This is a genomic window from Paraburkholderia sp. RL17-368-BIF-A, from assembly GCF_046054045.1.
Taxonomy (GTDB): Bacteria; Pseudomonadota; Gammaproteobacteria; order Burkholderiales; family Burkholderiaceae; genus Paraburkholderia; species Paraburkholderia graminis.
Window position 1 is genome coordinate 224,606 of sequence record NZ_JARESN010000007.1, and the last position, 56,289, is coordinate 280,894.

The window sequence follows — 56,289 nt, forward strand, 5'->3', positions numbered from 1 at the left end:
CACATTCTTGCGCACACGTTTCTCTTCGCCATGCACTTCGAGATCGCCGCTTTCCGCAGCGAAGCCGACGGCGAACGGCGGATGCGGCAGCTTGGCCACCGAGGCCAGAATGTCCGGATTTTCGACGAACGAAAACGTGGGCAGCGCGCGGTCGGCGGCTTTCTTGATCTTGTGTTCGCTCGCGTGAGCGACGCGCCAGTCGGCGACCGCGGCCACGCCGATGAAGATGTCCGCGTCCGCTACCGAACGCATCACCGCATCGTGCATCTGCTGGGCGGTCTGCACGTCCTCGCGGAACACGCCCCACGGTGTGTCGAGCGCGACGGGACCCGCGACGAGATGCACGTCGGCGCCGGCCTGCTGCGCGGCGCGCGCGAGCGCAAAACCCATCTTGCCGCTCGAGCGATTCGTGATGCCGCGAACCGGATCGAGCGGTTCGAACGTCGGGCCGGCTGTCAGCAGCACGCGTCGACCGGACAGAATCTTCGGCGAGAAAAACGATGCGATCGCTTCGTAAGTTGCCGCGGCTTCGAGCATGCGGCCGTCGCCGATTTCGCCGCACGCCTGCGGTCCCGAATCGGGGCCGAGCACTTCGACGCCGTCCGTGCGCAGTTGCGCGACATTGCGCTGCGTCGCCGGGTTCTGCCACATCTGCCGGTTCATCGCGGGCACGACGAGCAACGGACAATCGCGCGCGACGCACAACGTGGCGAGCAGATCGTCGGCCATGCCGTGCGCGAGTTTCGCGAGGAAGTCAGTGGACGCGGGCGCGATCACGATCGCGTCGGCTTCGCGCGACAGATCGATATGCGCCATGTTGTTCGCGATGCGCGCGTCCCACTGGCTCGTGTAGACGGGGCGGCCTGAGAGCGCCTGCATCGTGACGGGCGTGATGAACTGCGCGGCCGCTTCGGTCATCACGACCTGGACGGTCGCGCCGGCCTTGGTCAGAAGACGCGTGAGTTCGGCGATCTTGTAGCAGGCAATGCCGCCCGTCATGCCGAGGACGAGGTGTTTTCCTGCGAGTTCTGCGGTTGCCAACGAAAGCCTCCGACAAAGCGTGGTGACCGAGCGCGGCGCGCTTGCACCGTTGCCGGCCTTCAAAGCGGATTTCTAACGCGCGGCCGTCGAAGCGCGAAAAACCACTTCCGGCGGCCCCGCGCCTCGCAACGATCCGCCCGTTAGCGCGACCCGCGTACGCGCCGCAATTCGTCGATGACGAGCAGCACCGCACCGACCGTGATCGCGCTGTCGGCGAGGTTGAACGCCGGCCAGTGCCACGCGCGCACGTGGAAGTCCAGGAAGTCGATCACGTGGCCGTACGCGAGCCGGTCGATCACGTTGCCGAGCGCGCCGCCGAGAATCAGCGCGAGCGCCGTGCAGAACATTTTTTGCCCGCCGTGGCGCTTGAGCAGGTAGCAGATCACCAGCGCGGCGATCACGCCGAGCGCGGTGAAAGCCCAACGCTGCCAGCCGCCCGCCATCGCGAGAAAGCTGAAGGCGGCGCCGCGGTTGTACACGAGGATCAGGTTGAAGAACGACGTGACCTCATGCGCGACGCCGTAGGCAAACACCTTCTGCACCGCGATTTTCGTCAGCTGATCGAACAGGATCACGATCAGCGCGACGCCGAGCCAGGGCGCCAGCGAACTATTGCCGGCGGACGCTTTCGATGTGGATTTCGCCATGGTTCTCGCCATTATGCCGCGCTCCTCGCCTCGCCGGTGCCGAACAGATTGCTGATGCAGCGGCCGCACAGCGTGGGATGTTCGGCGTTCGCGCCGACGTCCGCGCGGTAGTGCCAGCAGCGCTCGCACTTCAGATACTTCGACGTGATCACTTCGACGCCTTCTTCCGCTTCGCTCGCGACCTTCACGACCGTTGCCGCCGATGTGATCAGCACGAACTTGAGGTCGTCGCCGAGGCTCGTCAGCGCGTCGTAACGCGCGCCGCTCGCGCGGATTTCCACTTCCGCCTGCAACGACGAGCCGATCAGGTTAGCGACGCGCGCTTCTTCCAGCGCCTTGGTCACGTCGCCGCGCGCGGCGCGCAGCAGCGTCCATTTGTCGAGCAGCGCGCCCGCGTCCGGCACGGCCGGGAACGCGTGATACGTCTCGGTGAAGATGGTTTCGCTGTTCGGCTGGAACACCTTCCACGCTTCTTCGGCGGTGAAGGAGAGGAACGGCGCCATCAGACGCAGCAAACCTTGCGCGATGTGATACAGCGCGGTTTGAGCCGAGCGGCGCGCGACGGAGTCAGCAGCCGTCGTGTACAGGCGATCCTTCAGCACGTCCAGATAGAAACCGCCGAGATCTTCCGAGCAGAACGTCTGCAGCTTGGCGACCACCGGGTGGAACTCGTACTTGTCGTAGTGCGAGAGGATATCGTTTTGCAGATTCGCCGACAGCGCCACCGCGTAACGGTCGATCTCCAGCCAGTCTTCCACCGGGCGCGCGTTCTTCTCGTAGTCGAAGTCCGACAGATTCGCGAGCAGAAAGCGCAGCGTGTTGCGGATACGGCGATAGCCTTCCGTCACGCGCTTGAGGATTTCCTCGGAGATCGCGAGCTCGCCGGAGTAATCGGTCGACGCGATCCACAAGCGGATGATTTCCGCGCCGAGGCGGTTCGCCACCTCATGCGGATCGATGCCGTTGCCAAGCGACTTGCTCATCTTGCGGCCTTCGCCGTCGACGGTAAAGCCGTGCGTCAGCAGCGCGTTATACGGCGGGCGGCCGTCGAGCATGGAAGCCGTCAACAGCGACGAATGGAACCAGCCGCGATGCTGGTCCGAGCCTTCCAGATACAGGTCGGCCGGGAATTGCAGTTCGTCCTTGTGCGAGCCGCGCAGCACGTGCCAATGCGTCGTGCCGGAATCGAACCACACGTCGAGCGTGTCGCGGTTCTTTTCGTACAGATTCGCGTCGTCGCCGAGCAGTTCGCGCGGATCGAGCGTTTGCCAAGCCTCGATGCCGGCCTGCTCGACGCGCTTCGCGACTTCCTCGAGCAACTCGAGCGTGCGCGGATGCAGCTCGCCCGTTTCCTTGTGGACGAAGAACGCCATCGGCACGCCCCATTGGCGCTGACGCGACAGCGTCCAGTCGGGACGATTCGCGATCATGCTGAAGAGCCGCTGCTTGCCCCACGACGGATAAAACGCCGTGTTTTCGATGCCTTCGAGCGCGGTTTCGCGCAGCGTCTTGTCGCTGTCGTTCGGCTTCACGTCCATGCCGGCGAACCATTGCGACGTCGCGCGATAGATGATCGGCGTCTTGTGGCGCCAGCAGTGCATGTAGCTGTGCGTGTACTTTTCGGTGCGCAAAAGAGAACCGGCGCTTTGCAGCGCTTCGACGATCTGCGGATTCGCCGCCCAGATCGACAGGCCGCCGAAGAGCGCGAGCGATTCGATGTAACGGCCGTCGCCCATCACCGGATTGATGATGTCGGAGTCGGCCATGCCGTGCGCCTTGCACGACACGAAGTCTTCCACGCCATACGCCGGCGACGAGTGCACGACGCCCGTGCCGGTTTCCGTCGTCACGTAGTCGCCGAGATAAACCGGCGACGTGCGCTTGTAGCTCGGATGTGCGGACGCGAGCGGATGGTTAAAGCGCAAGTTGACAAGCTTGGCGCCCGGCGTAGTCGCGATCACCGAGCCTTCCAGGCCGTACGCCTTCAGGCACGCTTCGACGCGTTCCTCGGCGAGAATCAACAGGCCGCGCGGCGTATCGACGAGCGCGTAGACGATTTCCGGATGCAGGTTCAACGCCTGGTTCGCGGGAATGGTCCACGGCGTCGTGGTCCAGATCACGATGCCGCCTTCGTTGCGCGGCAGCGCGTTCAGGCCGAACGCCTGCGCGGTCTTCTCCGGCTCGGCGAAGCCGAACAGCACGTCGATGGTCGGATCGGTCTTGTCCTTGTACTCGACTTCCGCCTCAGCGAGCGCCGAGCCGCAGTCGAAGCACCAGTTGACCGGCTTCAGGCCGCGGAACACGTAGCCTTTTTCCAGGATCTTCGCGAGCGCACGGATTTCGCCGGCTTCATTCGTGAAGTTCATGGTCTTGTAGGGGTTGTCCCACTCACCGAGCACGCCCAGACGCCGGAAGCCGAGCTTCTGCTTCTCGATCTGCTCGGTCGCATACGCGCGCGCTTTCTGCATGACTTCCGCGGCGGGCAGCGACTTGCCGAACTGCTTTTCGATCTGGATTTCGATCGGCATGCCGTGGCAGTCCCAGCCCGGCACGTAGACCGCGTCGAAGCCCGCCATGTTGCGCGCCTTGACGATCATGTCCTTGAGGATCTTGTTCACCGCGTGGCCGAGGTGGATGTCGCCGTTCGCGTACGGCGGGCCGTCGTGCAGGATGAACTTCTTGCGACCCTTGCTGGCGGCGCGGATCTTCTCGTAGACCTTGCGCTCCTGCCATTCCTTGACCCATTGCGGCTCGCGCTTGGGCAAGTCGCCGCGCATCGGGAACGGCGTGTCGAGCAGGTTCACGGGGTAGCGTGATTGCGGTTTCGAATCGGCTTTCTTGTTGCTCATGATGTGGTCGCGGTGAATTCTTTATAAGCGCAGCGGGGCGCGGGTTGCGCACGGTGCGCGAGAGGGTTGGCGCGGCGGCAGGCATGTCGCGCAATGCGCGGATGTCCTTCGATACGCGCAGCGGCGGTCCATGCGGCAGGTGAACGCGCGCAGGGACCGCGGCGGCTATCTAATTCGGTCGGTGGCCGACGTGGCGAAACCGGTTGAGCGGCTGCCCGGCGTGCCCGCGCCGACGGCCGCGAACCACGCGCGCGCGTTGGCGACGTCGCGTGCAATCGCGGCGGTGAGCGTTTCGAGGTCGACGTACTTTTCCTCGTCGCGCAGCTTCTTCAGGAATTCGACGCGCACGAGCTTGCCGTAAGCGTCGCCGTGCCAGTCGAGCAGGTGCACTTCGAGCAGTACGCGGCCGGAATCGTCGACGGTGGGACGCAGGCCCAGACTCGCGACGCCAGGCAGCGGTTCGTCGGTCACGCCATGCACGCGCACGACGAAAATGCCCGCGAGCGCCGGACGCTTGTGCGCGATCGGCAGATTGAGCGTGGGAAAGCCGAGATCGCGGCCGAGCTTCATGCCGTGCACGACGTGGCCGCTGATCAGATAGTCGCGGCCGAGCGCGGCGCGCGCCGCGTCGAGATCGCCCGCCACCAATGCCGCGCGCACGCCCGAGCTGGAGATGCGCGCACCGGACGGATCGGCGACCGTGGCCATTTGCTCGACTTCGAAACCGTAGTGCTGCCCTGCCGCCTTCAGCGACGTGAAGTCGCCCGCGCGCTTGGCGCCATAGCGGAAGTCGTCGCCGATCATCACCCAGCGCGCGTGCAACCCATTCACGATGATCCGTTCGACGAACGCATCCGGCGACTGGCTCGCGAACGTGTGATTGAAGTGCTCGACGACCACGCGGTCCACGCCATTGGTGCGCAGCGCTTCGAGCTTGTCGCGCAGCATCGCGATGCGCGGCGGCGCGCCGGCCGGGTTGAAGAATTCGCGCGGGTGCGGCTCGAAGGTCATCACGCAGACGGGCAGGCCGCGCGCGTCGGCCGCTGCGCGCACGTGCGCGAGCAAAGCCTGATGGCCGCGGTGGACACCGTCGAAGTTGCCGATGGTCAGTGCGCACGGCGCACGGCTTTCAGCGTTGGGAAGACCGCGGAAGACTCTCACGATAGCGCGTCGGGGTAGGGCGGGCGGGGTGCCGCAAAACAAACGATTATAAACGCTCGGCGCAATGGACGGCGGCGCCTCGCGGTTTGGGTGTCCCCGAATGATAAAATCCGCGCATGAAAAAACTCGTCATCCTGATTTCAGGGCGGGGAAGCAACATGGAAGCCATTGTCCGCGCGTGTGCGGACGAAGGGTGGGCCGCGCAGGTGGCCGCTGTGATTGCCAACCGTCCTGACGCCGCGGGCCTTGCGTTCGCGGCGTCGCAAGGCATTGCGACGGCGGTGGTCGATCACCGCCAGTTTCCCGACCGCGAGCGCTTCGATGCGGCGCTGGCCGAACAAATCGATAGTTTCTCGCCGGATCTCGTCGCGCTCGCCGGCTTTATGCGCGTGCTGACGGACGGTTTCGTCGACCGTTATGCGGGGCGCATGCTGAACGTGCACCCGTCGCTGCTGCCGAGCTTTCCTGGACTCAAGACACATCAGCAGGCGCTCGACGCCGGCGTGCGACTGCACGGCGCGTCGGTGCATTTCGTGACGTCGCAGCTCGATCACGGGCCGATCGTCGTGCAGTCGGCGGTGCCCGTCGTGGCCGGCGACACGCCCGCGACGCTCGCCGAACGCGTGCTCGCGACCGAACACATCATTTATCCACGCGCGGTGCGCTGGTTCGTCGAAGGGCGCCTTGCTCTTGACGGCCTGCGTGTCACGCTTACGCCGCCGGAGCCGCAATGGCTCTTTGCCGGTCACACCGCCGGAGAGGGCGCATGAGATTGCATGGTTTTTTGATTGGACAAACTGAGACTTTGCTGGCTGAAGTCCTAAGACTGAACGGTCCCGCCGACGCCACCACGAGCCGCTTTTTCCGCGCGCATCCGAAGCTCGGACACGGTGAGCGCGGCGTGATCGCCGAGGCGGTTTTCGCGGTGCTGCGCCGGCGCATGGAATTCGCGCATCTGGCCGAAAGCGGCGCCGGCAGCCCGGCGCGCCGCATGGCTCTGCTCGGTCTGATGCAGACGGCGGGCCGCTCGGCGCTCAAGCCGTTCGTGTCGGACTCGGAGTCCAGGTGGCTCGAACACGTCGCGATGATCGACCCGGAAAGCCTGCCGCTGCGGATTCGCCTGAATCTGCCGGACTGGATCTATCAGGCGCTGACCAAGCGGTTCGAAGCCGCGGAACTCGCGCAACTGGCCGCCGCGCTGAACTACCCGGCGCCTCTGGATCTGCGCGCGAACCCGATCAAGGCGAGCCGCGACGACGTGCTGAACGCGCTGTCGAAGGCCGGCATTGAAGCCGGCGCCACGCCGTTCGCGCCGTTCGGCGTGCGGGTGGTCGGCAAGCCGCCGCTCACCAAGCTCGACGCGTTCCAGCAAGGCTGGCTCGAAGTCCAGGACGAGGGCAGCCAGTTGCTGTGCTCGCTCGTCGCGCCCAAGCGCGGCGAAATGATCGTCGACTTCTGCGCGGGCGCGGGCGGCAAGACGCTCGCGCTCGGCGCGGCGATGCGCTCGACTGGGCGTCTCTACGCATTCGACATCTCCGAGCGGCGTCTCGCCAAGCTCAAGCCGCGGCTTGCGCGCAGCGGCTTGTCGAACGTGAATCCGGTGCTGATCGACAGTGAACACGACGCCAAGATCAAGCGGCTTGCCGGCAAGATCGACCGCGTGCTGGTCGACGCGCCGTGCAGCGGCTTGGGCACACTGCGCCGCAATCCCGATCTGAAGTGGCGTCAGTCGCCGGAATCGGTCGCGGAACTTGCGCCCAAGCAGGCGTCGATTCTCGCGAGCGCGGCGCGGCTCGTGAAGAAGGGCGGGCGTCTCGTGTACGCGACGTGCTCGATCCTCGAAGCGGAAAACGAAGCGGTCGTGCAGCAGTTCCTCGCGGATCACCCGGACTTCGCGCTCGTCCCGGCGCGTGAAGTGCTGGCCGAGCAGCGCATCGACCTCGAAATGGGCGATTACCTGTCGCTCTGGCCGCATCGTCACGCGACCGACGGCTTCTTCGCCGCCGTGCTCGAACGCCAGAGCTGAGGCCCGACGGGCTGTCCGCCGGCTCGCCGATCGATTCTTCGATCCCGGCGAGCCGGCGATTCCCGCAACATCATGCAAAACAGACTCTTTTCGCACCTTTTCGGCGATCTCACGCGCGACTTCGGCCAGCCGGTCATGCTGTGGCAAATCGGCTTGCTTCTCACGACGCTCGCGCTCGCGTGGCTGCTCGCGCGCGTGCTGCGCCGGGCGCTCGATTTGCGCCGGCAGACGCGCTACCAGACGCTGCGCTTCGGCGCCGAAAGCCTGAACCGTGCGTTTTTCCCGCTGATCGGCGCGGTGCTGGTGTGGCTCGCGCGCGCGATCGCGGGTCAGTTCATCCACACTGCGCTGCTCGATCTCGCGTTGGTGCCGCTCTTCGGCATCGGCTTGATTTACATCGTGTTCTTCTTCGCGCGACGCGTCTTTAGCCACGACGGCGAGACGCATCCGTGGCTTTTCGTCGTCGAAAAAATCGTCTCGCTGGTCGTCTGGGTCGCCATGGTGCTGACCGTGATGGGCATTCAGGACGACGTGATCGAGTGGATGGCGAGCGTTCACTTTCGCATCGCCAATGCGCATATGACGCTGCTTTCGCTCGTCACCGGCCTGCTGTGGGTGGGCGTGACGATGATCGTCGCGATGTGGCTCGGCTCGGCGTTCGAAGACCGGCTGATGCGCGCCACGACGCTCGACGCCAATCTGAAAGTGGTGGTGGCGCGCGTCGGCCGTGCGGCTTTCGTGCTGGCGGCCGTGCTGATCAGCCTGTCGCTCGTGGGCATCGACATCACCGTGCTCGGCGTGTTCGGCGGCGCGCTCGGCGTGGGGCTCGGTTTCGGGCTGCAGAAGATCGCGAGCAACTATGTGTCGGGCTTCATCATCCTGATCGACCGGTCGTTGCGGATCGGCGACACGATCAACGTGAGCGGCCTGCAAGGCATGGTCACGCAGATCCGCACGCGTTACACGGTCGTGCGTGGCCTCGACGGCATCGAGACGCTGATTCCAAACGAGAAGCTGATCACCGACGTCGTGCAGAACCAGTCGTCGTATCTGACGCGCGGCTATGCGAAGGCGGCGGTGCAGATCGCCTACACGGCCGACGTCGAACAGGCGATGGCGCTGCTCGCGCAAGCCGCCGCCGGCGTGCCGCGCGTCCTCGCGGACCCGGCGCCCACGCCTTACCTGACGAGTTTCGGCGCTGACGGCATCAACCTCGAACTGGGTTTCTGGATCGCCGACGCCGCAACCGGGACCTCGGCCGTGCGCTCGGCGGTCAATCGCAACATCTGGCAGCTTTTCTCCGCGCACGGCATTTCGATTCCTTTCGCGCAACGCGAAGTGCGGATCGTCGGCAACGTCGGACACATTGCAAATGTCTCCGGTGTCGCACCGCAGCCGGTAACTATGACCGCGCCTGCCGCCAATCAGGCAGACAACGCGCTCTGACGGGCACTTCTGGGTCTGCGGTGAGTCAAAATGGGCTCATTGCAGACTATCGCTCGTTGATGCCGCACAAAAAATCCCTATTTGTTACAAACACTTGGAACGCTTCCAGTAGAATGTCGTCCAATCCCGCTGTATGCTTTCACTTTCTTGACACGCGCAGTCCGCGGGTGTCTCGTGTCTCTCGTTCCACAGGTAAATTGCCTTGTTGAATTCCTTGCTCGATTTCCTTGCCCACGGCCTGCTGCGCTTCTCCTGGTGGCAACTTGTGCTGTACACCCTCGCGGTCACGCACGTCACGATCATCGGCGTGACGGTTTATCTGCACCGCTGCCAGGCGCACCGCGCGCTCGAATTGCACCCTGTCGTCAGTCATTTTTTCCGGTTCTGGCTGTGGATGACCACGGGCATGCTGACCGGTCAATGGGCGGCTATCCACCGTAAACACCACGCGAAGTGCGAGACCGAAGAAGATCCGCACAGCCCGCAAACGCGCGGCATCTGGAAGGTGCTGCTCGAAGGCGCGGAACTGTATCGCACCGAAGCGAAAAACGAAGAAACGATGCGCAAGTTCAGTCACGGCACGCCGAACGACTGGATGGAGCGCAACGTCTACACCAAGTACCCGATTCTCGGCGTGAGCCTGATGATGGTGCTGAACGTCGCGCTGTTCGGCGTCGTCGGCCTGACCATCTGGGCTGTGCAAATGGTGTGGATCCCGTTCTGGGCGGCCGGCGTCGTCAACGGTCTCGCGCACTTCTGGGGCTACCGCAACTTCAATTCGTCGGACGCCAGCACGAACATTTTCCCGTGGGGCATCATCATCGGCGGTGAGGAACTGCATAACAACCACCACACGTATGCGACGTCGGCCAAGCTGTCGAACAAGTGGTACGAGTTCGACATCGGCTGGATGTATATCCGCATCATGTCAGCCTTCCGTCTTGCGAAGGTGAAGAAGATCGCGCCCACGCCGCGTCTGACCACCGGCAAGCTGGTGCTCGACCAGGACACGTTGCAGGCCGTGCTGGCAAACCGTTACGAAGTGATGGCGCGTTACGGCAAGGCGCTTAAGCGTGCGTATCGTCAGGAGCTCGCGCATCTGAAGGAAGTCGGCGCACGCGAGAAGTATCAGCTCATGCGCGGCGCGCGCAACTGGTTCCATAAGGAAGAAGCGGGGCTCGACGAGCCGCAGAAACGTCTGCTGCCGCAAATCTTCGCGAACAGCCAGAAACTGAAGACCTACATCGACATGCGCAACGAACTCGCGGCAATGTGGGAGCGCTCGAACGCGTCGCGCGACCAGTTGCTGGTTCAGTTGCAGGACTGGTGTCATCGTGCTGAGGCGAGCGGCATCAAAGCGCTGCAGGATTTTGCAATGCGACTGCGCCGTTATGCTTGATCGCGAAATCCATTAAAATTTCGTTACGTCACAAAACCCCGCGTTGGCGGGGTTTTGCTTTTTGGACCGCGGAAAATGCAGCATGACGCAGTGCGCAGGCCGCGGCGGCAGAGCGAAGGCAGAGGAGATCATGGATCAGCAGGCGATCAGGACCGTCGAATACGACCGGCCGCAGGCGCAGGGCACGTCCTGCGGGATCGGACAGGCGTGGGCGAAGGTGCCCGACATGCCGTCGGCAGAACAGAAAGTGGCGCTGAAGGAGCGCATCCGCACATTGCTCAAGCGCGAGAAGGCAGTGCTCGTGGCCCACTACTATGTCGATGCCGAATTGCAGGAGCTCGCCGACGAAACCGGCGGCTGCGTCGCCGATTCGCTGGAAATGGCGCGCTTCGGGCGTGACCACGACGCACGAACTTTGGTCGTTGCCGGCGTGCGTTTCATGGGCGAGACCGCGAAGATTCTGAGCCCCGACAAGCGCATTCTGATGCCGGACCTCGACGCTACCTGCTCGCTCGATCTCGGCTGCCCGGTGGACGAATTCTCGGCTTTCTGTGACGCCCATCCGGATCGCACGGTCGTGGTCTATGCGAACACCAGTGCCGCGGTGAAGGCTCGCGCCGACTGGATGGTGACTTCATCGATCGGACTGGAGATTGTTGCCGACTTGCACGCGCGCGGCGAAAAAATCATCTGGGCGCCGGACCGGCACCTGGGCGGTTATATCCAGAACAAGACCGGCGCGGACATGCTCATGTGGCAGGGCTCGTGTCTCGTGCACGACGAATTCAAGGGCATCGAACTCGATTTGCTGCGCGCCGAATATCCCGGCGCGAAAGTGCTCGTGCATCCCGAGTCGCCGGCCAACGTCGTGGCGCTCGCCGATGTCGTCGGCTCTACCACGCAGTTGATCGACGCCGCGCAGAAGCTCGATGCGACGCATTTCATCGTCGCGACGGACCTCGGCATCCTGCACAAGATGCAACTCGCTGCGCCCGGCAAGACGCTGATTGCCGCGCCCACGGCCGGCAACAGCGCGACCTGCAAGAGCTGCGCGCACTGTCCGTGGATGGCGATGAACGGCCTCGCGAATCTGGCCGACGTGCTCGAGCGCGGCCACAACGAGATTTTCGTCGACCGTGCTATCGGCGAACGGGCTCGTCTGCCGATCGATCGCATGCTGGACTTTGCCGCGCGTCACAAGAAGCGCGTGCAGGCGAGCGGCGATCTGGCGCGCGACGCGCAGTTGTATTCGAACGTAGGAGCCGCCTGATGAACGCGGTAGCGCAAGATTCAGCAGAGGCCGGTTCCGCCGCCTATAGCCAGGCGGAAGCCGTGTCGCCGCTCTTCGCCGAGATCCGCGCGCAGTACGGCGCCGCGTTCGACGCCGCGCTGGCACGCAACGTCGCGGACGCGCTCGCGGAAGACATCGGCACCGGCGACCAGACCGGCCGCCTCGTTCCCGCCGACGAAGTGCGCGACGCGCGCGTCATCGTCCGCGAGGATGCGGTGTTGTGCGGCGTGCGCTGGTTCAACGCCGTCTTGCGCCAGGTCGATCCGCGGATCGAGGCGCAGTGGCGTTATCGCGAAGGCGACCGCATGACGGCGGACACGCCGGTGTGCGAACTGCGCGGGCCGGTGCGCGCGCTGCTTACCGCCGAACGCAACGCGCTCAACTTTCTGCAGTTGCTGTCCGGCGTGGCGAGCGCGACGCGCCGGTACGTCGACGCAATCGCGCATACGCGCACGCGCATTCTCGACACGCGCAAGACTTTGCCAGGCTTACGGCTCGCGCAAAAGTACGCGGTGCGTGTGGGCGGCGGCGCGAATCAACGGCTCGCGTTGTACGACGGCATTCTGATCAAGGAAAACCACATTGCCGCCGCCGGCGGAGTGGGCGCGGCCATGAACGCCGCGCTTGCGCTCAACGCGGGCGTCCCGATTCAGATCGAGGTCGAAACGCTCGAGCAGTTGGAAACGGCATTGGCGCATCGCGCGCAGTCCATTCTGCTCGACAACTTTTCCTTCGATGCAATGCGCGACGCGGTGCGCATCACTGCTGGACGCGCGGTGCTGGAAGTGTCGGGCGGCGTCAACTTCGAGACCGTGCGGACGATTGCGGAGACAGGCGTCGACCGCGTGTCGATCGGCGCCCTGACGAAAGACGTGCGAGCGACCGATTACTCGCTGCGAATCGTCTGACGCGGTTTCCAGAAATTAGGCTTCGTGAGACATGAAACGCCATCGCCGGCATGAAAGCCGGCGATGGCGTTTCCGTTTGCATCACACGTTGCGGTTGCGCACGTATTCCGGCGAGAGCACGGTCGGCAGCGCTTTGGGCAAGGTCGCCGGCCAGTCGCGGCTGAAATGCAGGCCGCGGCTTTCGCGCCGCGAGCGCGCGCCGTCGACGATTAGCGAAGCCACGTCCACCAGATTGCGCAACTCCAGCAGGTCGCGGCTCACCTTGAAATTCGCGTAATACTCGTGAATCTCGTCGCGCAAGAGGGCGAGCCGGTGGCGCGCTCGCGCAAGCCGTTTGTCCGTGCGCACAATGCCCACGTAGTTCCACATGAGCCGGCGAAGCTCGTCCCAATTGTGGGCGACCACCACTTCTTCGTCCGGATCGGACACGCGGCTTTCGTCCCAGTCCGGCAACGGCGCATGAACCGCGCCGCTAAAGCCTTCTTCTTCGATGGCGCGCGCAGCCGAGCGGCCGATCACCAGACACTCGAGCAGCGAATTGCTGGCCAGGCGGTTCGCGCCGTGCAGCCCCGTGCAAGAGGTCTCGCCGACTGCATAGAGGCCCGCGAGATCGGTGCGGCCCGCCAGATCGGTGACGACGCCGCCGCACGTGTAGTGCGCCGCCGGCACGACCGGAATGGGTTGCTTCGTGATGTCGATGCCGAATTCCAGGCAGCGCGCGAGAATCGTCGGAAAATGCTCGCGCAGGAAATCGGCCGGCTGATGGCTGATGTCCAGATACACACAATCGATGCCACGCTTCTTAATCTCGAAGTCGATCGCGCGCGCGACGATGTCGCGCGGCGCGAGTTCGGCGCGCTCGTCGTGGTTCGGCATGAAACGCGTGCCGTCCGGCAGCTTCAGCACGCCGCCTTCGCCGCGCACGGCTTCCGAAATCAGAAACGACTTGGCGTACGGATGGAACAGGCAGGTCGGATGGAACTGAATGAACTCCATGTTCGAGACGCGGCAGCCCGCGCGCCATGCCATCGCGATGCCGTCGCCCGTCGCCGTGTCCGGATTCGTGGTGTACAGGTAGACCTTGCCCGCGCCGCCGGTGGCGAGCACTGTGTGCGGCGCTTCGATGGTGACGGTGCGGCCGGTTTGCACATCGAGCGCATAGAGGCCATGACAACGGCGTCCCGGCAATCCCAGCCGGTCGGAGGTGATCAGGTCGATCGCGCAGTGATCTTCGAGCAGCGTGATGTTCGGATGCCGCCGCACACGCTCGCTGAGCGTGGTGACAACCGCGTGGCCCGTGGCGTCGGCCGCATGAATAATCCGCCGGTGGCTATGGCCGCCCTCGCGCGTGAGGTGGAAGCCGAGCTCCGCCGCGTCGTCTTTCGTGAACGGCACGCCCTGGTCGATCAGCCATTCAATCGCGGCACGCCCGTGTTCGACGATGAACCGAGTCGCCGCTTCGTCGCACAGGCCGCCGCCGGCAATCAGCGTGTCGCGCACGTGATTGTCGATGCTGTCCGCGGAATCGAGCACGGCGGCGATGCCGCCTTGCGCCCAATCGCTCGCGCCTTCAGTCATCGACCGCTTGGCGATCACCGCGACCCGCCGCGTTTCTGCGAGATTGAGCGCGACGCTCAGCCCCGCGAGACCGCTACCGACAATCGCCACATCGAATTCCATTGCTTGCATCTCCGTCTTTTCGTTTTGCTGTGCACGCGCGTCAATCACGCGCTGCTAAAACGAGAAAGGATACGCGCCGCGACGGTCGAGGGAAAGCTAGCCGGACGTCATAAGACTTCACGACCGCGCACATCAAGGGCAAACGACGGTTTTGACGACCCAGAAACAAAAAAGCCCCGCACGAATGCGAGGCTTTTTGCACATGTCTTTGCCTTCGCCAAAAGGCAGGAGCCAAGACTTACTTGATCTTGGTTTCCTTGTAGTCAACGTGCTTACGGACGACCGGATCAAACTTCTTGATCAGCATCTTTTCCGGCATGTTGCGTTTGTTCTTCGTAGTCGTGTAGAAGTGACCCGTGCCTGCGGTCGATTCCAGCTTGATCTTGTCGCGTGCGCCTTTCGCCATGATTTACTCCTTAGGCTTCACCGCGTGCGCGCAGATCTGCGAGCACAACGTCGATACCGTTCTTGTCGATCAGGCGCAGGCCGGCGTTCGAAATACGCAGACGCACCCAACGGTTTTCGCTTTCCACCCAAATACGGCGGCTTTGCAGGTTCGGCAGGAACCGGCGCTTGGTTTTGTTGTTCGCGTGGGAAACGTTGTTGCCGCTCATCGGCGCTTTCCCAGTTACTTGGCATACGCGTGCCATGAGAGCACTCCTAATACGCTAATTCTGAGTTCGAACGCCGTGAAAGTTTCCCGAAAAGAGTCGCGCTGAAATCAGGCACGTATCCTTTCCGGAACGCCTTGGTGGCTTCGGAACAGGGGGTTGGAAATAGGCAAACCGGAATTCTAGCAGGAAAAAAGCCGCAAAATCAAACCTTATTTGCGGTGAAGAGACATGGCGCGGCGCCCTTTCGCGTCCCGTCCACGCTTTTTTCATGTCGCCTAAAGAGCGCCGAAAGACCCGTCAAGCTACCGATCTCGCCGCGTCACGGCCACCCGGCGCGGGCGAACGAGTATACGCTGTCCGCGCCAATCACGAGATGATCGACCAGCTGTACGTCGATCAGCGCCAGCGCTTCGCGCAGTGTGCGCGTGAGACTACAGTCGCTCGCGCTTGGCTGCACTGCGCCCGACGGATGATTGTGCGCGACGATCAGGCTCGCCGCATTGAGCGCCAGCGCCCGCCGCACGATCTCGCGCGGATACACCGCCATGCGCGTAAGCGTGCCGCGCGCGCTTTCCTCGCTGCGAATCAGCCGATGCCGCGCGTCCAGGAACAGCGACACGAACACTTCCTGCGGACGGCCGCCGATCAGAAGCCGCAGGTAATCTTCCACGGCCTCGGGCGAATTCATCAGCGAGCGCCGGCGCATCTTGTCGACCAGCGAACGGCGCGCCATTTCCATGATCGCGAGCAATTGCGCTTTTTTCGCGGGCCCGATGCCGCGCAGGCCGTCGAAATCCGCGTAAGTCGCATCGAGCATGGCCCGCAGCGAGCCGAAGCGGTCGAGCAGCTCGCGCGCCACGCTGAACACGTCGTGGCCGGGCAGGCCGGAGCCGAGCACGAGCACGATCATCTCCGTGTCCGACAGCACGGCGGGGCCCTGATCGATGAGCCGTTCGCGCGGCATATCGTGTTTGGGCCATTTGCGCCGGCGGCGCGGATTGGGCGCATCGGCAGGGCGGGCGACGGGCGGCGAACGAGCGAAATCCAACATTGGATCGCCGATTGTGGACGCATAATCAGACATATAGAGACAATTCCTCCGCTTAGGGTTGAAGCTTCGTGCGTGCGATGGACGCAAGCCGAGGCCAGCCATGTGGCTTACAATAGACGCTTTGCGCACGGCACGCCGACGGTGTGCCGCACGCGTCAGCTGCGCCCGCGGCGCACGCGTGAGAGCGCGCTTCGACTGAGCGAGCACTGCATGAGCATCATCGACATTTCCGAAGTGAAGCCCGGTTCACACGTGACGCTTCACTACCGGCTTTCCCTTGCCGATGGCGCCGAAGTCATCAATACCTTCAACGACAAGCCCGCCACGCTGCTGCTCGGCGCCGGTCAGCTCGCGCCGCCGCTGGAAGACATTTTGCTGGGTTTGAAGGTCGGGCACCATTCGACCTTTCGGCTAGATCCCGGCGTCGCCTTCGGTCCGCGCAATCCCGAGTTGATCCAGCGCGTGTCGCTGGCCACGCTGCGCGAAAACAGCATGATCGGTGAGGATTTTTCTCCGGGCGACCTGGTCGAATTCAACGCGCCGGGTGGCGGCCGCTACGCCGGCGTTCTGAAAGAAGTCAGCGAAACGTCGGCCCTGTTCGATTTCAACCACCCGCTTGCCGGCCAGGCGCTGGCGTTCGAAGTGAAAATCATCGGGATTTTGTAAACATGACCATCGCGGATACGACCCTTGCCGAAACCGAGATCCTGCTGGCGCAGCCGCGCGGGTTCTGTGCCGGCGTCGATCGGGCTATCGAGATCGTCGAACGCGCGATCAAGCTGCACGGCTCGCCGATTTACGTGCGTCACGAAATCGTCCATAACGCCTACGTCGTCGAAGATCTGCGCAAGAAGGGCGCGATTTTCATTGAGCGGCTCGAAGAAGTGCCGCCCGGCAACACGGTCATCTTCAGCGCGCACGGCGTGTCGAAAGCGGTGCGCAGCGAAGCCGAATCGCGCGGGCTGCGCGTGTACGACGCGACCTGTCCGCTCGTGACCAAGGTGCACATCGAGGTCGCGAAGATGCGCCAGGACGGCTTCGACATCGTGATGATCGGCCACAAGGGCCATCCGGAAGTGGAAGGCACGATGGGCCAGGCGGGCGAGGGCATGCATCTCGTTGAAGACATCGAGGACGTGCAGGCGCTGCAACTAGCCGACCCCGAGCGCATCGCGTTCGTTACGCAAACCACGCTGTCGGTCGACGACGCCGCCGAAATCATCGGCGCGCTGAAGGCGAAATACCCGTCCATCCGCGAGCCGAAGAAGCAGGACATCTGCTACGCGACGCAGAACCGCCAGGACGCCGTCAAGTTCATGGCGCCGCAGTGCGACGTGGTGATCGTGGTCGGCAGCCCGAACAGTTCGAACTCGAACCGGCTGCGCGAACTGGCTGAGAAGCTCGGCGTGCCGGCCTATATGGTCGATTCGCCGGATCAGATCGATCCGACATGGGTCGAGGGCAAGCGCCGCATCGGCGTGACTGCCGGCGCTTCGGCGCCGGAAGTGCTGGCGCAGGCGGTCATCGCCCGTTTGCGGGAGTTGGGTGTGCGCAATGTTCGCGCGCTCGACGGCATCGAGGAAAACATCGCGTTTCCGCTGCCGCGTGGCTTGGGTCTGCCGGCCTGACGGTTCGCAGCCACCATAGACCATAAGAAAGCGCGCCTTCGGGCGCGTTTTTTTCATCCTGACGCCGCGAAGGCCATTCAAGAAACGGTGCCACATCACTGCGAAATGCGGTTTCCCACACCGACGCAGGCAATCTTTTTTGAAATTCGATCTGGCGTTAAATCGGTTTTTCGATGATGCGTCCCCGATTATTTGCGACCTATCCGCCCTGTTGCAATTTTGGCGCACTAAAATGGTGCTCGTCAAAGGCGGCTCAACAAAACCCACCATTTGACGTAAACCACGCTGTAGCAGGCCGCAGCGCCGTTCGGCCGCAACACTTGATGCCATGCGTTCCCAAGCCGGTGCAACTGATGCACGAAAAACAGTCGCAACCGGGTTGCGCCTTTTGCGCGAAAGCGGTCTCAAAATACGGTTGCAATGCAGGAAAACCCTGCCGGTTCAACAATATTGCCCGTCGCAAAATTGGAGTTACAATGCGCGCGTTCTCAAGGCCTTAGCGCCTTCAGACGATGGAATTTGCAAGGGCGGGAGACCTACTTAATGCGAGTCAAGTTTGCTTACGCCGTGTCCATCGCGGCCGCGGTTGCGATGTTGACCGCGTGCGGCAAAAAACAGGATGGCGAGGCGGGAGCAGGTGCGTCGGCGGCAGCGGCATCCGCGGCGCCGGCAAGCGAAGCAATCGTCGTGAAAATCGGCCATGCGGCTCCGTTGACGGGCGGCATTGCACATCTTGGTAAAGACAACGAAAACGGCGCGCGTCTCGCGGTCGAGGAAATCAACGCGCAGGGCCTGACGATCGACGGCCACAAGATCGACTTGCAACTCGACGCGCAGGACGACGCCGCCGATCCCAAAACGGGAACGGCCGTCGCGCAAAAGCTGGTGGACGATCACGTGGTGGCCGTCGTCGGGCATCTGAATTCGGGCGTGTCGATTCCGGCTTCCAAGGTCTATAGCGACGCGAGCATCGTGCAGATCTCGCCGTCGTCGACGAACCCGGCTTACACGCAGCAGGGTTTCAAGACGACCTACCGCGTCGTCGCCACCGACGCGCAGCAGGGTCCCGCGCTTGCCAATTACGCGACGAAGGCGCTGGGCGCGAAACGCATCGCCGTTGTGGACGATGCGACCGCCTACGGCAAGGGACTCGCGGACGAATTCGCGAAGACCGCCGAGGCGAACGGAGCGAAAGTCGTCACGCGCGAAGCGACGAACGACCGGGCCACGGACTTCCGGGCCATCCTCACGAAGATCAAGAGTGTTCATCCGGACGCCATCATGTTCGGCGGCATGGACGCAACGGGCGGGCCGTTTGCCAAACAGGCGGCGGCGCTCGGTATCAGGGCAAAAATCCTTGGCGGCGACGGCGTGTGTACCGACAAGGTAGGTGAGCTGGCGGGAACCGCCGTGCAAAACCTGGTCTGTTCGGAAGCGGGACTCGCGCTTTCGAAAATGGACAGGGGAGCGGACTTCGAGAAGAAGTACGTCGACCGCTTCCACACGCCGGTGCAGATTTACGCACCGTTCACGTACGACGCTGTGTACGTGATTGTCGATGCAATGAAGCGCGCTAATTCGATCGAGGCGCCCAAGGTGCTGGCTGCGATGCCGTCCACCGATTACCACGGGGTAATCGGCCGCATCGCGTTCGACGACAAGGGTGATTTGAAAGAGGGCGCCATTACGCTTTACGACTTCAAGGACGGCAAGAAAGCGGTTCTCGACGTCGTGAAGATGTAATGACGGGACGTTCAGCCTGACGGCACCGAACCACCCGACGGTGCCGTTTTTGCATCCGCTGAAGGCTAGCCTGCGACTGTGACCCAGTCGTGAAGGTGAATCGGCGGCGGATAAACCCTTACCGGTCTTTTACATCAGTACCCGCAGTGCCGTTGAGATTGCGTGACGCATCACCGCCCACCGGCTGATGAAGAGCGCGAATCCAGCCGCACGGGCTAAGGAGCATTAAATGGATATCTTCATCCAGCAGGTCCTCAACGGGCTGGTGCTTGGCAGCGTTTACGCCATCATCGCACTGGGCTATACGATGGTTTACGGCATTCTCGGCATCATCAACTTCGCCCACGGCGATGTGTTGATGGTCGGCGCGATGGTTGCGCTGTCAGCCATAGGCGTGCTGCAGAACCACTTCCCCGGCTTGGGCAATGTGCCGACGTTATGCATCGCGCTGGCGATCGCCGCCGTGGTCTGCGCGGTCGTCGGCTACACAATCGAGCGCGTGGCATACCGGCCGCTGCGCAAGGCGCCGCGTCTCGCGCCGCTGATCACCGCGATCGGCGTGTCGATCCTGCTGCAGACGCTCGCCATGATGATCTGGTCGCGCAATCCGCTGCCGTTCCCGCAGCTTCTGCCGACCGATCCGCTGAACGTGATCAAGGCCACCGATACGACGCCCGGCGCCGTGATCTCGATGACTGAAATCGTGATCATCGTCGTCGCGTTCCTCGTGATGGCGGGCCTGCTGCTCCTCGTGCACAAGACCAAGCTCGGCCGCGCAATGCGCGCAATTGCCGAGAACCCCGGCGTCGCCTCGCTGATGGGCGTGAACCCGAACTTCGTGATCTCGGCCACTTTCATGATCGGCTCGGCGCTCGCCGCGCTCGCCGGTGTGATGATCGCCTCCGAATATGGCAACGCGCACTTCTACATGGGCTTCATCCCAGGCCTGAAGGCGTTCACCGCGGCGGTGCTCGGCGGCATCGGCAATCTCGGCGGCGCGATGGTCGGCGGCGTGATTCTGGGGCTCATCGAACAGTTGGGCGCGGGTTATATCGGCAACCTGACAGGTGGTGTGTTCGGCAGTAACTATCAGGACGTGTTTGCGTTCATCGTGCTGATCATCGTGCTGGTGTTCCGTCCGTCGGGTCTGCTCGGCGAACGCGTTGCGGATCGCGCTTGATCCAGGCCAAGGAGTAAATCAAATGACCTCAATTCAACCGATCGAGCCGTCCACGACGCTCATTCCCGAGAAGAACCTGGCGAAGACGCTGACCGTCGGCATCATCACGGCGGTGCTCGTGATCGCCGCGCCGATGATCATCGGCACCGCGGGCGGCAACTACTGGGTGCGCGTGCTCGACTTCGCGATGCTGTACGTGATGCTCGCGCTCGGCCTCAATGTCGTGGTCGGCTTCGCCGGCCTGCTCGACCTGGGCTACATCGCGTTCTACGCGGTCGGCGCGTACACGGCGGCGCTGCTGTCCTCGCCGCACCTGTCGTCGCAATTCGAATGGATCGCGCATCTCGCGCCGAACGGGCTGCACGTGCCGTTCCTCATCATCGTGCCGTGCGCGATGGGCGTGGCCGCGCTGTTCGGCGTCTTGCTCGGCGCACCGACGCTGCGTCTGCGCGGCGACTACCTCGCCATCGTGACGTTGGGCTTCGGGGAAATCGTGCGGATTTTCCTGAACAACCTCGACCGTCCGGTGAACATCACCAACGGACCGAAGGGCATCACGGCGATTGCGCCGGTGCACCTGGGCGACTTCAGCCTGTCGCAGTCGCACTCGCTGTTCGGCTTCCAGTTCCCGTCGGTGTACTCGTACTACTACCTGTTCGTGCTTGCCGCGCTGCTCGTGATCTGGGTGTGTACGCGTTTGCAGCACTCGCGCATCGGCCGTGCATGGGCCGCGATCCGCGAAGACGAAATCGCGGCGAAGGCGATGGGCATCAACACGCGCAACGTGAAGCTGCTCGCGTTCGCGATGGGCGCGTCGTTCGGCGGTCTGTCAGGCGCGATGTTCGGCGCGTTCCAGGGCTTCGTGTCGCCGGAATCGTTCACGCTGCCCGAGTCGATCGTGGTGCTCGCGTGCGTGGTGCTCGGCGGCATGGGTCACATTCCCGGCGTGATTCTCGGCGCGGTGCTGCTCGCGGTGCTGCCCGAATTCCTGCGCTCGACGATGGGTCCGCTGCAGCACATGATCTTCGGCCATGAAATCGTCGATACGGAAGTGATCCGTCAGCTCGTCTACGCGTTGGCGATGGTGCTGATCATGCTGTACCGCTCGGAAGGCCTGTGGCCGTCGCCGAAGCACGAAGACAAGATTGCGAAGCTGTCGAAGCGTGCCGGCAAGAAGCCGGTGCGCGCGTAACGGACGCGGATAGGAGAAATCACATGAGCGATAAAAAAATCCGTCTGTCCGTGCAGGGCGTGAACAAGCGCTTCGGCGGTTTGCAGGCGCTATCGGACGTCGGCCTTCAGATCGAGGAAGGCACTATTTACGGTCTGATCGGCCCGAACGGCGCCGGCAAGACCACGTTCTTCAACGTGATCACGGGCCTCTACACGCCTGACTCGGGTGACTTCAAGCTCGACGGCCAGAACTACACGCCGACGGCCGTCTATCAGGTCGCGAAGGCCGGCATTGCGCGTACGTTCCAGAACATTCGTCTGTTCGGCGGCATGACCGCGCTGGAAAACGTGATGGTCGGCCGCCACGTGCGCACGAAGCACGGCCTGATCGGTGCGGTGTTCCAGACGCCGGCCGAGCGCAAGGAAGAGCGCGAGATCAAGGAGCGCGCGATCGAACTGCTGGAGTACGTCGGCATCGCGCAGTACGCGGACTACACGTCGCGCAATCTGTCGTACGGTCACCAGCGCCGGCTTGAAATCGCGCGCGCGCTCGCGACCGATCCGAAGCTGCTCGCACTCGACGAACCCGCTGCCGGCATGAACGCAACGGAAAAAGTTGAACTGACCAGGCTGCTCGACAAGATTCGCGCGGACGGCAAGACGATTCTGCTGATCGAGCACGACGTGAAACTCGTGATGGGTCTGTGCAACCAGATGACGGTGCTCGACTACGGCAAGGTGATTGCGCAAGGTCTGCCGCAAGACGTGCAGAAGGATCCGAAGGTGATCGAAGCTTATCTGGGTGCAGGAGTCCACTGATGTCCACGACGCAAACCATGTTGAAAATCAAGGGCCTTCAGGTCAACTACGGCGGCATCCAGGCAGTCAAGGGCATCGATCTCGAAGTCGCGCAGGGCGAGCTGGTCACGCTGATCGGCGCAAACGGCGCGGGCAAGACCACGACGATGAAGGCGATCACGGGTCTGAAGCCGTATGCTGCGGGCGACATCGAGTATATGGGCCAGTCGATCAAGGGCGTGCCGCCGCACGAGCTTTTGAAGCGCGGCCTCGCGATGGTGCCGGAAGGCCGCGGCATCTTCGCGCGCATGTCGATTGTCGAGAACATGCAGATGGGCGCTTATCTGCGCACCGACACCGACGGCATCAAGGCCGACGTCGATCGCATGTTCGGCTTTTTCCCGCGTCTGAAGGAGCGCGCCACGCAATACGCGGGCACGCTGTCGGGCGGCGAACAGCAGATGCTGGCGATGGCGCGCGCGATCATCTCGCGTCCCAAGCTGCTGCTGCTCGACGAGCCGTCGATGGGTCTGTCGCCGATCATGGTCGAGAAGATCTTCGAAGTGGTGCGCGCGATTTCGGGTGAAGGCATGACCGTGCTGCTGGTCGAGCAGAACGCCCGTCTCGCGTTGCAGGCGGCGAACCGCGGCTATGTGATGGACTCGGGTCTCGTCACGATGTCGGGGGATGCGAAGCAGATGCTGGACGATCCGAAGGTGCGGGCGGCTTATCTGGGTGAATGAGCTGGGTGAATGAGCTGGGTGAATGAGTTGGGCGAATAAGCCTCGCAAACTAAAGCCTCAATAACAAAGGCCGCATGCGTAACCAACGCATGCGGCCTTTGTCTTTGCGCGGCGCAGCACACCGCACCACGAAGCACTCAACCCCGCGAAGAATCCGCCAGCTCGCCAAGACGTTTGCCGAAACTCACGACTTCATCCGCGCGATAACCGAGCGCCTCGTAAAACGCGCGCACGTCGTTCTTCGCGGACAGCACTTGCAGGTTCAGCTTCGGGCAGCCGAGCGCGGTCAACGCCGCTTCGACGTGCGCGACCAGACGCGAGCCGATGCCATGCCGCCGCAACGACTCGTCGACGGCGAGCGAGTAGAGCCAGCCGCGATGGCCGTCGTAGCCGCCCATTACCGTGCCGACCACGCGTTCACCCAGCACGGCCACGAAGAACAATTCGGGCTGCGTCGCGAGCTTGTTTGCGATCGACAGACGCGGGTTGCGTTGCGGCTTCGTCGCGTCCCGGTACTCGGGAAACGCCTGTTGCCACAACGCGATCACGGCGTCGGTGTCGCGTGCGTCGAACCGGCGGATCGAAAGCGCGGCAGTCGTGCTCATCATGCGTGGCCCGCTTCGATTACAGCGTGTCGAGGATCGAACGCAGCATCGCCATCATCTGGTCGATCTCTTCGTTCGTGACGTTCAGCGCCGGCATGAAGCGCAGCAGGTTCGGACGCGCCGCGTTCAGCAGCAGGCCATCGGGCTGCATGTCGCGCGCCTTTTCGACGATCTGGTTGCCGATGTCCTTGCCGAGCAGCAGCGCGCGCAGCAGACCTTCGCCGCGCTCGCCCTTGAAGCCGCGCTCTTCCGACAACTCCAGCAGCTTCGCGCGCAGATAGTCGCCGCGCGCGCGCACGCCTTCGAGGAAACCCGGCGCGGTCAGTTGCGAGATCACCGAATAACCGACGGCCGTCATCAACGGATTGCCGTTGTAGGTGCCGCCCTGATCGCCCGCTTCGAAGATCGCAACTTCGGCTTTCGAAAGCAGCGCAGCCAGCGGCACGCCGCCGCCGATACCCTTGCCGAGCGTCATGATGTCCGGCTCGATGCCCGACAGCTCATACGCGAACAGCGTGCCGGCGCGACCGCAGCCGCTTTGCACTTCGTCGACGATCAGCAGCAGGTTGTGCTTGCGGGTCAGCTCGCGCAGTTGCTGCATGAATTCGCGCGTGGCGGGAATCACGCCGCCTTCGCCCTGAATGGGTTCGAGCATCACCGCGACCGTCTTCGCGTTGATCAGTTTTTCCACTGACGCGATGTCGTTCAGATCCGCTTTCGGGAAGCCCGGCACTTGCGGCGCGTAGATCGTGTCCCAGCCCGGCTTGCCGCTCGCCGACATGGTGGCGAGCGTGCGGCCGTGGAAGCTGTGATCGAACGTGATGATTTCGAACGCGCCGTCCTTGTTCTTTTTGCCCCACTTGCGCGCGAGCTTGATCGCGCCTTCGTTCGCTTCCGCGCCGCTGTTCGCGAAGAACACCTTGTCGAAGCAGCTATGTTGCGTGAGCAGGCCGGCGAGCTTCGCCATCGGCTCGTTGTAGAAAGCCGGCGACGGATTGATGAGCAGTTGCGCCTGCTTGTTCAACGCTTCGATCATGCCTTCGTTGCAGTGCCCGAGCGAGTTCACGGCCCAGCCCTGAATGAAGTCGAGATAGCGCTTGCCGTTGTTGTCGTAGATCCACGAGCCCTTGCCGTGCGTGAAAACGATGTCGGGCCGGTTCGTGATGTACATCAGCGACTCGATCGGATACTCATTGAAGTTCATGACGGCAGGCTCCAGGCAGCGGGTAACAAGTGGGTGAGGGAAAAACAAAAAAGCCACGGCATGCCGTGGCTTTCATGATTCGAACAGCTTGCGCTCTGTTGTAGCGCGAATCCGTGACGAAGCCGGCGGCGTCCCTAGGGAAGCGGCGAGCGGCGACGTCGAAGTTCGGACTGGATGCGGTTCATGCGCGAAAGAATACGACAAGGCAAGCGCCGGTGTAAACCATGAATTTGCACACAGCGCGTTGCGTCGGCGTTTTGCTTAGACCGCGTTGGCGAGATCCGCCGCGCTCGTGAACGAATCCGCGTAGAACTCGTCTTCGGGCAGGCGATGATGTTGCGTGAAATCGCGCTGCGCCGATTCGACCATGACCGGCGCGCCGCACGCATACACCTGATACGCGGACAGATCCGGCAGATCCTCGATCACCGCGCGATGCACGAAGCCGACACGGCCGGTCCACGCATCGCTCGCGTCCGGCTCGGACAGCACCGGCACGAACTTGAAGTTCGGAATCTCGCGCGCCCATTGCTCGGCAAGCTCGAGCAGATACAGGTCTTTCTTGCGACGCGCGCCCCAGTACAGCGTCATCGGGCGATCCAGGTTCTTGAACACCGCATGTTCGACGATGGCCTTCAGCGGCGCGAAGCCCGTGCCCGACGCGAGCAGCACGATCGGCTTGTCCGATTCTTCGCGCAGGAAGAACGTGCCGAGCGGCGCTTCGAAGCGCAGAATGTCGCGCTCTTTCATCGTGTTGAATACGTGGTCGGTAAAGGCGCCGCCGGGCATGTGGCGGATATGCAGCTCGATCGGGCCTTCGGCGTGCGGCGCGTTCGCCATCGAATAGCTGCGGCGCTTGCCGTCCTTCAGAATGAACTCGAGGTACTGGCCAGCCAGATACTGAAGGCGTTCGTTCGCGGGAAGTTGCAGCTTGAGCACGACGACGTCGTCGGCCTTGCGCTCGATCGCGTTCACGCGGCACGGCAGCTTTTTGACCTGCACGTCGCCCACGCCGGCCACTTCGCGGATGTCGATTTCCAGATCCGAGCACGCCGTCGCGCAGCAGAAGAGCGCCATGCCGCGAGTCTTTTCATCGTTCGACAACGCCGACGACGAGTGCGCGCGCTGCTCGACCTGGCCGTTCACCACGGCGCCCTTGCACGAACCGCATGCGCCGTTCTTGCAGCCGTACGGCAGACCGATGCCCTGACGCAAGGCCGCGGTCAACACCGGTTCGTCCTGTTCTACCTGAAACTGCCGGCCGCTTTGCCGGAGCGTGACGTTGAATGCCATATGTGTTCGGAAATGGAAAGTCGGTAATCGTTAATAAGTCACGGCGAGGCTACGGCGAAGCTACAGCGAGGAGCAGCAAGGGCTGCGCCCACTGCCGCCCGATGCGCGCGGCGCGTGGCGGCTACAATGCCTGCACCATGAAAGCGACACGAAACTTCCGCCGTCCGCGCGTGTTGATCGTAGGTTGCGGCGATGTCGGCATGCGCTGCGTGCCTCTGCTGCTGCCGCACGCTCACGTCTTCGCGCTCACCAGCCACGCCGGGCGCTGCGCCGAATTGCGCGCCGCGGGCGTCTCGCCGCTGGTCGGCGATCTCGACGAGCGCCGCAGCCTGAAACGGCTCGCGGGTCTCGCGCCGACCGTGCTGCATCTCGCACCCCCGCAGAAATCCGGCGACGACGACCGCCGCACCCGCGCGTTGCTCGCCACCTTGAGCATGCGCCGCGACTTTGCTTTGGCACGCGCAACACGCTATGCAACGTCCGCGCCGATCGGGCGCATGCGCCGCGCTCGCGCCTCGTGGGCAACAGCAGGCACAGCGGCAGAACCAGCCAATATTGTACCCGACGGCCTTCGCCGGACCGCGGCTTCGCGCGCGCCCGTGCGCTTCGTCTATGCGAGCACGACGGGCGTCTATGGCGATTGCGGCGGCGCGTGGCTCGACGAAACGCGCAGCGTCGATCCGGCCAATGCGCGCGCGAAGCGCCGCGTGTCCGCCGAGCGCCAGTTGCGGCGCGCAACCGCACGCGGCTCGATTGCCGCGAGCATCGCGCGCATTCCCGGCATCTATGCGGGCAATCGCCTGCCGCTTGCGCGGCTCGAAAAACGCACGCCCGCGCTCGTCGCTACTGACGACGTCTACACGAACCACATTCACGCCGACGACCTCGCCGCGATCCTCGTGCGTCTCGCGACACACGGCCGGCCGTCGCGCGTGATCCATGCGTCCGACGACTCGTCGCTGAAAATGGGCGAGTACTTCGATCTCGTTGCGGATGCATTCGGTTTGGCTCGCCCGCCGCGCATCACGCGGGAGCAAGCCGAAGCGCAGATCGAGCCGACCTTGCTGTCGTTCATGCGCGAGTCGAGGCGGCTCGTGAATCGCCGTCTGAAAGAGGAACTGGGCGTGCGTTTGCGCTATCCGAGCGTCGAGGATTTTTTGCGCGAAGCGGGGCGTGGCGAGCAGCGCTCGAAGTGATGAACGACGCCAAACTGTGAAGCGCGATAGCCACGTCGCGTGGCCGCGGACAACAGAGAACCCGGCGCGACCGCTGCGCGCCGTGCGCCGCTCGCTTCGCCGTTCAGGTCAGCGCGGGCAGCGCCTCCAGCAGCAAAAAGCACAGCATTGCGCCGACCAACGCGCCGATCAGATTGGGATCGTACTTGTGCCGCCGCCGCATCACGATCAGCAATCCGCCGATCAGCAGCACCCCGAGACACACAAACGCCACCATCACATATGAGTTCATGATTCCGTTATGGACGATCATGGCGCCTCCTTGAACTCTTTGTAGTCTTTGTTTAGACGAGTATAGGGCGAGCCATGAGCAACCGCATGCTGCGGCGCAGCGTTCAACGCATGCAGGGCGCGAGCGAATGTGCGTCCGCGCGCATCGAATGTCCTGTGTCGTCAGACAGTTGCGTGCGCTATAGCGGCGCTGTTGTCGCGCTGTTGTCGTTTACCCAGTCCGTGAAGATCCCAACAGCTTGAGTTCGGTTTCGTCGAGCCATTGCCACGCGCCGGGCGCAAGCGTCGCGGGCAACGCAAGGCCGCCAACGCGCTCGCGATGCAGCGCTTCGCAACGGTTGCCCGCCGCGGCGATCATCCGCTTGACCTGGTGATACTTGCCTTCCATCACGGTAAGCGCGAGCGAGCGCTCGCCGCGCGCGTGAGCGTCGATCGCGGCCACCGCTTTCGACTCGCCGTGCAACAGCACGCCATCGCGCAACGCACTCAACTGCTGGTCGTCGATAGCATGGCGCGTGGTCGCGACGTACACCTTCGGCACCTTGCGTTTCGGCGACGTGAACATGTGCACGAACTTGCCGTCGTCGGAGAGGAGCAGCAAGCCGGTCGTGTCCTGATCGAGCCGGCCCACGCATTGCACGCCGCGCTCGGCGAATTGCGGCGGCAGCAGACTGAACACGCTCAAATGATGCTGCGGATCGCGCGAGCATTCATAGCCCGCCGGCTTGTTGAGCAGCAGATACGCATGCTCGCGATACGGCCACGGCACACCGTCGACGCTGAAGCTGAACGACGCGTCGTCGGTTGCGCAGTCCGCATCCGGGTCCGTGCATACGATGCCGCCAATCGCGACGCGAGCGTCCGCAATCAGCGCGCGGCATTGACGGCGGGAGCCGAAGCCCTGGGAGAAAAGAATGCTTTCGAGATTCATGGCGAGCGAAGAATAACACCGCAAGAAGCGGGGCGTGCCGCGCGGCGATCGCGGCCACGATGGTCACTTCCTAATCCGTTGCAGGAGCCATCGATGCACGCCACGCCGTCCTCATCCCGTGCCGCTTTGCCGGCCGCTTTTCAGCGGCTTGCATGGTCGAATCTGGTGGCGCAATCGGCCGAGCAGATCAGTCTTGCCGCCGCGCCGCTCGTCGCAGTGTTCGCGCTCGGCGCCGACGCGCGCGGCACCGGCCTGTTGCAGACAGCGCAGACGTTGCCGTTCCTGTTGCTGTCGATTCCGCTCGGCGTCTGGGCCGACCGCCGCTCGCGCCGCACGTTGATGGCGCTCGCCGAAAGCCTGCGTGTCGTCGCGATGCTATGCGTTCTCATGCTTCTGCTGACTCATGCGCTCAATCTTCCCTTGCTCGGCGTGCTCGGTTTCATCGCCGCGACGGGCACGGTCGCATACAACGTTGCCGCGCCGTCACTGGTGCCGTCGATCGTCTCGCGCGAAGCGTATGCGAGCGCCAATGGACGCCTCGAACTGGCGCGCAGCGTTGCCTATTCGGCGGGACCGGCGCTCGGCGGGTTGCTCGTCGGCTGGATCGGCGCGGGCTGGGCATACGGCTGCGCGGCCGGCTTGTCGGCGTTGGCGGTGGCTTTGCTCGCGGGATTGCGCGAACCGCCTCGCGCGCCAGTGCCCGCGCGTCACTTCATGCACGAACTGCGCGACGGCATGCGTTTTGTTTGGCACGATGCCTTACTGCTTCCGATGCTCGCGACCGCGGTCTTTTTCAACCTCGGCTTCTTCGTGCTGCAAGCGGTGTACGTGGCGTATGCGGTGCATCGGCTCGGGCTCAGTGCGTCGGCGGTTGGCATCACGCTTGGCGCGTATGGCGTCGGCATGGTGTGCGGCGCGCTGGCCGCGCCCGCCACCGCGCGACGCCTCGCGTTCGGGCGCGTGCTGATGATCGGGCCGTCGTGCGGACTGCTGGCTTCGCTCGTGATGGTGGCGACGCTCGTCGCGCCGTCGTTCTGGCTCGCGCTGCTGAGCTTCTTCCTGCTCGGCGTTGGGCCGATCCTCTGGGTGGTCGGCTCGACCACGCTGCGTCAGGCCATCACGCCGCAACGGATGATGGGCCGCGTCTCGGCGCTCAACAGCACGGCCACCTACGGCGCGCGGCCTGCGGGCGCACTGCTCGGCGCGTTGATCAGCGCGCATTGGAGCGTGGACGCGTGCCTCGTCGTAGCGGCAGCGGCGTTTCTCGTGCAGGCGTCGATCATTGCGATGTCGCCTGCCGCGCGGCTCGCCCGCATTCCCGAACAGCAACATGCCGCCGCTTGCTGAAGATCAATTCCATTGCGTGCAGAACGCCAGGGCAAACCCGTAAAAATGAAAATGAATTTTTTTCTAGGCCAATTCCATGTAAATATACTTTCATGCATTCCGCTTACACCACTAAAAACTCGCTGTTGCAAAGACACTACCGCGCTGCATCGCCCGCATGATTCATCAACCGTCCGTTGCATCCAGCCACGCCGAGCAGGCTATCGCCGCGCGCATCGCGGCAGCCATGCCCACGCTCACGCCGATTCATCGGCGCATGGGCGAGTACGTGCTGGCCAATCTGTTTCGCGCGGCCACCATGCGGATCGACGAGCTTGCGAGCGTGGTCGGCGCGTCGGTTGCAACGGCGAATCGCTTTGCGCGCGCGCTCGGCTTCGACGGCTATCCGCAGTTTCGTGAGGCGCTCGTGCGCGGATTCGAGGCGACGCTCGCGCCGGTCGAGCGGCTACGCAGCGCGCAAGAGTCGCTCGCCGCGGGCGACGATGTCGTCGACGCTTCGCTCGAACAGGCGGCCAGCAATCTGCATTTGACGCGCACCGCGATCGACAGCGCCGCCGCCGAAGCCGTCGTCGAAGCCATTCTCGCGGCGCGCCGCGTGTTCGTGCTCGGCGCGGGCACGAGCGCGTTTCTCGCCGGGCTGATGGAGCACAACCTGATGGCCTATCACGACAACGTGCAGTCGCTCGCGTTCATCGGCGGACCGTCGCATGCCGCGCGGCGTCTGTTCAATTGCGATAAAGGCGACCTCGTGATCGGCATCGCCTTCCCGCGTTATGTCGACGACACCATCGAACTCGCGCGCCGTGCGGCGACGCGCGGGGCACGCGTGCTTGCGCTCACCGACGGTCCGCGCTCGCCGCTCGCGCAATTCGCCGACCTGTCGTTGTATGTGCGCTCCGAACGCCGGCTTGCGGCGAACGCGGACGCGGCCGTTCTCGCGGTGATCGAAGCGCTGTGCGACGCGGTTGCGTATCGCGCGAAACGCTCGGTGAAGGCGGCCGCCGAAGTCACCGAATTTGTCCTGCCGTGGCTTACCGATCCGCTCTCCGCGTCGGCGTCGGCGAGTACGGTCGCGCAAGCGGCCGGCGCTGCTGTCGCAAAACCTCGCACTGCAAAAGCCCAACCCAAACTCAAACGATGAACACCAACGCAGTCATTGCCATTCATGGCGGAGCGGGCACGATCCTGCGGGCGTCGCTCGCGGCGAGCGCCGAAGCCGAATATCACGCGGCGTTGCACGCGGTGCTGAGCGCCGGTCAACGCGTGCTCGCGGACGGCGGCAGCGCGCTCAACGCGGTGAGCGAAGCGGTGCGGCTGCTCGAAGACTGTCCGCTGTTCAACGCGGGCCGTGGCGCTGTGTACACCGCCGCGGGCACGCACGAACTCGACGCGGCGATCATGGACGGCAGCACGCTCGAAGCCGGCGCGGTCTGCTGCGTGAAGCGCGTGCGCAATCCGGTTCTGGCGGCGCGCAGTGTGCTCGAGCGCAGCGAACATGTGCTTTTCACCGGCGAAGGCGCCGAAAGTTTCGCGGCCGCGCAGGGACTTGAATTCGTCGAGCCTGCGTACTTCGATACCGAGGCGCGTCATCGTCAATGGCTGCTTGCGCGCGATCAGCAACGTGCGATGCTCGACCACGACGGCGCGAGCCTCGCTGCATCGTCATCGTCAACGTCAACGGCTGCTCAGGATCCCACGCCGCACGAACCGATCGATCCGAACCGCAAGTTCGGTACTGTCGGCGCGGTCGCGCTCGACCGGCACGGCCACGTGGCCGCGGCGACATCGACGGGCGGCGTCACCAATAAACAGGTAGGACGCGTAGGCGATACGCCGCTGATCGGCGCGGGCTGTTATGCGGACGACGCGACCTGCGCGGTCTCGACAACCGGCTCGGGGGAAATGTTCATGCGCATGGTCGCCGCCTACGACGTCGCCGCGCAAATGGCCTATCGCAACGTGTCGTTGCACGACGCCGCGCACGACGTTGTGATGAACCGCCTGCCGAAGATCGACGGCCGCGGCGGCCTGATCGCCGTCGACGCGCGCGGCAACATCGCGCTGCCGTTCAATACCGAGGGCATGTACCGCGGTTTCGCGCGCGTCGGCGAAATGCCGGTGACGGCGATCTACCGTTAGTTCGTCATCCAGAACAATATTGCAGAACCGCCCGCGCGTTCGAATTTAAAGGAACCACCGTGCCGACTTCATCGCACACCGCCAGCCCGCTTATTGAACCCTTGCCGCCACAGCGCGTGCTGTCGGTCGACAACCTGTCGGTTGCGTTTCGCAGCGGCGAGACCACGTTTAACGCGGTGCGCGATCTGTCGTTCACGGTCGAGCGCGGCGAGACGCTCGCGATCGTCGGCGAATCGGGGTCCGGCAAATCGGTGACATCGCTCGCGTTGATGCGGCTGATCGAGCACGGCGGTGGGCGCCTTGCCGGCGGCAGCATCATGTTCCGGCGCCGCGACGGCAACGTGCTCGACCTCGCGAAAGCGTCGTCGGGCACGATGCGTTCAATTCGCGGCGCCGACATCGCGATGATCTTCCAGGAGCCGATGACGTCGCTCAATCCGGTCTTCACGGTGGGCGACCAGATCAGCGAGGCGATTTCGCTGCATCAGGGCAAGAGCCGTTCGGCGGCGTTCGCCGAGACGTTGCGTCTGCTCGAACTCGTGCGCATTCCCGAGGCACGGCGCGTGGCCGCGCGCTTTCCGCATCAACTGTCGGGCGGCATGCGCCAGCGCGTGATGATCGCGATGGCGCTGTCGTGCAAGCCCGCATTGCTGATCGCCGACGAACCCACCACCGCGCTCGACGTGACCATTCAGGCGCAGATTCTGCAACTCATCCGTGGCTTGCAGGACGAGATGAACATGGGCGTGATCTTCATCACGCACGACATGGGCGTGGTCGCCGAAGTCGCGGACCGCGTGCTCGTGATGTATCGCGGAGAAAAAGTGGAAGAGGGCGCGTCGGATACGATTTTTGCCGCGCCGTCGCATGCTTATACGAAGGCGCTGCTCGCAGCCGTGCCGCGTCTCGGCGCGATGCAAGGCACCGATCAGCCCGCGAAGTTTCCGATTCTGACCGTCGAGCAGGCGAGCTTGAGCGGCGCCGATGAACCCGTGCGGCCCGCGGCCGCCGTCGCGAAAGAAGAACAGCCGCGCGTCGACGAAAGCACGCCGCCTATTCTGCGTGTGCGCGATCTCGTCACGCGCTTTCCGGTGCGAAGCGGTCTCTTTGGCCGCCTGACCGGCCGCGTGCATGCCGTCGAAAAAGTCAGCTTCGATTTGCGGCCGGGCGAGACGCTCGCGCTCGTCGGCGAGTCGGGCTGCGGCAAGTCGACCACGGGCCGATCGCTATTGCGGCTCGTGCAAAGCCAGAGCGGTTCGATCGAATTCGACGGCCGCGAAATCAGTTCGCTCACCGGCGCGTCACTACAGGCATTACGGCGCGACATCCAGTTCATTTTTCAGGACCCGTTCGCGTCGCTCAATCCGCGGCTCACGGTCGGCTTTTCGATCATGGAGCCGCTGCTCGTGCACGGCGTCGCGCAAGGTGCCGAGGCGCAAGCGCGAGTCGCGTGGCTGCTCGAAAAAGTCGGCTTGCCGCCCGAAGCCGCGCGCCGCTATCCGCATGAATTCTCCGGCGGTCAGCGGCAACGCATCGCGATTGCGCGCGCGCTCGCATTGAATCCGAAGGTGGTGATCGCCGACGAATCCGTTTCCGCGCTCGATGTCTCCGTGCAGGCGCAGATCGTCAATCTGATGCTCGATTTGCAGCGCGAACTGGGCGTCGCGTATCTATTCATTTCGCACGACATGGCGGTGGTCGAGCGCGTCAGTCATCGCGTGGCCGTGATGTATCTCGGACAGATCGTCGAGATCGGGCCGCGTCGCGCGGTGTTCGAGGCGCCGCAGCATCCGTACACGAGAAAGCTGATGGGCGCCGTGCCGGTTGCCGATCCGGCGCGCCGTCACGCGAAACGCATGCTCGCCGCCGACGAAATCCCGAGCCCGATCCGCGCATTGAGCGATGAGCCCGTGGTAGCGCCGCTTATCGCGGTCGGGCCCGATCACTTCGTCGCGCAGCATCGCGTGGGCGGTGCGTATTGAACGAGTCATCAAAGCCGAACGATTAAAGCAGCAAAGCAAAAAGCAAAGCAAAAAAGCCTCGGCGCAACACGCCGAAGCAAGTCGTCAAACACAACCTAAACCGTTTCAACTCGCAGCCTGGAGCCAACTCATGAACCTGCTGGTCCCGTCTTCTCCGTTTCGTTTGCGCGCGCTGCTCGGCGGCGGCGCAGTAGTGTTCGCCATGCTCGCGGGCAACGCCGCGCACGCCGAAACGACTGCAGTGATGGCCGTCGCCACGAACTTCACGACGCTTGATCCCTACGATGCCAACGACACGCTCTCGCAAGCCGTCGCGAAGTCGTTCTATCAGGGCCTGTTCGGCTTCGACAAGGACATGAAGCTCGTCAACGTGCTCGCCGACAGCTATGAAGCGAGCCCCGATGCGCGCGTCTACACGTTCAAGCTGCGTCATGGCGTCAAGTTCCAGGACGGCACGGACTTCAACGCAAACGCTGTCAAGGCGAACTTCGACCGCGTGACCGATCCGGCGAACAAGCTCAAGCGCTACAACATGTTCAACCGTATCGAGAAGACCGAAGTGGTCGATCCGTACACGGTGAAGATCACGCTGAAGGCGCCGTTCTCGGCATTCGTGAACGTGCTCGCGCATCCGTCGGCGGTGATGATTTCGCCTGACGCACTGAAGAAATACGGCAAGGACATCGCGTTCCATCCGGTCGGCACAGGTCCGTTCGAATTCGTGAAGTGGGACCCGGCAGGCGACCTGACGGTGAAGAAGTTTGCCGGCTACTGGAAGAAGGGCTACCCGAAGATCGACGCGATCGACTGGAAGCCGGTGGTCGACAACAACACGCGCGCCGCGTTGATGCGCACCGGCGAAGCGGACTTCGCGTTTCAGGTGCCGTTCGAGCAGGCCGCGCAATTGCAGTCGAGCCCGAAGGTCGATCTGATCGCATCGCCTTCGATCATTCAGCGCTATATCAGCCTGAACCTGAATCAGAAGCCGTTCGATAACCCGAAGGTGCGCGAGGCGCTCAACTACGCGGTCAACAAGGAAGCGCTGACGAAGGTCGTGTTCGCCGGTTACGCAACGCCGGCTGACGGCGTGGTGCCGCAGGGCGTCGACTATGCGGTGAAGCTCGGGCCGTGGCCGTACGATCCGGCGAAGGCGCGCGCGTTGCTGAAGGAAGCCGGCTATCCGAACGGCTTCGAAACCACGCTGTGGTCCGCGTATAACTACTCGACGGCGCAGAAGGTCATTCAGTTCGTGCAGCAGCAACTCGCGCAGGTCGGCATCAAGGCGCAGGTCGAAGCGCTTGAGGCCGGTCAGCGCGTCGCCCGAGTCGAAAGCGCGCAGGACGCCGCCACTGCGCCGGTGCGCATGTATTACGCGGGCTGGTCGTCGTCGACGGGCGAAGCCGACTGGGCGATCACGCCGCTGCTCGCAACGGTCTCGTTCCCGCCGAAGATGATGAACACGGCGTACTACAAGAACGATACCGTCGACAACGATCTGAAGCAGGCGCTCGAAACCACCGACCGCGCGCAGAAAGCCGCGCTCTACACGGACGCGCAAAAGCGCATCTGGGCCGACGCGCCGTGGATTTTCCTCGTCAAGGAAAAGGTCGTGTATGCGCGCAGCAAGCGTCTGTCGGGTGCGTATGTCGCGCCGGACGGTTCGTTTAACTTCGACGAAATCGCCATCAAGTGACGAGCCGGGCGCGCGGCGCTGCACGTCGATCAGGACGCTTCAGGACGCGCGGCGCCGCGCGCTCGCATGAGCAGTACATGGTATTTCGTTGCCCGAATCATTGCCGGATTGAGCTTCAATGCTGAATTTCATCGTCAAACGTCTCTTTGGTCTGCTGCCGACGCTCGCGATCGTCGCGGTGCTGGTCTTTCTGTTCGTGCATCTGCTGCCGGGCGATCCGGCGCGGCTCGCGGCCGGTCCCGATGCCGACGAAGCGACCGTCGCTCTCGTGCGCGCCGACCTCGGGCTCGACAAGCCGATGCCGCAGCAATTCGCGCGCTTCTTCGTGAAGATCGCGCACGGCGACTTCGGCATTTCCACACGCAGCAAGCGGCCCGTGAGCGAGGAGATCGCCGAGCGCTTCATGCCGACGCTGCTGCTCACGCTCGCGAGCATGGTGTGGGCGGTGGTGCTGGGCATGGGCATCGGCATCGTGTCGGCGGTGTGGCGTAACCGTTGGCCGGACCGGCTCGGCATGACGCTTGCCGTGTCGGGCATTTCGTTTCCCGCCTTCGCGCTCGGCATGCTGCTGATGGAAATCTTCTCGGTGAAGCTCGGCTGGCTGCCTATCGTCGGCGATGGTTCGTGGCAGAGCTACATCCTCCCTTCGCTGACGCTCGGCGCGGCCGTCGCGGCAGTGATGGCGCGCTTCACGCGCGCGTCGTTCGTCGAAGTGATGAACGAAGACTTCGTGCGCACCGCGCGCGCGAAGGGCGTGCCCGAGCGGCTCGTGATCGTCAAGCACTGCCTGCGCAACGCGATGATTCCCGTCGTCACGATGATGGGCCTTCAGTTCGGCTTTCTGCTCGGCGGCTCGATTGTCGTCGAGGTCGTATTCAACTGGCCGGGCCTCGGGCGCCTGCTGGTGGATGCGGTGTCGATGCGCGACTATCCGGTGATTCAGGCGGAGGTGCTGTTGTTCTCGCTCGAATTCATCATCATCAACCTGGTCGTGGACGTGCTGTACGCCGTGATCAATCCGACTATCCGTTTCAAGTGAGGCCCGCATGAGCACGACAGCCACCGAGCCGAATGCGGCCAAAACCAAGAACGCCGAGCGCACGATCCGCACGCCGTGGAGCGAATTCTGGCGCAAGTTTCGCAAGCAGCATGTGGCGCTCGCCGCCGGCATTTTCGTGCTGCTGCTGGTCGTGGTCGCGATTGCCGCGCCGCATATCGTGCCCTACGACCCGGAGAATTTCTTCGATTACGACGCGTTGAACGCGGGGCCTTCCGCTGCGCACTGGTTCGGCGTCGATTCACTGGGCCGCGATATTTTCAGCCGCATTCTCGCGGGCTCGCGCATCTCGCTCGAAGCAGGCTTTCTTTCCGTCGCGATAGGCGCGGTGATCGGCACGTTCTTCGGGCTGCTCGCCGGTTACTACGAAGGCTGGTGGGATCGCATCACGATGCGCGTGGCCGATGTGCTGTTCGCTTTCCCCGGCATTCTGCTCGCGATCGGCGTGGTCGCGATTCTCGGCAACGGCATGGTCAACGTGATCTGCGCGGTGGCGATCTTCAGCATTCCGGCGTTCGCGCGGCTCGTGCGCGGCAATACGCTGATGCTCAAGCAGCTCACGTATATCGAAGCGGCGCGCAGTATCGGCGCGTCGGACTGGACCATCATCGTGCGTCATATCTTGCCGGGCACGATCTCGTCGGTCGTCGTGTACTTCACGATGCGTATCGGCACGTCGATCATCACGGCCGCGAGCCTGTCGTTTCTCGGACTCGGCGCGCAGCCGCCGACGCCCGAGTGGGGCGCGATGCTCAACGAAGCGCGCGCCGATATGGTGACCGCACCGCATATCGCGCTGTTCCCGAGTCTCGCGATTTTCCTGACCGTGCTGGCGTTCAACCTGCTCGGCGACGGTTTGCGCGATGCGCTCGATCCGAAACTCGACCGCGCATGAGTTCGATGCAATCGCAACCTTGGCAGGCTGATAACAACGCGCCGCATATCGGCACATTGCCGAGCGGTGCGCTGGGCACGATCGCCGATGTAGAGGGCGTCACCGTCGGACATTGCACGCTCGCTGAAGGCGCGCTGCAAACCGGCGTGACCGTCATTCGTCCGCATGCGGACGATCCGTTTGTCGACAAGGTGCCTGCGGCTGTGTCGGTGATCAACGGCTTCGGCAAGAGCGTTGGTCTCGTGCAGATCGACGAACTCGGCACGCTCGAAACGCCGATTGCGTTGACCAATACGTTCGGCGTGGCCGCGGTGGCGCAGGCGCAGATTCGCGCGGCGATTAACGCGAACCCAGGCATTGGGCGCGAGTGGCCGACCGTCAATCCGCTGGTGTTCGAATGCAACGACGGATACCTCAACGATATTCAGGCGCTTGCCGTCGGCGAACAGCATTTCAACGATGCGTACGCGGCAGCCGGAACTAAGGTGGCAAGCGGCTCGGTGGGCGCGGGCCGCGGCATGTCGTGCTTCGATCTGAAGGGCGGCATCGGCACTGCATCGCGCGTGGTGAGCGTTGCGGGGCGAGAGTACGTCGTCGGTGCGCTCGCGCTCGCTAACTTTGGACGTTTGCCGATGCTGGTTGTCGACGGCCATCCTGTCGGGCGCATGCTGGCTCAACGCGCAGCGAAAGCCGATGCCGAAGCCGATGCAACAAAGCCCGAGCAAGGCTCGATCATCATGATCGTCGCCACCGATGCACCGCTCGACGCGCGTCAACTCAAGCGCCTTTCATTGCGCGCGGCAGCGGGCCTCGCGCGGACGGGTTCGGTGTATGGCCACGGCAGCGGCGACATCGCGCTCGCCTTTTCGACGGCCTACACGGTGCCGCATCTCGCGCAATACATTGCGCTGCCGCCGCTCGTCGCCGATCAATGCATGGACCCGCTTTTTCGCGCCTGCGCCGACAGCGTCGAGCAGGCGATTCTCGACGCGTTGTGGAGCGCGCAATCCGTCACCGGCCGCGATGGCCATCGACGTCTATCGCTGCGCGAGAGCGTCCCCGACCTCGCTCATTTACTCAAGCAAAGTCCCTGATGAAAGTCCTTATTTCCGCCGACATCGAAGGCATAGCCGGCGTATTTCACCCCGAGCAAACGCGTGCGGGCAACGGCGAATATGAGGCCGCGCGCCGCTGGATGACGCTCGAGGCGAACGCCGCAATCGAAGGCGCCTTTGCGGGCGGCGCGACGCAAGTGTGGGTCAACGACTCGCACGGCGGCTTTCGCAATCTGCTACCCGATCTGCTCGACGCACGCGCTCAGGTGGTGCTCGGCAAACCGCGCACGCTCGGCATGATGGCGGGCCTCGAATACGGTGCGTCGCTCGTTTTCATGATCGGCTATCACGCGATGTCGCAAACGCGCGGCATCCTTGCGCACACCATCAACAGCTTTGCGTTTGCACGCGTTTCGCTGAACGGCGTGGAGGTGGGCGAGGCCGGGTTGTACGGTGCGCTCGCTGAAGAATATGGCGCACAGGTAGCGCTTTTATCGGGCGACGATGTATTCGCCGAGGAAACCGCGCCGCGTTTTCCAGGCGCGCGTTTTGTCGTGACGAAGAGCGCGACAGGGAACGCGAGCGGCGTTACGCAATCGCCGGCGAACGCTCGCGCGGCGATAGAGAGCGCGGCGCGCGAGGTCGTGCAGCAGCATCTCGCCGAAGGACGCGCACCGCAAGCAACGCGCGCCGCGGCCGCAAAACCCGTCGAGTGCGAACTGCGGGTGCAGACCAGTGCGCTCGCCGATCTCTTCTGTCAGTGGCCGACCATTACGCGCGTCGATGCAGTGACGCTGCGCTTTAGCGCGGCGTCGGCGGAACATGTGGTGCGCATGCTCAACTGCCTGTCGGCGATGTCGTTCATGCTGCGGTAGCGAGTGTGTTGCGGGCCTACGCCTACTGCTGCCGGCTCAGTTCGCGCGCGGCGCGGTCGATCACGTCCGCAATCGCGCCCGCATGCGACACCGGCGCGAGATGGCTCGACGCAATCGGCACGATCTTCGCGCCCATCCGCTCGGCCATGAATCGCTCGATGTCCGGCGACACGGCGCGGTCTTTCGTCGTCAGCACGTACCACGAAGGCTTCTCTTTCCACGCGACCTGACTGACCGTTTCGCCGAAAGCCGTCGCGGCGATCGGCACCTGCGCCGCGGACAGCACGCGCGTCACGTTCTCGGGGACGTCGGCGGCAAAATCCGCGTGATACTTGCTGCGATCGAGCCACAGAAAGCCGCTTGCATCCTTCGTGATGCCTGCGCCCGCCGGCATCGGCGCGGCGCGCTTCAGCAGGTCCGTCGTCGACTCGTGCAGGTCCGGCGCAACGGCTGCCACGTAGACGAGTCCCGCGACGTTCGGCGCATTCGCGCCCGCTTCGGTAATCACGACGCCGCCCCACGAGTGACCGACGAGTATCGTCGGCCCTTGCTGGCGAGCCAGCACGCGGCGTGTCGCGGCGACGTCGTCGGCGAGCGAGGTCAGCGGGTTCTGCACCGAACTCACGCGATAGCCCTTTTGCTGCAGCTTCGCGACCACGCCGTTCCAGCTCGAACCGTCGACGAATGCGCCGTGGACCAGCACGACGTTGCGCACGGGACCGGTCATGGGCGCGCCGGCGGGCGGCGCGGCGGCGGCTTTGGCGGGTGGTGCGGACGGTGTGCTCGGCGCGCCTGAAGCGGGAGCGGGCGCGGCGGCGGCGCTGGCTTCGGCGGCAGGCGCCTGGCCGGGCATCTGGTCCCGTACAGCGGGCGCGGCGGGTTCGGCAGCCGGCCTCGGCGTGGGTACAACGCCTGGCGCGGCAGACGTTGCAGGTTCGGGCGCCGGAGCCGGCGTGTAAGTCTGCGCGAACGCGCCGCGGCTCGCAAAACAAAGACACAAGACGGCGGCGCAAACGAGGCGTTTTTTGGGCGACATGCTGAATCTCCGGAGACGGCCAACCCGACTACGGCAACATACCGAACCGGCGCCGCAGTGACAATCACATTCGGCGGGGGCAAGTGCGGCGCGGCACGAAGCGCGGGTTGACACCAGTATTTGGGCAATATCGGCCGGGGTAAAATTTTCGGTTCTGCCGGGGCGGGCCACAAGTCTGCTGTCGGGCGATCGAAATCCATACACTGGGGCGCAATTTGAACAATGCACTACAGCAAGAGGGCCTGAAGCGCGGGCTCAAGAATCGCCATATTCAACTCATTGCGCTCGGCGGCGCGATCGGCACGGGCCTTTTTCTCGGCTCGGCGAGCGTGTTGCAGGCCGCCGGCCCGTCGATGATTCTCGGCTACGCCATCGGCGGAATCATCGCGTTCATGATCATGCGGCAGTTGGGCGAGATGGTCGCGCAGGAACCGGTGGCGGGCTCGTTCAGCCACTTCGCGTACAAGTATTGGGGCGACTTTCCCGGCTTCCTGTCGGGCTGGAATTACTGGGTGTTGTACGTGCTCGTCAGCATGGCCGAACTGACGGCGGTCGGCACGTATGTCCACTACTGGTGGCCGGGTGTGCCGACGTGGGTATCGGCGCTCGTCTGCTTTGCCGGCATCAACGCGATCAATCTCGCGAACGTGAAGGCGTACGGCGAGACCGAGTTCTGGTTTGCGATCGTCAAGGTCGTGGCCGTGATCGGCATGATCCTGTTCGGCGGCTACCTGCTTATTTCCGGCCACGGCGGACCGCAGGCGTCGATCACGAATCTCTGGAGCCACGGCGGATTTTTCCCGCATGGCTTTCATGGCCTCTTCACGATGCTCGCGGTCATCATGTTTTCGTTCGGCGGACTGGAGTTGATCGGCATTACCGCAGCGGAGGCCGACGAGCCGCAAAAGAGCATTCCGAAGGCCGTGAATCAGGTCATCTACCGGATTCTGATTTTCTACATCTGCTCGCTTGCCGTGCTGCTTTCGCTGTATCCGTGGAACGAGGTCGCGGCCGGCGGCAGCCCGTTCGTGATGATCTTTTCGCAGATCGGTTCGACGTTGACCGCCAACGTGCTCAACGTCGTGGTGCTGACGGCGGCGCTGTCCGTGTACAACAGCGGCGTGTATGCGAATAGCCGCATGCTGTACGGTCTCGCGGAACAGGGCAATGCGCCGCGCGCGCTGATGAAGGTCGACCGGCGCGGCGTGCCGTATATGGCGATCGGCCTGTCGGCGCTCGCCACGTTCACGTGCGTGATCGTCAACTATCTGATTCCCGCGGAAGCGCTCGGCCTCTTGATGGCGCTCGTGGTTGCCGCGCTGGTGCTGAACTGGGCGCTGATCAGCCTGACGCATCTGAAGTCGCGCCGGGCGATGGTTGCCGCGGGCGAGACGCTCGTCTTCAAGTCGTTCTGGTTTCCGGTGAGCAACTGGATCTGCCTCGCGTTCATGGCGCTGATCCTCGTGATTCTCGCGATGACGCCCGGTTTGTCCGTGTCCGTGTGGCTCGTGCCGGTGTGGCTCGTGGTGATGTGGGCGGGTTATGAGTTCAAGCGCAGGCGCGCGGCGGCGCATGGGAGTGCTGCGCGGGTGGTTGGGCGGCAGAGTTGACGATCAGGTGGCGCGGCGGGTTGCTGTCGCGCTGCTCAAACCGCGCGACAAGATTGCGAAACCAAAAACGAAAAACCCGCGAAGCGTTCGGCTGGCGCGGGTTTTCTTTGTGTTGCTTGGGTATTGCTTGGAAACTTGTTGGTGCCCAGGGCCGGAATCGAACCGGCACGCCTTGCGGCGGGGGATTTTGAGTCCCCTGCGTCTACCAATTTCACCACCTGGGCAGATCTTGCGGCACACGCGTTAAAAACTCTCGCGCGGCGAAGACGCAGATTATGGCCGAAAATCCGCCGACGGGCAAGCCGCCCCCAGCCGCCATTCGCCAGTCGTTCAGACAGTGCGCGAAAACCGTTCGAGCGTCTGCTGGCCGAGATAGCGGTCGAACACCATCGCGATGTTGCGCACGAGCATGCGTCCGGCCGTCCGCACTTCGAGCTTGCCGTCCGTGACCGACACGAGGCCGTCCTGCTCGAAGCCGCGCAAGCGTTCGAGTTCCGGCTCGAACGTATCGGCGAAGCGGATACCGTACATCGCTTCGAATTCGTCGAAGCGCAGTTCCAGATTGCACATCAACTGCGTGATGATGTCGCGCCGCAAACGGTCGTCGGCGGTGAGGCGCACGCCGCGCGTGATCGCGAGTCGGCCCGCGTCGATCGCGGCGCCATACGCCGGCAGGTCTTTTGCGTTTTGCGCGTAGACGTCGCCGACCTTGCCGATCGACGACGCGCCGAAGCCGATCAGATCGCATTCGGCGCGCGTGCTGTAGCCCTGGAAATTGCGGTGCAAGGTCCGCTGTGCCTGGGCGCGCGCGAGTTCGTCGGTGGGCAGCGCGAAATGATCCATGCCGATGTACACGTAGCCGGCCGCGGTCAGACGCTCCACCACGCGTTGCAGGATAGCGAGACGCTCGGCAGGCGAGGGCAGCGCCGCGGCGTCCATCTGACGCTGCATCTTGAAGAGCTTCGGCATGTGCGCGTACGCGAACACCGACAGGCGATCGGGCGCGAGCTCGATCATCGTGTCGAGCGTGCGGCTGAAGCTCGACACCGTTTGATGCGGCAGTCCGTAGATCAGATCGACGCCGATCGAATGAAAGCCCACGTGCCGCGCAGCCTGCATGACCGACGCGGTCATATCGAGCGGCTGGATGCGGTTGATCGCCTGCTGCACGAGCGGATCGAAATCCTGCACGCCGAGACTCAGCCGATTAAAGCCGAGCTTGCGCAGATGCGCGATCGTATCGGGCGAGGCCTCGCGCGGATCGACTTCGATCGAATATTCGGCTTCGTCGTCGGGCAGCAAGGTAAAGTGGTCGCGCGCCGCGCTCATCAATTCGGCGAGTTCGTCGTTCGACATGAAGGTCGGCGTGCCGCCGCCCAGATGCAATTGCGACACCGGCCGGCGCGTGTCGAAACACGCTGCCTGCAAGGCCATTTCGCGCTTCAACTGGTCCAGATACGGGCGCGCGCGCCCGCGGTTTTTCGTTGCGATCTTGTTGCAGCCGCAATAGAAACAGACGGTGTCGCAGAACGGAATATGGAAGTACAGCGAGAGGTCCGCAGCGGACGCGCCGGGATCGGCTGCCGCGCGCAGATAGTCGGCGGAGTCGAAGTCGTCGCGGAACTGAAGGGCCGTTGGATAGGACGTATAGCGTGGGCCGTTCGCGCTGTATTTGGCGAGCAGGTCGGGGCGAAAGAGCGAATTGGCGTTGGTCATGAGTGGCTCGTGTTCGACGGCCGCGATAAGAGGCGCGAGTCGCGCCGGTTGCGCATGGTTTTTTGCGGACCGCGTGGGAACTGCGTGCGACGTACTCGGGCGCCTCGTGAGCGTGGCCTTTATTTAGATCCTTAAGATCGTTCAGATCCTCAGATCGAGAGCCAGTGTAGGGGAGCCGCCTCGCGCGCGATTGTGTAAAAAGGTCGCACGCGACACGGTGGCACAATGCGGGACTGGCGCTGCGGCGCCGTTGCTCGAATCCAGGAATTTTCGTCGTGAACGATGTGTATGGGCGCGTTGCAAAACGCGAGTCTCTGACCGATCATGCGTGCCGGCCCGATTGCGGCGCGTGCTGCATCGCGCCGTCGATTTCGAGTCCGATTCCGGGCATGCCGAACGGCAAACCGGCAGGCGTGCGTTGCGTGCAGCTTGGCGACGATTTGCGTTGCGCTATTTTCGGACAGCCCGAGCGTCCCGCGTGCTGTTCGGGACTGCAGCCGCAAGCGGAGATGTGCGGCGACGATCGAGGGCAAGCGCTTTTGTGGCTCACGCAACTCGAGGCGCAAACTCAGCCCGCGCATTGAATCGAACAAGTGCGATGAAACAAGTGCTTTGACCGAGGGCTAAGCCCTCAACTGTGGTCGATTGGAGAAACCGTATGGCTCGATTGGTTGCGCCGGCCCGGCGCCGTTTTTTATTCGCCGCGCTGGCAGGCGCGAGCGCGCTTGGCGCCGTCTCGCTCGCGGCGTGCGCGACGTCGACTTTTCCGTTCATTCCGTCGCATTACACGTTCTCGCAGCAGCAGGTGCAAGACGCCGTGCAGCGGAAATTTCCGTATCAGCGCACGGTTTCCCAGGTGTTCGACGTCGCGTTGAGCCATCCGGTAGTCGGCTTGCTGCCGGACGCAAACCGCGTGTCGGTGAAGCTCGACGCGCACCTCGCGAGCCCCTTCATGCCGCAGCCGGTCGACGGCGTTTTCACACTGTCGAGCGAACTCGCGTACGATGCCGCGAGCCGGTCCGTCGTGCTTAAATCGCCGAACGTCGACAACGTCAGCGTGAGCGGCCAGGCGCAGGCGTACACGCAACAGATCAATGCTGCCGCCGCCGTCCTCGCGACGCAGTTGCTGAGCAATTATCCGATCTACACGTTCAAGCCGGAACAGTTGCAATTTGCCGGAGTGAACTACGAACCCGGTACAATCACGATCCTTACAAACGGTATACGCGTGCAAATCGTCGAGAAATGACGCTGTGCGCGGCCGGCAGGGCCGCGCGTCGCCGTGCTGCTCCTGCCAGTTCCGGCAATCGACAATCAATAGCGATGAGGGGCACGGATGGACTGGTTATTGGCTTGCAAGGCGTTGATTCTGGGCATCGTCGAAGGTCTGACGGAGTTTTTGCCGGTGTCGAGCACCGGGCATCTGATCGTCGCGGGCAGTCTGCTCAACTTCACCGACGAACACGCGAAGACCTTCGACGTCGTGATTCAACTCGGCGCGATTCTCGCGGTGTGCTGGGAGTTTCGCCGGCGCATCGCCAGCGTCGTGACCGGCTTGCCGAGCCGTCCTGAGGCGCGGCGCTTCACGCTCAATGTAATCATCGCCACTATCCCGGCGATCGTGCTCGGACTGCTGCTCGAAAAGTCGATCAAGGCGGCGCTCTTTTCGCCGGTGCCGGTCGCGTTTGCGCTTGTCGTCGGCGGCGTCGTCATCTTGTGGGCCGAGGCTCGGCAGCGCGGGCAAGGCGGCGAAGGCAAGGCCGCCCGCGTGCACGACGTGGACGACATGACGCCAATGGACGCGCTGAAAGTTGGCCTGGCGCAATGCTTCGCGCTCATCCCCGGCACGTCGCGCTCGGGGTCGACGATCATCGGCGGGATGCTGTTTGGTCTCGACCGCCGCGTGGCGACCGAGTTTTCGTTTTTCCTCGCGATCCCGATCATGTTCGGCGCGACGGCCTACGAGTTGTACAAGGACTGGCATCTGTTGTCCGTCGACGCGCTCGGCATCTTCGCGCTCGGCTTCGTGGCCGCGTTTGTCAGCGCGTTTTTGTGCGTGCGCTGGCTGCTTCGCTATATTGCCGGGCACGATTTCACGGCGTTCGCGTGGTATCGCATCGGCTTCGGATTGCTGATTCTGCTGGTCGGCTATAGCGGCGCATTGAGCTGGACGGATTGACGCCGGCGCGCTCTTTTGCGCGAGACAAAAAAGAAGGTCCGCCAATTATGTTGGCGGACCTTCTTTATTGGCCGAGGCCGATGTCCAGGCCGTGAGCGCTTTCGCCTTTACGCGATCTCGCGCTTGCGGAACACGAGATCCCACACGCCGTGGCCGAGCCGCAGACCGCGCCGCTCGAACTTCGTCACCGGACGATAGTCAGGCCGCGGCGCATAGCCGTCGACGGTATTCTGCAACGACGGCTCGGCGCTCAGCACTTCAAGCATCTGTTCGGCGTAGTTTTGCCAGTCGGTCGCGCAATGCAGATAGGCGCCGGGCTTCAGCCGCGAGGCGAGCAACGCGACGAACTTCGGCTGAATCAGGCGGCGCTTGTGATGGCGCGCCTTGTGCCACGGGTCGGGAAAGAAAATGTGCACGCCGTCGAGGCTAGCGGGCGCGATCATCTGTTCGAGCACCTCGACGGCGTCGTGCTGAACGATGCGGATGTTGGTGAGCGACTGCTCGCCCATCAGCTTCAGCAACGCGCCGACGCCCGGCTCATGCACTTCGACGCCGAGAAAATCGTCGCCCGGACGGTGTGCGGCGATCTCCGCTGTCGTCGCGCCCATGCCGAAGCCGATCTCGAGCACGCGCGGCGCTTCACGACCGAACACGCTGTTCCAGTCGGGCTGCTGCGGCGCGAACGGCACGACGAAGCGCGGACCGAGTTCGTCCATCGCGCGGCGCTGGCCGGTCGACACGCGGCCCGCGCGCGTGACGAAGCTGCGGATGCGTCGGCGGTGCAGGGTTTCGTCTTGCGGAGCGTTGGCGTCGGCGTTGGCGTCGGTGTCGGTGTCGGTCTGGTGCGCGTCGGTTTCGCTGGAGGGTGTCGGGAGTTCGTCGGGCAAACCGGCGTCGTGGGTATCGTGGATCATGGTCGATGCTGCTACAAGGTGAAGGTCGCGGTTGGCGTGGGCATGGGGCATCGGGCGCTTGGGCGCTTTGTGACGCCGCCGCCGCGCGCGGCGCGTAGGCCGCGTCGGCGGCATATTGTGCGCGCCGATTGCCGCGTCGGCTGCCATGCGATCGCGCCGGGTTGCCGCGCCGGCCAGCCGTCGCTATAAAAAAGCCGCCTTCGTCGAGGCGGCTCGTGCTTGATTTCCGCCGAAGGCTCGGCAGTCAGGTGGAGCGGGCGTTGCAAGTGCGCGTAAGGTAGCACAACGCAAAAGGGCGCGTCCAGACAGGGCTCACTTCGCGGCAACGGCGAACCGGGCGACATTACGTTTCGATAACGGAAGTCACCGGTTATGTGATTTAATCGTTCTGTAAGCCATTTCTTCTTTCCAACGATTAATTCACGCGAATATCCGTTATGAGTCAGCACGCACACAATCACCGCGAAGCAAAATCCGCGAAATCCGGCTGGATCGCAATTGAGCCGAACCGTGTTCCGGCTACTTCACGCAATGCGCTTCGTAAAGCGATGCAGATTGAACGCGTGCCGCTGACGCAATACAACGACCTGCTGTGGCTGATGGCGCAGGAGTCGGGCGGCGCGGTCAATCTGCGCAATTCGAAATCGGGCGCGCGTGGGCTTTTTCAATTGCTGCCGTCGCAATATGAATTGAATCCGGACGGCATCGAATCATTCGGCGATGCCGTGGAAGAATGCCGCGGCGGTATTCGATATATTCTCGGCCGCTATCACCATGCGGCGTCCGCACGGTTGGTGTGGCAAGCGAATCAGTGGATTTGAAGTTTTGGGGAATGCAGATACTTTCCACGGAACAGCGGCAACTATTGGGCAACTGCCGGAAAGTATCTGGAGCGGGCGATGGGAATCGAACCCACGGCTCTAGCTTGGGAAGCTAGGGTATTACCATTATACGACGCCCGCAGAGCGCGCTATTTTACTCGCGAAAGGGCAGCAAGCGCAAATTGCGCCGCTGCCTTGTTTAGCTCATGGGCCGCGCGAGCGCGCCTCAGATCACGAAGTAAGTGAGCTGAACCGCAGCACGCGTGACCACCATCAACAGAACCTGCACGATCACGAACAGCAGAATCGGCGAGAGGTCGATGCCGCCCAGTTGCGGAATCACGCGCCGCAGCGGGTTCAAAAACGGCGCGGTCAACTGGTACAGAATCGGCATGGCCGGCGAACGCGGATTGAGCCAGGACAGGAGCGCCATCAGAATCGTCAGCCAGATGATCAGGTTCAGCGCCCACTTGATCAGCGTCAGCACCGCGACGATCAGCAGCGTGGGCAGCAGCGTGAGGGGATCGGCGCCGGTCAGCACCACCATCAACACCACGTAGATGATTGCCGCGATCAGCGCTGCGACGAGACTCGCCCAGTCGACGTTGCGCGTGGTCGGCAGAATCCGCCGCAACGGCAGAACGATCCAGTTGGTGGCTTGCAGCACGGCGTTCGTGACCGGGTTGTACGGCGGCATGCGCACGACCTGCAGCCACGCGCGCAGCAGCAGCGCCGCGCCGAACAACGTGAAGAGGGTATTGAGCAGAAAACGGGCGATATCGCCAAACATCTCGTGTCCTTATGCTTCTGATGGCAGCCGTTCAACGGCCTGGGCGCCGGCGCTTCGGTGGGGCGCACGGCGGTTTGTCATGTCGCAGGCGCCGCCGATGCGGCCGCATGCGTTGTGCAACGTTGCTAAGACAGCTACGCGGAACACAGTTGCCTCGACGCAAGCGCAACGACTGGCCGCACGAATCGGCCGCCAGCAGTGCCGCTCCGGCTCCGCGTCACGCGTCCGCGTCACTACACCGAAACCTTGATCTCGCTGATGAAAATCGCGCCGTTGCCGCCGTCGGTGTAATTCGGAATGTCGGCAAGAAGCCGCTCCGACGCCGGCTTGAAGACCTTGTAGAAATCCTCGGTGCTGTCGAACAGGAAATGGCCCGCGGCCACATACGGCGGCGGCGTGCCCGGCGGCCCGGCGTTGATGCCCACGTCGACGGACCAGCCCTTCAGCGACGGGCCGAACAGCTCCGCCGCAAGCGGCATGTGCGTGGCGCAGTAATACTCCACGTCGAAGTGGCCGTTTTCCCGGTACGGATAGAGGATGCTGACCTTGATCATTGTGCGTTCTCGTCTGTTGGTCCCGAAGCGAGGCGCCGGCGGATTGCGCGCGGCGCCGGACGTCACATTATCACGGCTTACTTGACGCTTGCACCTGCTGCCGCCTGATTGAGTGACCGTCCCAACGATTCTTCGACGGCGTCCGAGATGGCGTCGATCGCGGCGGGCGGCGTGGCGCGGCGTTGCGCCAGCGCGACCGCGCGCCGCGACAGCAAGCCGTACAGCGCGGCATGGTCGCCGCCGAGGCTCTCGAACAGCGCCAACTGTTTCTGCACGACCCCGGTGTCGCCGCGCGATATGGGTCCGGCGAGCGCGTTCGACAGCCCCTTGTCGCGTGCGGTTTCGATGGTGCCCGCGAGCATCGGCAAGAGCGCACGCAACGCGTCGTCTTCGGCAAAACCGAGCGTGCGCCACAGCGCGACGCATTCGGCGAGGCTGCACAGCGCGAAGCTCGCCGCGTAGTGCGCGGCGCCGTGGTACAGCATGCGGCTGCCTGGCGGAATCGACAGCGGATGGCAGCGCAGCGCGAGGGCCAACGCGGTGAGCGTGTCCTTCAAGGCGCCGTCGGCCTCGATTGTTATCGAACAGCCGGCGATACGGTCGACGTCGCTCGCCTCGCCGCCAAAAAGGTACAGCGGATGAAACCCGCCGATCGACGCCCCCTGGTCGCGCGCGGGCGCCAGCAGCTCGACCGGCGATGCGCCGCTGCAATGCACGAGCGCCTTGCCGCCGGCTTTGTCTCGGTCCTGGTCCGGCTCAAAACGCAGTATGTGCGCTGACGTACCGATGCTGTCGTCCGGAACGGCTAAAAAGACGACGTCGGCGTTGTCGACGACCTGCTGAGGGTCGTCGAGCGCCAAGCAGCCAGGAATCTGGCTGGCGAGCCGGGCGGCGGATGCCGCGGTACGGCTTGCCACCGCCGTCACGGGATAGCCCGCGCGGGAAAAGCCGAGCGCGAGGCAACGCGCGAGCCGGCCCGCGCCGATAAAACCGAGGCGGGGCAGAGGACGGGACTGGGACATGTCGGCGGGCTCCAGACGGGGCTTGGACGGGAAAGCAGCAGTATCGCGCATCGGCCGGCAGGTGGAGCAAGCAGGTGGAGCAACTCGCGACGACTGTCGTCAGATGAGTTTGCCGGCGATATGACGCGCACAGCCGGTCATGGCGGCGCGCCGGCCCTGCGGGCTTGAAAACTGCTCACAATTTCCGCATGGCCGATGTGGCCGTGGCTGTTTCATGGGTACGCGCTTAGCAATGTTGCAATCGAACTCGGGGAGGTCACGATGAGCATTTTTTCTTACCGGAAGCATCTGCGGTTTCTGACGCATGCGCAGCGGCGTCGCTGGTGGGACCAGAAAAAACGTCTGAGTCCGCGCGTGCGGATCAGCGTCGCGTACGTTCCGCCGAATGTGTCCCGCGAATTTGCCTACGTGAAAGTCGGCTGACGCCGCACCCAACCTCGGACGAGACAATGCCCGGCCTGCGCGCCGGGCTTTTTATTGCCTGTTGCGCGCCGCCCTCGGTATTAAAGCTAATTTGTAATTAAAGATTACCGGGGTGACGTCCGTTGAACCGGCATGCGCCTGTGGAAACCGTTCGCCGCGTGCGCGACACGCGCAATCGCTTGATTCTGCACGGCCTTCCCGCATATCCAACTGCGCCGCCGACGCGCCGGCAATGCAATTTCTTTTCGCCTATTGCAATTTGCAACAAATGCGAACAGCGTCGCGCAGCCTTTTTAGTTAAATTGATTTCGTAGCATGCAAGGCATGCGCAGTCGGCGACCTTGAGTGGGCCGCGCCAGGAGAACAAAGTGAAAAAGATCGTCCCGTTTGTTGTTGCTGCCGCACTCGGCGTGGGGCTTGCCTCCGTTGCGCAAGCGCACGTCTCTGTCGGTATCGGTATCGGGGTACCGGTCGCGCCGGCGTACCCGGTCTACGCGGCGCCTCCGCCGGTGTACTACCCGCCGCCGCCGCCCGTCGTCTATGCACCGCCCGTGGTCTATGCGCCGCCGGTGGTGGTCGGCGGATACGGTGGATACTATGGTTATGGCCGACCGTATTATCGCCACGGCTACTACCGCGGTGGATATGGCTACGGACACGGCTACTATCGGCGCTGAGCGAATCGGCTGGCAGGCTGAAGCCCGATGAACGGCGTAACGCCGGCTTGATTGCCGGGTTACGCCGTTCTGTTTTTTGACTAGCTTTCGACGTGTTTTTTCATTGCCTCGCGCGAATGTTCGCCGGCGTTCCAAAGCGGCGGCGAAGCTGGGAGAATGGCCGTCTCGCCACCGCTCAGGAATCTCCGCCGATGCAGCCGAAGCAGCCACTCCCCGCTCCCACATTCGACGACGTACTCGACGCCGCCGCACGCCTCGAAGGCGTCGCGCACCGCACGCCGGTCTTGACCTCGAGCACCTTCAACGAGCGCACCGGCGCGTCGGTGTTTTTCAAGTGTGAGAACTTTCAGCGGATGGGCGCGTTCAAGTTTCGCGGCGCCTATAACGCGATCTCCCATTTCGACGCCGAGCAGCGCAAGGCCGGCGTGCTGACCTACTCGTCCGGCAATCATGCGCAGGCCATCGCGTTGTCGGCGCGCCTCGCGGGCATCCGCGCGACGATCATCATGCCGCACGACGCGCCCGCCGCCAAAGTTGCCGCGACCAAGGGCTACGGCGGCGAAGTCATCTCCTACGACCGCTACAAGGAAAACCGCGAGGAGATCGGCCGACGGCTTGCCGAGGAGCGCGGCATGACGCTGATTCCGCCGTACGATCATCCGCATGTGATCGCGGGGCAGGGCACGGCGGCCAAGGAACTGATCGACGAAACCGGCCCGCTCGACCTGTTGTTCGTCTGCCTGGGCGGCGGCGGGCTGATTGGCGGCAGCGCGTTGTCGGCGGCGGCGCTGAGCCCGGAATGCGCGGTGATCGGCATCGAGCCGCAAGCGGGCAATGACGGCCAGCAATCGCTCGCGCGCGGCGAGGTCGTGCATATCGACACGCCGCGAACCATCGCCGATGGCGCCGCGTCCACTCATCTCGGCGACTACACGTTCGCGATTATCCGCAAGCTGGTCGCGCGCATCGAAACGGTCACCGACGAGCAATTGATCGAGACGATGCGCTTTTTCGCTCAGCGCATGAAAATCGTGGTCGAGCCGACCGGCTGCCTCGCGGCGGCGGCGGTGCTCAACGGCGTCGTGCCCGTGAAGGGCAAGCGCGTGGGCGTGATCGTGAGCGGTGGCAACGTTGACCTTGAGAAGCTCGCGCAGTATCTGGCGTGATCGCTTGATCGCCCGGCGGCGCTCGCCCGCCGTTGATGTTTGCGAAAACGGCGTCGCCTCGTTGCCGGCGTGCGCCGTTTTTTATCAGCTCGCTGCTTGCGCAACGGGCGAGTGCTGCGCCGTTTGCAATATCAGATCGCGATAGCCGTTCACGATCACGCTATATGAGAAGTACGCGAACAGCAGCGCGGACAGCACATGGCAGGCGCGCAGCAAACCGGTGCCGGCGCGTTTGCGGCCATGACTGCCCAAGCCGCAAATAAACACGGTCCAGCACAAGCCGCCCAGAAAGAAGCCGCCCAGGAACACTGGCGCGGTGGCCGCACTGGTCGCGCCGGCTTTGGCAATCAACGCGCCGCCGACTGCGGCGAACCACAGAATCGCCGACGGCGACGATACCGCCAGCAACACGCCGCGCAAGAAGCCGCGCCACGCCGAAAGATGCGGCGCGTTGACATCGGCCTCGCCGGCGACCGGCGGCGCCGACGCCGGGAACATCGCTTCGCGCGCCATCTTCCATGTGAGAAACAGCAGGATGGCCGCGCCGCCTATCCACACGACCCACCGCACCGACTCGAACTGCAGCAGCGCTGCCATGCCGGCGAGCGCGAGCGCCGCGTAAATCAGATCACCGACACACGACCCGAGGCCGAGCCAGAAGCCGGGTTTGAAACCGTGCGACAGCGCCAGAGAAATCATCGCGACGTTCACGAGGCCGATGTCGAGACACAGCGACAACGACAGGAAAAACCCGTCGGACATCATCGAAAAGGCATGCATCCGCAGTAACTGCTCCATCGATCTCGTTAGTAGGTTGTTCGGTTATGCGGGGCGGCGCTCAGAGGCCCAGCTCGTTCCACAAACTGTCGATGCGCCGCTTGACCGCTGCGTCCATCTCGATCGGGCGGCCCCATTCGCGATCCGTTTCGCCCGGCCATTTGTTGGTCGCGTCGAGTCCCATCTTCGAGCCGAGTCCCGCCACCGGAGACGCGAAATCCAGATAGTCGATCGGCGTGCGATCGACAAGCACGGTGTCGCGCGTCGGGTCCACGCGCGTCGTGATCGCCCAGATCACCTCTTTCCAGTCGCGGATGTTGACGTCCTCGTCGACGACAACGATGAACTTCGTGTACATGAACTGCCGCAGGAAGCTCCAGACGCCGAACATCACGCGCTTGGCGTGGCCCGCGTAGCTCTTCTTCATCTGCACGATGGCCATGCGGTAGCTGCAGCCTTCGGGCGGCAGGTAGAAGTCGGTGATCTCGGCGAACTGCTTTTGCAGCAGCGGCACGAACACCTCGTTGAGCGCGACGCCGAGCACGGCCGGTTCGTCGGGCGGTTTGCCGGTGTACGTGGAGTGGTAGATCGCGTCGCGGCGCATCGTGATGCGCTCGACGGTGAACACGGGGAACCACTCCTGTTCGTTGTAGTAGCCGGTGTGGTCGCCATAGGGGCCTTCCAGCGCGTGCTCGTAAGCGGCCGACGCGCCCTTCACTGGCCGCGGCGGCGCGCCAGCAGGAGCAGGCGAGGGCGCGCCTTCCTGCGGGTAGATGAAGCCTTCCAGCACGATCTCCGCGCGCGCGGGGACCTGCAAGCCATCAACGCCGGGCGTGAGGCATTTGGCGAGCTCGGTTCGTCCGCCGCGCAGCAGGCCGGCGAACTGGTATTCGGAGAGCGTGTCCGGCACTGGCGTGACTGCGCCGAGGATGGTGGCGGGGTCCGCGCCGAGCACGACGGCGACCGGATACGGCTTGCCCGGGTTCTTCAGCGCGAACTCGCGAAAATCGAGGGCGCCGCCGCGATGCGCGAGCCAGCGCATGATCAGCTTGTTGCGCCCGATCAGTTGCTGGCGATAGATGCCGAGGTTTTGTCGGCTCTTGTGCGGGCCCCTGGTGACGGTCAGGCCCCAGGTGATCAGCGGGCCGGCGTCGCCTGGCCAGCAGGTCTGAATCGGGAGTTTTCCGAGGTCGACGTCATTGCCTTCCCACACGATTTCCTGGCAGGGCGGCGCGCTCACGGTTTTCGGCGCCATGTCCCAGACCGCCTTCGCCAGCGAGAACAGCTTGCCCGCGTCCTTCAGCCCTTTTGGCGGCTCCGGTTCCTTAAGCGCCGACAGCAAGCGGCCGACGTCGCGCAGCGATTCGAGCGCCGCGCCATCGCCTTCGCCGGCCTGCGCGTCGACGCCCATGCCAAGCGCCACGCGCCGCGGCGTGCCGAACAGGTTGCCGAGCACCGGGAACGCATGCGCCTCCTTGTTCTCAAACAACAAGGCTGGGCCGCCGGCTCTCAGAACGCGGTCGCATACCTCGGTCATTTCCAGGACCGGCGATACCTTTTGCGGAATGCGGCGCAGTTCGCCGATCGTCTCGAGACGGCCGATGAAGTCGCGCAAGTCTTTGTATTTCATGTTGGCGGTTCAATGCCGCGAACGGCGAAAAAAGGGAACGGCGTGGAACGGCGTGACGCTATTGGCGGCGCCGAGGCGATTGTCGATTTTACCTGCGTTGGCTAGCGCACGTAGATCGGCCGAACGTCATAAGACTCGCGGACGCGGCAAAATCGCCCGAAAAGCGCTTCGCGCGGTGGTTCGCGGGCTCCGAAGGGCCGTCGTTATTACAATTAGTTATACATTTGCCTGTTTGTAGTGTTGACGATCTATAAAACCGTGCCCTAGAATCCGTCCACATTGGTTGCAGGGCGTGGAGTTTTTTACCACCGCCCCCGGTCCCATCTGACGCAACGCGTCACCGCTTACCGAAGCCCTGCACGGTATTCGTCGGTCTTATTGATGTCCTCGCCAGCGCCATCTGACGCTGGTTTTTCGCGTGGGAGCCACCGCCCGCATGCTTCGCAGCCTGCCGCGGACCGCTTTCAAGATGGCTCCCCACAACGGTATTTGCCGTTTTCCCGACGTCGCTGCTGCCCTAACCAGACAGAGCGCGCGATGTCTTGACTCTGCGAATGTGTGTTGCCGCCTGTTTGTTCAGCGGAATTCGCGGATCATGCAACATGGGAGATCTGAATGAACGCCTGGTTATCGTGGCGTCCTGATGAACGTATCGCGCAGATCGTGCGCGGTGCCGTGCGTCGTGGGACGCAATTGAGTCATCACCTGTTCAGCATTGTCGGCGGCATGGCCGTCGTGCTGGCAATCGCGCTGTGGCTGATGCCGACGTGGCGCGGCACGCTCGCGGCCAAACTGATGCCGGTCCTCTCGGCCGCTGTCCAGGCCGGACCCGCGCGCCTCCTGCAGGGCAATCCGCTGCCGGCTTTCGGGCCGCCGGGGCGCACGTCGTCAGACGAGACACTGTCTTCGAATACGAACACGAACGCGGCCGATGCGGCCAACGGCAACGGCGCCAACAACGCCGGCGTGGCCGTGAGCAACACCAGCTACGACGGCGCGTTCGACGGCACCGGCTCGGCCGGCGGCATGGGCATCGCGGCGCTCAACGGCCTCG

At 63.6% G+C, this 56,289-nt stretch carries 53 protein-coding genes and 2 tRNA genes (2 of these 55 only partly in view); 32 read left to right on the plus strand and 23 right to left on the minus strand.

The window, feature by feature from the left end; all coding sequences use genetic code 11:
• The 4 genes from coaBC to P0D87_RS14875 form a co-directional block, all read right to left on the minus strand.
• A protein-coding gene (gene coaBC / locus P0D87_RS14860) for a bifunctional phosphopantothenoylcysteine decarboxylase/phosphopantothenate--cysteine ligase CoaBC (protein ID WP_053858656.1) crosses the window boundary here: on the minus strand, positions 1-1,041 show its 5' portion. Its footprint begins 174 nt before the window's first position; only the first 1,041 of its 1,215 coding nucleotides appear in the window; it begins with the start codon at positions 1,039-1,041; its stop codon lies off the left edge, out of view.
• A 140-nt stretch (positions 1,042-1,181) separates the two neighbouring features.
• The gene (gene lspA / locus P0D87_RS14865) at positions 1,182-1,688 is read right to left on the minus strand and encodes a signal peptidase II (RefSeq protein ID WP_035569887.1); all 507 of its coding nucleotides are present in this window, start codon (positions 1,686-1,688) and stop codon (positions 1,182-1,184) included.
• 11 nt (positions 1,689-1,699) lie between these two features.
• Positions 1,700-4,537, minus strand: coding sequence for an isoleucine--tRNA ligase (gene ileS, locus P0D87_RS14870; RefSeq protein WP_053858655.1), 2,838 nt, complete (start codon positions 4,535-4,537; stop codon positions 1,700-1,702).
• Positions 4,538-4,702: 165 nt separating this feature from the next.
• Positions 4,703-5,698, minus strand: coding sequence for a bifunctional riboflavin kinase/FAD synthetase (locus P0D87_RS14875; RefSeq protein ID WP_006050108.1), 996 nt, complete (start codon positions 5,696-5,698; stop codon positions 4,703-4,705).
• Between the two features lie 116 nt (positions 5,699-5,814).
• Between P0D87_RS14875 and purN the strand changes: the two genes are divergently transcribed.
• From purN to nadC, 6 genes are all read left to right on the plus strand, one after another.
• Entirely contained in the window at positions 5,815-6,468 is a 654-nt protein-coding gene (gene purN, locus P0D87_RS14880; protein ID WP_053858654.1) for a phosphoribosylglycinamide formyltransferase, read from the plus strand.
• Positions 6,465-7,724, plus strand: a complete 1,260-nt coding sequence (locus tag P0D87_RS14885; RefSeq protein WP_029968038.1) for an RsmB/NOP family class I SAM-dependent RNA methyltransferase — start codon at positions 6,465-6,467, stop codon at positions 7,722-7,724. Before purN ends, P0D87_RS14885 begins: the two co-directional genes overlap by 4 nt.
• 72 nt (positions 7,725-7,796) lie before the next feature.
• A complete protein-coding gene (locus P0D87_RS14890; RefSeq protein ID WP_006050111.1) occupies positions 7,797-9,170 on the plus strand; it encodes a mechanosensitive ion channel family protein in 1,374 nt (457 codons plus the stop codon).
• Positions 9,171-9,372: 202 nt separating this feature from the next.
• A complete protein-coding gene (locus P0D87_RS14895; RefSeq protein WP_006050112.1) occupies positions 9,373-10,569 on the plus strand; it encodes a DesA family fatty acid desaturase in 1,197 nt (398 codons plus the stop codon).
• Between the two features lie 130 nt (positions 10,570-10,699).
• A complete protein-coding gene (nadA, locus tag P0D87_RS14900) occupies positions 10,700-11,839 on the plus strand; it encodes a quinolinate synthase NadA (protein ID WP_053859088.1) in 1,140 nt (379 codons plus the stop codon).
• Positions 11,839-12,768 (plus strand): carboxylating nicotinate-nucleotide diphosphorylase, encoded by a 930-nt coding sequence (gene nadC, locus P0D87_RS14905; protein ID WP_053858653.1) that lies wholly within the window; start codon positions 11,839-11,841, stop codon positions 12,766-12,768. The genes nadA and nadC overlap by 1 nt, the downstream gene beginning before the upstream one ends.
• A gap of 81 nt (positions 12,769-12,849) precedes the next feature.
• On the opposite strand, the gene nadB is transcribed toward nadC, so the two are convergent.
• The 4 genes from nadB to radC form a co-directional block, all read right to left on the minus strand.
• The gene (gene nadB, locus P0D87_RS14910; protein WP_053859087.1) at positions 12,850-14,448 is read right to left on the minus strand and encodes an L-aspartate oxidase; all 1,599 of its coding nucleotides are present in this window, start codon (positions 14,446-14,448) and stop codon (positions 12,850-12,852) included.
• A gap of 238 nt (positions 14,449-14,686) precedes the next feature.
• A complete protein-coding gene (rpmG, locus tag P0D87_RS14915) occupies positions 14,687-14,854 on the minus strand; it encodes a 50S ribosomal protein L33 (protein ID WP_006050116.1) in 168 nt (55 codons plus the stop codon).
• Positions 14,855-14,864: 10 nt separating this feature from the next.
• Positions 14,865-15,098: a 50S ribosomal protein L28 gene (gene rpmB / locus P0D87_RS14920; protein ID WP_053858652.1), complete on the minus strand. Its 234-nt coding sequence runs from the start codon at positions 15,096-15,098 to the stop codon at positions 14,865-14,867.
• A 283-nt stretch (positions 15,099-15,381) separates the two neighbouring features.
• Positions 15,382-16,146 carry a RadC family protein gene (gene radC, locus P0D87_RS14925; RefSeq protein WP_029968031.1) on the minus strand — a complete coding sequence of 255 codons (765 nt, stop codon included), beginning with the start codon at positions 16,144-16,146 and terminating at the stop codon, positions 15,382-15,384.
• A 177-nt stretch (positions 16,147-16,323) separates the two neighbouring features.
• Here radC and P0D87_RS14930 point away from each other — a divergent pair, with 177 nt between their 5' ends.
• The 7 genes from P0D87_RS14930 (at position 16,324) to P0D87_RS14960 (ending at position 23,378) form a co-directional block, all read left to right on the plus strand.
• A complete protein-coding gene (locus P0D87_RS14930; protein ID WP_006050119.1) occupies positions 16,324-16,779 on the plus strand; it encodes an FKBP-type peptidyl-prolyl cis-trans isomerase in 456 nt (151 codons plus the stop codon).
• 2 nt (positions 16,780-16,781) lie between these two features.
• The gene (gene ispH / locus P0D87_RS14935; RefSeq protein WP_006050120.1) at positions 16,782-17,741 is read left to right on the plus strand and encodes a 4-hydroxy-3-methylbut-2-enyl diphosphate reductase; all 960 of its coding nucleotides are present in this window, start codon (positions 16,782-16,784) and stop codon (positions 17,739-17,741) included.
• A gap of 543 nt (positions 17,742-18,284) precedes the next feature.
• On the plus strand, positions 18,285-19,484 hold the full coding sequence (locus P0D87_RS14940) for a branched-chain amino acid ABC transporter substrate-binding protein (RefSeq protein WP_029968029.1): 1,200 nt from the start codon (positions 18,285-18,287) through the stop codon (positions 19,482-19,484).
• Positions 19,485-19,713: 229 nt separating this feature from the next.
• Positions 19,714-20,664, plus strand: a complete 951-nt coding sequence (locus P0D87_RS14945) for a branched-chain amino acid ABC transporter permease (protein WP_006050122.1) — start codon at positions 19,714-19,716, stop codon at positions 20,662-20,664.
• Positions 20,665-20,686: 22 nt separating this feature from the next.
• Entirely contained in the window at positions 20,687-21,856 is a 1,170-nt protein-coding gene (locus P0D87_RS14950) for an ABC transporter permease subunit (RefSeq protein ID WP_006050123.1), read from the plus strand.
• A 23-nt stretch (positions 21,857-21,879) separates the two neighbouring features.
• The gene (locus P0D87_RS14955; RefSeq protein WP_006050124.1) at positions 21,880-22,656 is read left to right on the plus strand and encodes an ABC transporter ATP-binding protein; all 777 of its coding nucleotides are present in this window, start codon (positions 21,880-21,882) and stop codon (positions 22,654-22,656) included.
• 17 nt (positions 22,657-22,673) lie between these two features.
• Complete coding sequence (locus tag P0D87_RS14960) at positions 22,674-23,378, plus strand: ABC transporter ATP-binding protein (RefSeq protein WP_029968028.1); 705 nt, start codon at positions 22,674-22,676, stop codon at positions 23,376-23,378.
• A 137-nt stretch (positions 23,379-23,515) separates the two neighbouring features.
• Here P0D87_RS14960 and P0D87_RS14965 read toward each other — a convergent pair whose 3' ends face one another.
• The 3 genes from P0D87_RS14965 to P0D87_RS14975 all read right to left on the minus strand — a co-directional run bounded on the left by P0D87_RS14965 (position 23,516) and on the right by P0D87_RS14975 (position 26,480).
• Positions 23,516-23,983: a GNAT family acetyltransferase gene (locus P0D87_RS14965; protein ID WP_053859086.1), complete on the minus strand. Its 468-nt coding sequence runs from the start codon at positions 23,981-23,983 to the stop codon at positions 23,516-23,518.
• Positions 23,984-24,002: 19 nt separating this feature from the next.
• Positions 24,003-25,187 carry an acetylornithine transaminase gene (locus P0D87_RS14970; RefSeq protein WP_006050127.1) on the minus strand — a complete coding sequence of 395 codons (1,185 nt, stop codon included), beginning with the start codon at positions 25,185-25,187 and terminating at the stop codon, positions 24,003-24,005.
• Positions 25,188-25,448: 261 nt separating this feature from the next.
• Entirely contained in the window at positions 25,449-26,480 is a 1,032-nt protein-coding gene (locus P0D87_RS14975) for a CDP-6-deoxy-delta-3,4-glucoseen reductase (RefSeq protein ID WP_053858651.1), read from the minus strand.
• A 137-nt stretch (positions 26,481-26,617) separates the two neighbouring features.
• Here P0D87_RS14975 and P0D87_RS14980 point away from each other — a divergent pair, with 137 nt between their 5' ends.
• Entirely contained in the window at positions 26,618-27,676 is a 1,059-nt protein-coding gene (locus tag P0D87_RS14980) for an NAD-dependent epimerase/dehydratase family protein (RefSeq protein ID WP_053859085.1), read from the plus strand.
• Positions 27,677-27,779: 103 nt separating this feature from the next.
• Here P0D87_RS14980 and P0D87_RS14985 read toward each other — a convergent pair whose 3' ends face one another.
• Together P0D87_RS14985 and P0D87_RS14990 are read right to left on the minus strand one after the other, a co-directional pair.
• Positions 27,780-27,968 carry a hypothetical protein gene (locus P0D87_RS14985; protein WP_006050130.1) on the minus strand — a complete coding sequence of 63 codons (189 nt, stop codon included), beginning with the start codon at positions 27,966-27,968 and terminating at the stop codon, positions 27,780-27,782.
• Between the two features lie 189 nt (positions 27,969-28,157).
• On the minus strand, positions 28,158-28,877 hold the full coding sequence (locus P0D87_RS14990) for a pseudouridine synthase (protein WP_053858650.1): 720 nt from the start codon (positions 28,875-28,877) through the stop codon (positions 28,158-28,160).
• A 93-nt stretch (positions 28,878-28,970) separates the two neighbouring features.
• On the opposite strand from P0D87_RS14990, the gene P0D87_RS14995 reads away from it, so the two are divergent.
• From P0D87_RS14995 to P0D87_RS15035, 9 genes are all read left to right on the plus strand, one after another.
• Complete coding sequence (locus tag P0D87_RS14995) at positions 28,971-30,224, plus strand: MFS transporter (RefSeq protein WP_053858649.1); 1,254 nt, start codon at positions 28,971-28,973, stop codon at positions 30,222-30,224.
• A 157-nt stretch (positions 30,225-30,381) separates the two neighbouring features.
• The gene (locus P0D87_RS15000) at positions 30,382-31,365 is read left to right on the plus strand and encodes a MurR/RpiR family transcriptional regulator (RefSeq protein WP_053858648.1); all 984 of its coding nucleotides are present in this window, start codon (positions 30,382-30,384) and stop codon (positions 31,363-31,365) included.
• On the plus strand, positions 31,362-32,363 hold the full coding sequence (locus P0D87_RS15005) for an isoaspartyl peptidase/L-asparaginase family protein (RefSeq protein WP_053858647.1): 1,002 nt from the start codon (positions 31,362-31,364) through the stop codon (positions 32,361-32,363). The genes P0D87_RS15000 and P0D87_RS15005 overlap by 4 nt, the downstream gene beginning before the upstream one ends.
• A gap of 59 nt (positions 32,364-32,422) precedes the next feature.
• Positions 32,423-34,345 (plus strand): dipeptide ABC transporter ATP-binding protein, encoded by a 1,923-nt coding sequence (locus tag P0D87_RS15010; RefSeq protein ID WP_053858646.1) that lies wholly within the window; start codon positions 32,423-32,425, stop codon positions 34,343-34,345.
• 130 nt (positions 34,346-34,475) lie between these two features.
• Entirely contained in the window at positions 34,476-36,038 is a 1,563-nt protein-coding gene (gsiB, locus tag P0D87_RS15015) for a glutathione ABC transporter substrate-binding protein GsiB (RefSeq protein WP_029968019.1), read from the plus strand.
• A gap of 118 nt (positions 36,039-36,156) precedes the next feature.
• Positions 36,157-37,077 carry a glutathione ABC transporter permease GsiC gene (gene gsiC / locus P0D87_RS15020; protein WP_006050137.1) on the plus strand — a complete coding sequence of 307 codons (921 nt, stop codon included), beginning with the start codon at positions 36,157-36,159 and terminating at the stop codon, positions 37,075-37,077.
• Between the two features lie 7 nt (positions 37,078-37,084).
• On the plus strand, positions 37,085-37,990 hold the full coding sequence (gsiD, locus tag P0D87_RS15025) for a glutathione ABC transporter permease GsiD (RefSeq protein WP_006050138.1): 906 nt from the start codon (positions 37,085-37,087) through the stop codon (positions 37,988-37,990).
• A complete protein-coding gene (locus P0D87_RS15030) occupies positions 37,987-39,084 on the plus strand; it encodes a DmpA family aminopeptidase (protein WP_053858645.1) in 1,098 nt (365 codons plus the stop codon). The genes gsiD and P0D87_RS15030 overlap by 4 nt, the downstream gene beginning before the upstream one ends.
• Positions 39,084-39,920: a M55 family metallopeptidase gene (locus tag P0D87_RS15035; protein ID WP_053858644.1), complete on the plus strand. Its 837-nt coding sequence runs from the start codon at positions 39,084-39,086 to the stop codon at positions 39,918-39,920. The genes P0D87_RS15030 and P0D87_RS15035 overlap by 1 nt, the downstream gene beginning before the upstream one ends.
• 22 nt (positions 39,921-39,942) lie before the next feature.
• Here P0D87_RS15035 and P0D87_RS15040 read toward each other — a convergent pair whose 3' ends face one another.
• Complete coding sequence (locus P0D87_RS15040; protein ID WP_053858643.1) at positions 39,943-40,956, minus strand: alpha/beta fold hydrolase; 1,014 nt, start codon at positions 40,954-40,956, stop codon at positions 39,943-39,945.
• Between the two features lie 215 nt (positions 40,957-41,171).
• On the opposite strand from P0D87_RS15040, the gene P0D87_RS15045 reads away from it, so the two are divergent.
• Positions 41,172-42,566, plus strand: a complete 1,395-nt coding sequence (locus P0D87_RS15045; RefSeq protein ID WP_053858642.1) for an amino acid permease — start codon at positions 41,172-41,174, stop codon at positions 42,564-42,566.
• A gap of 139 nt (positions 42,567-42,705) precedes the next feature.
• Here the strand turns inward: P0D87_RS15045 and P0D87_RS15050 are convergent.
• A tRNA-Leu gene (locus P0D87_RS15050) sits at positions 42,706-42,790 on the minus strand.
• 106 nt (positions 42,791-42,896) lie between these two features.
• Entirely contained in the window at positions 42,897-44,282 is a 1,386-nt protein-coding gene (gene hemN, locus P0D87_RS15055) for an oxygen-independent coproporphyrinogen III oxidase (RefSeq protein ID WP_053858641.1), read from the minus strand.
• A gap of 275 nt (positions 44,283-44,557) precedes the next feature.
• Between hemN and P0D87_RS15060 the strand changes: the two genes are divergently transcribed.
• The 3 genes from P0D87_RS15060 to P0D87_RS15070 all read left to right on the plus strand — a co-directional run bounded on the left by P0D87_RS15060 (position 44,558) and on the right by P0D87_RS15070 (position 46,461).
• Positions 44,558-44,866: a YkgJ family cysteine cluster protein gene (locus P0D87_RS15060; protein ID WP_053858640.1), complete on the plus strand. Its 309-nt coding sequence runs from the start codon at positions 44,558-44,560 to the stop codon at positions 44,864-44,866.
• A 74-nt stretch (positions 44,867-44,940) separates the two neighbouring features.
• Positions 44,941-45,531 carry a DUF1439 domain-containing protein gene (locus tag P0D87_RS15065; protein ID WP_006050146.1) on the plus strand — a complete coding sequence of 197 codons (591 nt, stop codon included), beginning with the start codon at positions 44,941-44,943 and terminating at the stop codon, positions 45,529-45,531.
• An 87-nt stretch (positions 45,532-45,618) separates the two neighbouring features.
• Positions 45,619-46,461, plus strand: a complete 843-nt coding sequence (locus P0D87_RS15070) for an undecaprenyl-diphosphate phosphatase (protein ID WP_029968002.1) — start codon at positions 45,619-45,621, stop codon at positions 46,459-46,461.
• A 107-nt stretch (positions 46,462-46,568) separates the two neighbouring features.
• On the opposite strand, the gene trmB is transcribed toward P0D87_RS15070, so the two are convergent.
• Positions 46,569-47,375, minus strand: coding sequence for a tRNA (guanosine(46)-N7)-methyltransferase TrmB (trmB, locus tag P0D87_RS15075; RefSeq protein WP_053859084.1), 807 nt, complete (start codon positions 47,373-47,375; stop codon positions 46,569-46,571).
• A gap of 548 nt (positions 47,376-47,923) precedes the next feature.
• On the opposite strand from trmB, the gene P0D87_RS15080 reads away from it, so the two are divergent.
• The gene (locus P0D87_RS15080) at positions 47,924-48,196 is read left to right on the plus strand and encodes an aggregation-promoting factor C-terminal-like domain-containing protein (RefSeq protein WP_321175746.1); all 273 of its coding nucleotides are present in this window, start codon (positions 47,924-47,926) and stop codon (positions 48,194-48,196) included.
• Between the two features lie 67 nt (positions 48,197-48,263).
• On the opposite strand, the gene P0D87_RS15085 is transcribed toward P0D87_RS15080, so the two are convergent.
• From P0D87_RS15085 to P0D87_RS15100, 4 genes are all read right to left on the minus strand, one after another.
• A tRNA-Gly gene (locus tag P0D87_RS15085) sits at positions 48,264-48,337 on the minus strand.
• Between the two features lie 85 nt (positions 48,338-48,422).
• Positions 48,423-48,986 carry a YggT family protein gene (locus P0D87_RS15090; protein WP_006050150.1) on the minus strand — a complete coding sequence of 188 codons (564 nt, stop codon included), beginning with the start codon at positions 48,984-48,986 and terminating at the stop codon, positions 48,423-48,425.
• A 233-nt stretch (positions 48,987-49,219) separates the two neighbouring features.
• Positions 49,220-49,540, minus strand: a complete 321-nt coding sequence (locus P0D87_RS15095) for an EthD family reductase (RefSeq protein ID WP_006050151.1) — start codon at positions 49,538-49,540, stop codon at positions 49,220-49,222.
• Between the two features lie 77 nt (positions 49,541-49,617).
• Positions 49,618-50,562, minus strand: coding sequence for a Rossmann-like and DUF2520 domain-containing protein (locus P0D87_RS15100; protein WP_053858638.1), 945 nt, complete (start codon positions 50,560-50,562; stop codon positions 49,618-49,620).
• A 261-nt stretch (positions 50,563-50,823) separates the two neighbouring features.
• On the opposite strand from P0D87_RS15100, the gene P0D87_RS15105 reads away from it, so the two are divergent.
• From P0D87_RS15105 to P0D87_RS15115, 3 genes are all read left to right on the plus strand, one after another.
• Positions 50,824-50,985 (plus strand): hypothetical protein, encoded by a 162-nt coding sequence (locus P0D87_RS15105; RefSeq protein ID WP_165919826.1) that lies wholly within the window; start codon positions 50,824-50,826, stop codon positions 50,983-50,985.
• A 368-nt stretch (positions 50,986-51,353) separates the two neighbouring features.
• The gene (locus tag P0D87_RS15110) at positions 51,354-51,662 is read left to right on the plus strand and encodes a hypothetical protein (RefSeq protein WP_053858637.1); all 309 of its coding nucleotides are present in this window, start codon (positions 51,354-51,356) and stop codon (positions 51,660-51,662) included.
• Between the two features lie 191 nt (positions 51,663-51,853).
• A complete protein-coding gene (locus tag P0D87_RS15115) occupies positions 51,854-52,828 on the plus strand; it encodes a threo-3-hydroxy-L-aspartate ammonia-lyase (RefSeq protein WP_053858636.1) in 975 nt (324 codons plus the stop codon).
• 84 nt (positions 52,829-52,912) lie between these two features.
• On the opposite strand, the gene P0D87_RS15120 is transcribed toward P0D87_RS15115, so the two are convergent.
• Both P0D87_RS15120 and P0D87_RS15125 read right to left on the minus strand, forming a co-directional pair.
• Positions 52,913-53,608, minus strand: coding sequence for a LysE family translocator (locus P0D87_RS15120; RefSeq protein WP_053858635.1), 696 nt, complete (start codon positions 53,606-53,608; stop codon positions 52,913-52,915).
• Positions 53,609-53,666: 58 nt separating this feature from the next.
• Complete coding sequence (locus P0D87_RS15125) at positions 53,667-55,235, minus strand: UbiD family decarboxylase (protein WP_053858634.1); 1,569 nt, start codon at positions 55,233-55,235, stop codon at positions 53,667-53,669.
• Positions 55,236-55,850: 615 nt separating this feature from the next.
• On the opposite strand from P0D87_RS15125, the gene P0D87_RS15130 reads away from it, so the two are divergent.
• Positions 55,851-56,289, plus strand: the start of a protein-coding gene (locus tag P0D87_RS15130; RefSeq protein ID WP_053858633.1) for a lytic transglycosylase domain-containing protein. 776 nt of this gene lie beyond the right edge of the window; 439 of the gene's 1,215 nt are visible here — the first part of the coding sequence; its start codon is at positions 55,851-55,853; its stop codon lies off the right edge, out of view.

Excerpts from the sequence above, each read along its gene's own strand:
- gsiB (WP_029968019.1), top strand. The coding sequence starts at position 34,476 with ATGAACCTGCTGGTCCCGTCTTCTCCGTTTCGTTTGCGCGCGCTGCTC.
- ileS (WP_053858655.1), bottom strand. The coding sequence starts at position 4,537 with ATGAGCAACAAGAAAGCCGATTCGAAACCGCAATCACGCTACCCCGTG.
- lspA (WP_035569887.1), bottom strand. The coding sequence starts at position 1,688 with ATGGCGAAATCCACATCGAAAGCGTCCGCCGGCAATAGTTCGCTGGCG.
- P0D87_RS15035 (WP_053858644.1), top strand. The coding sequence starts at position 39,084 with ATGAAAGTCCTTATTTCCGCCGACATCGAAGGCATAGCCGGCGTATTT.
- P0D87_RS15000 (WP_053858648.1), top strand. The coding sequence starts at position 30,382 with ATGATTCATCAACCGTCCGTTGCATCCAGCCACGCCGAGCAGGCTATC.
- P0D87_RS14960 (WP_029968028.1), top strand. The coding sequence starts at position 22,674 with ATGTTGAAAATCAAGGGCCTTCAGGTCAACTACGGCGGCATCCAGGCA.
- P0D87_RS14955 (WP_006050124.1), top strand. The coding sequence starts at position 21,880 with ATGAGCGATAAAAAAATCCGTCTGTCCGTGCAGGGCGTGAACAAGCGC.
- P0D87_RS14985 (WP_006050130.1), bottom strand. The coding sequence starts at position 27,968 with ATGATCGTCCATAACGGAATCATGAACTCATATGTGATGGTGGCGTTT.
- P0D87_RS14950 (WP_006050123.1), top strand. The coding sequence starts at position 20,687 with ATGACCTCAATTCAACCGATCGAGCCGTCCACGACGCTCATTCCCGAG.
- rpmG (WP_006050116.1), bottom strand. The coding sequence starts at position 14,854 with ATGGCGAAAGGCGCACGCGACAAGATCAAGCTGGAATCGACCGCAGGC.
- P0D87_RS15040 (WP_053858643.1), bottom strand. The coding sequence starts at position 40,956 with ATGTCGCCCAAAAAACGCCTCGTTTGCGCCGCCGTCTTGTGTCTTTGT.
- gsiD (WP_006050138.1), top strand. The coding sequence starts at position 37,085 with ATGAGCACGACAGCCACCGAGCCGAATGCGGCCAAAACCAAGAACGCC.
- P0D87_RS14990 (WP_053858650.1), bottom strand. The coding sequence starts at position 28,877 with ATGAATCTCGAAAGCATTCTTTTCTCCCAGGGCTTCGGCTCCCGCCGT.
- P0D87_RS14940 (WP_029968029.1), top strand. The coding sequence starts at position 18,285 with ATGCGAGTCAAGTTTGCTTACGCCGTGTCCATCGCGGCCGCGGTTGCG.
- P0D87_RS15125 (WP_053858634.1), bottom strand. The coding sequence starts at position 55,235 with ATGAAATACAAAGACTTGCGCGACTTCATCGGCCGTCTCGAGACGATC.
- hemN (WP_053858641.1), bottom strand. The coding sequence starts at position 44,282 with ATGACCAACGCCAATTCGCTCTTTCGCCCCGACCTGCTCGCCAAATAC.
- trmB (WP_053859084.1), bottom strand. The coding sequence starts at position 47,375 with ATGATCCACGATACCCACGACGCCGGTTTGCCCGACGAACTCCCGACA.
- P0D87_RS14995 (WP_053858649.1), top strand. The coding sequence starts at position 28,971 with ATGCACGCCACGCCGTCCTCATCCCGTGCCGCTTTGCCGGCCGCTTTT.
- P0D87_RS15070 (WP_029968002.1), top strand. The coding sequence starts at position 45,619 with ATGGACTGGTTATTGGCTTGCAAGGCGTTGATTCTGGGCATCGTCGAA.
- P0D87_RS14970 (WP_006050127.1), bottom strand. The coding sequence starts at position 25,187 with ATGAACTTCAATGAGTATCCGATCGAGTCGCTGATGTACATCACGAAC.
- P0D87_RS15105 (WP_165919826.1), top strand. The coding sequence starts at position 50,824 with ATGAGCATTTTTTCTTACCGGAAGCATCTGCGGTTTCTGACGCATGCG.
- P0D87_RS15065 (WP_006050146.1), top strand. The coding sequence starts at position 44,941 with ATGGCTCGATTGGTTGCGCCGGCCCGGCGCCGTTTTTTATTCGCCGCG.
- ispH (WP_006050120.1), top strand. The coding sequence starts at position 16,782 with ATGACCATCGCGGATACGACCCTTGCCGAAACCGAGATCCTGCTGGCG.
- rpmB (WP_053858652.1), bottom strand. The coding sequence starts at position 15,098 with ATGGCACGCGTATGCCAAGTAACTGGGAAAGCGCCGATGAGCGGCAAC.
- P0D87_RS14890 (WP_006050111.1), top strand. The coding sequence starts at position 7,797 with ATGCAAAACAGACTCTTTTCGCACCTTTTCGGCGATCTCACGCGCGAC.
- nadC (WP_053858653.1), top strand. The coding sequence starts at position 11,839 with ATGAACGCGGTAGCGCAAGATTCAGCAGAGGCCGGTTCCGCCGCCTAT.
- P0D87_RS14945 (WP_006050122.1), top strand. The coding sequence starts at position 19,714 with ATGGATATCTTCATCCAGCAGGTCCTCAACGGGCTGGTGCTTGGCAGC.
- purN (WP_053858654.1), top strand. The coding sequence starts at position 5,815 with ATGAAAAAACTCGTCATCCTGATTTCAGGGCGGGGAAGCAACATGGAA.
- radC (WP_029968031.1), bottom strand. The coding sequence starts at position 16,146 with ATGTCTGATTATGCGTCCACAATCGGCGATCCAATGTTGGATTTCGCT.
- nadB (WP_053859087.1), bottom strand. The coding sequence starts at position 14,448 with ATGGAATTCGATGTGGCGATTGTCGGTAGCGGTCTCGCGGGGCTGAGC.
- P0D87_RS15090 (WP_006050150.1), bottom strand. The coding sequence starts at position 48,986 with ATGTTTGGCGATATCGCCCGTTTTCTGCTCAATACCCTCTTCACGTTG.
- P0D87_RS14965 (WP_053859086.1), bottom strand. The coding sequence starts at position 23,983 with ATGAGCACGACTGCCGCGCTTTCGATCCGCCGGTTCGACGCACGCGAC.
- nadA (WP_053859088.1), top strand. The coding sequence starts at position 10,700 with ATGGATCAGCAGGCGATCAGGACCGTCGAATACGACCGGCCGCAGGCG.
- P0D87_RS15115 (WP_053858636.1), top strand. The coding sequence starts at position 51,854 with ATGCAGCCGAAGCAGCCACTCCCCGCTCCCACATTCGACGACGTACTC.
- P0D87_RS14980 (WP_053859085.1), top strand. The coding sequence starts at position 26,618 with ATGAAAGCGACACGAAACTTCCGCCGTCCGCGCGTGTTGATCGTAGGT.
- P0D87_RS15120 (WP_053858635.1), bottom strand. The coding sequence starts at position 53,608 with ATGCATGCCTTTTCGATGATGTCCGACGGGTTTTTCCTGTCGTTGTCG.
- P0D87_RS15005 (WP_053858647.1), top strand. The coding sequence starts at position 31,362 with ATGAACACCAACGCAGTCATTGCCATTCATGGCGGAGCGGGCACGATC.
- P0D87_RS15080 (WP_321175746.1), top strand. The coding sequence starts at position 47,924 with ATGCAGATTGAACGCGTGCCGCTGACGCAATACAACGACCTGCTGTGG.
- P0D87_RS15095 (WP_006050151.1), bottom strand. The coding sequence starts at position 49,540 with ATGATCAAGGTCAGCATCCTCTATCCGTACCGGGAAAACGGCCACTTC.
- P0D87_RS15030 (WP_053858645.1), top strand. The coding sequence starts at position 37,987 with ATGAGTTCGATGCAATCGCAACCTTGGCAGGCTGATAACAACGCGCCG.
- P0D87_RS14885 (WP_029968038.1), top strand. The coding sequence starts at position 6,465 with ATGAGATTGCATGGTTTTTTGATTGGACAAACTGAGACTTTGCTGGCT.
- P0D87_RS14930 (WP_006050119.1), top strand. The coding sequence starts at position 16,324 with ATGAGCATCATCGACATTTCCGAAGTGAAGCCCGGTTCACACGTGACG.
- P0D87_RS14975 (WP_053858651.1), bottom strand. The coding sequence starts at position 26,480 with ATGGCATTCAACGTCACGCTCCGGCAAAGCGGCCGGCAGTTTCAGGTA.
- gsiC (WP_006050137.1), top strand. The coding sequence starts at position 36,157 with ATGCTGAATTTCATCGTCAAACGTCTCTTTGGTCTGCTGCCGACGCTC.
- P0D87_RS15100 (WP_053858638.1), bottom strand. The coding sequence starts at position 50,562 with ATGTCCCAGTCCCGTCCTCTGCCCCGCCTCGGTTTTATCGGCGCGGGC.